The organism is Treponema primitia ZAS-1 (assembly GCF_000297095.1).
Taxonomy (GTDB): Bacteria; Spirochaetota; Spirochaetia; order Treponematales; family Breznakiellaceae; genus Termitinema; species Termitinema primitia_A.
The window spans coordinates 1-57671 of sequence record NZ_AEEA01000040.1; the positions used below are offsets into that span (position 1 = coordinate 1).

45 protein-coding genes (1 of these 45 running past the window's edge) are annotated in these 57671 nt (G+C 52.5%); 8 read left to right on the forward strand and 37 right to left on the reverse strand.

Annotated elements, in window-relative coordinates; translation table 11 throughout:
• The 11 genes from TPRIMZ1_RS18560 to TPRIMZ1_RS0106535 all read right to left on the reverse strand — a co-directional run.
• A partial coding sequence (locus TPRIMZ1_RS18560; RefSeq protein WP_010256569.1) for a transposase occupies nucleotides 1-298 on the reverse strand: 298 nt, incomplete at its 3' end.
• Between the two features lie 727 nt (nucleotides 299-1025).
• Nucleotides 1026-2210 carry a tyrosine-type recombinase/integrase gene (locus TPRIMZ1_RS0106490; protein WP_010256572.1) on the reverse strand — a complete coding sequence of 395 codons (1185 nt, stop codon included), beginning with the start codon at nucleotides 2208-2210 and terminating at the stop codon, nucleotides 1026-1028.
• 25 nt (nucleotides 2211-2235) lie between these two features.
• Entirely contained in the window at nucleotides 2236-3207 is a 972-nt protein-coding gene (locus TPRIMZ1_RS0106495; RefSeq protein ID WP_010256576.1) for a DUF4340 domain-containing protein, read from the reverse strand.
• Nucleotides 3197-4813 (reverse strand): GldG family protein, encoded by a 1617-nt coding sequence (locus TPRIMZ1_RS0106500; RefSeq protein WP_010256578.1) that lies wholly within the window; start codon nucleotides 4811-4813, stop codon nucleotides 3197-3199. The genes TPRIMZ1_RS0106495 and TPRIMZ1_RS0106500 overlap by 11 nt, the downstream gene beginning before the upstream one ends.
• Nucleotides 4814-4816: 3 nt before the next feature.
• The gene (locus tag TPRIMZ1_RS0106505; RefSeq protein WP_010256581.1) at nucleotides 4817-5578 is read right to left on the reverse strand and encodes an ABC transporter permease; all 762 of its coding nucleotides are present in this window, start codon (nucleotides 5576-5578) and stop codon (nucleotides 4817-4819) included.
• Nucleotides 5575-6612, reverse strand: a complete 1038-nt coding sequence (locus tag TPRIMZ1_RS0106510) for an ABC transporter ATP-binding protein (RefSeq protein ID WP_010256583.1) — start codon at nucleotides 6610-6612, stop codon at nucleotides 5575-5577. Before TPRIMZ1_RS0106510 ends, TPRIMZ1_RS0106505 begins: the two co-directional genes overlap by 4 nt.
• A gap of 17 nt (nucleotides 6613-6629) precedes the next feature.
• Nucleotides 6630-7556 carry a ribonuclease Z gene (locus TPRIMZ1_RS0106515; RefSeq protein WP_010256585.1) on the reverse strand — a complete coding sequence of 309 codons (927 nt, stop codon included), beginning with the start codon at nucleotides 7554-7556 and terminating at the stop codon, nucleotides 6630-6632.
• 278 nt (nucleotides 7557-7834) lie between these two features.
• Nucleotides 7835-9196, reverse strand: coding sequence for a PFL family protein (locus TPRIMZ1_RS0106520; RefSeq protein WP_010256588.1), 1362 nt, complete (start codon nucleotides 9194-9196; stop codon nucleotides 7835-7837).
• A gap of 47 nt (nucleotides 9197-9243) precedes the next feature.
• Entirely contained in the window at nucleotides 9244-9513 is a 270-nt protein-coding gene (locus TPRIMZ1_RS0106525) for an ACT domain-containing protein (RefSeq protein WP_010256592.1), read from the reverse strand.
• 25 nt (nucleotides 9514-9538) lie between these two features.
• The gene (locus tag TPRIMZ1_RS0106530; protein ID WP_010256595.1) at nucleotides 9539-11458 is read right to left on the reverse strand and encodes a tetratricopeptide repeat protein; all 1920 of its coding nucleotides are present in this window, start codon (nucleotides 11456-11458) and stop codon (nucleotides 9539-9541) included.
• A 24-nt stretch (nucleotides 11459-11482) separates the two neighbouring features.
• Nucleotides 11483-12190 carry a tetratricopeptide repeat protein gene (locus TPRIMZ1_RS0106535; RefSeq protein ID WP_232616758.1) on the reverse strand — a complete coding sequence of 236 codons (708 nt, stop codon included), beginning with the start codon at nucleotides 12188-12190 and terminating at the stop codon, nucleotides 11483-11485.
• A 180-nt stretch (nucleotides 12191-12370) separates the two neighbouring features.
• Here TPRIMZ1_RS0106535 and TPRIMZ1_RS0106540 point away from each other — a divergent pair, with 180 nt between their 5' ends.
• The 3 genes from TPRIMZ1_RS0106540 to pdxY are packed head-to-tail and all read left to right on the forward strand — an operon-like array spanning nucleotide 12371 to nucleotide 14801.
• The gene (locus tag TPRIMZ1_RS0106540; RefSeq protein WP_010256601.1) at nucleotides 12371-13018 is read left to right on the forward strand and encodes a metallophosphoesterase; all 648 of its coding nucleotides are present in this window, start codon (nucleotides 12371-12373) and stop codon (nucleotides 13016-13018) included.
• Nucleotides 13015-13932 carry a hypothetical protein gene (locus tag TPRIMZ1_RS0106545; RefSeq protein WP_010256604.1) on the forward strand — a complete coding sequence of 306 codons (918 nt, stop codon included), beginning with the start codon at nucleotides 13015-13017 and terminating at the stop codon, nucleotides 13930-13932. The genes TPRIMZ1_RS0106540 and TPRIMZ1_RS0106545 overlap by 4 nt, the downstream gene beginning before the upstream one ends.
• Before the next feature lie 14 nt (nucleotides 13933-13946).
• Nucleotides 13947-14801 (forward strand): pyridoxal kinase PdxY, encoded by an 855-nt coding sequence (gene pdxY, locus TPRIMZ1_RS0106550; RefSeq protein ID WP_010256607.1) that lies wholly within the window; start codon nucleotides 13947-13949, stop codon nucleotides 14799-14801.
• A 4-nt stretch (nucleotides 14802-14805) separates the two neighbouring features.
• Here pdxY and TPRIMZ1_RS0106555 read toward each other — a convergent pair whose 3' ends face one another.
• The 5 genes from TPRIMZ1_RS0106555 to TPRIMZ1_RS0106575 all read right to left on the reverse strand — a co-directional run bounded on the left by TPRIMZ1_RS0106555 (nucleotide 14806) and on the right by TPRIMZ1_RS0106575 (nucleotide 26075).
• A complete protein-coding gene (locus TPRIMZ1_RS0106555) occupies nucleotides 14806-15546 on the reverse strand; it encodes a ComF family protein (RefSeq protein ID WP_100217016.1) in 741 nt (246 codons plus the stop codon).
• A gap of 209 nt (nucleotides 15547-15755) precedes the next feature.
• Complete coding sequence (gene mutS / locus TPRIMZ1_RS0106560; protein WP_010256613.1) at nucleotides 15756-18476, reverse strand: DNA mismatch repair protein MutS; 2721 nt, start codon at nucleotides 18474-18476, stop codon at nucleotides 15756-15758.
• Between the two features lie 43 nt (nucleotides 18477-18519).
• Nucleotides 18520-19065, reverse strand: coding sequence for an OmpH family outer membrane protein (locus tag TPRIMZ1_RS0106565; protein ID WP_232616759.1), 546 nt, complete (start codon nucleotides 19063-19065; stop codon nucleotides 18520-18522).
• 12 nt (nucleotides 19066-19077) lie between these two features.
• Entirely contained in the window at nucleotides 19078-21588 is a 2511-nt protein-coding gene (gene bamA, locus TPRIMZ1_RS0106570; RefSeq protein WP_232616761.1) for an outer membrane protein assembly factor BamA, read from the reverse strand.
• Nucleotides 21570-26075 (reverse strand): translocation/assembly module TamB domain-containing protein, encoded by a 4506-nt coding sequence (locus TPRIMZ1_RS0106575; RefSeq protein WP_010256625.1) that lies wholly within the window; start codon nucleotides 26073-26075, stop codon nucleotides 21570-21572. Before TPRIMZ1_RS0106575 ends, bamA begins: the two co-directional genes overlap by 19 nt.
• A gap of 107 nt (nucleotides 26076-26182) precedes the next feature.
• On the opposite strand from TPRIMZ1_RS0106575, the gene tmk reads away from it, so the two are divergent.
• Both tmk and TPRIMZ1_RS0106585 read left to right on the forward strand, forming a co-directional pair.
• Complete coding sequence (gene tmk / locus TPRIMZ1_RS0106580) at nucleotides 26183-26836, forward strand: dTMP kinase (RefSeq protein WP_010256631.1); 654 nt, start codon at nucleotides 26183-26185, stop codon at nucleotides 26834-26836.
• Nucleotides 26837-26874: 38 nt separating this feature from the next.
• Nucleotides 26875-27471 (forward strand): hypothetical protein, encoded by a 597-nt coding sequence (locus TPRIMZ1_RS0106585; RefSeq protein ID WP_010256636.1) that lies wholly within the window; start codon nucleotides 26875-26877, stop codon nucleotides 27469-27471.
• Here TPRIMZ1_RS0106585 and hrpB read toward each other — a convergent pair.
• From hrpB to TPRIMZ1_RS0106610, 4 genes are all read right to left on the reverse strand, one after another.
• On the reverse strand, nucleotides 27468-30035 hold the full coding sequence (gene hrpB, locus TPRIMZ1_RS0106590; RefSeq protein ID WP_010256640.1) for an ATP-dependent helicase HrpB: 2568 nt from the start codon (nucleotides 30033-30035) through the stop codon (nucleotides 27468-27470). The two genes, TPRIMZ1_RS0106585 and hrpB, sit on opposite strands and share 4 nt — an antisense overlap.
• A 462-nt stretch (nucleotides 30036-30497) precedes the next feature.
• Nucleotides 30498-32477 carry an NAD-dependent DNA ligase LigA gene (gene ligA / locus TPRIMZ1_RS0106600; RefSeq protein ID WP_010256644.1) on the reverse strand — a complete coding sequence of 660 codons (1980 nt, stop codon included), beginning with the start codon at nucleotides 32475-32477 and terminating at the stop codon, nucleotides 30498-30500.
• Nucleotides 32478-32480: 3 nt separating this feature from the next.
• Complete coding sequence (gene trmB, locus TPRIMZ1_RS0106605; protein WP_010256646.1) at nucleotides 32481-33149, reverse strand: tRNA (guanosine(46)-N7)-methyltransferase TrmB; 669 nt, start codon at nucleotides 33147-33149, stop codon at nucleotides 32481-32483.
• 12 nt (nucleotides 33150-33161) lie between these two features.
• Nucleotides 33162-33812, reverse strand: a complete 651-nt coding sequence (locus tag TPRIMZ1_RS0106610) for a hypothetical protein (RefSeq protein ID WP_232616762.1) — start codon at nucleotides 33810-33812, stop codon at nucleotides 33162-33164.
• 205 nt (nucleotides 33813-34017) lie between these two features.
• Here TPRIMZ1_RS0106610 and TPRIMZ1_RS0106615 point away from each other — a divergent pair, with 205 nt between their 5' ends.
• Nucleotides 34018-36048 (forward strand): hypothetical protein, encoded by a 2031-nt coding sequence (locus TPRIMZ1_RS0106615; RefSeq protein WP_010256652.1) that lies wholly within the window; start codon nucleotides 34018-34020, stop codon nucleotides 36046-36048.
• Here the strand turns inward: TPRIMZ1_RS0106615 and TPRIMZ1_RS0106620 are convergent.
• Both TPRIMZ1_RS0106620 and TPRIMZ1_RS0106625 read right to left on the reverse strand, forming a co-directional pair.
• A complete protein-coding gene (locus TPRIMZ1_RS0106620) occupies nucleotides 36040-36687 on the reverse strand; it encodes a hypothetical protein (RefSeq protein WP_010256656.1) in 648 nt (215 codons plus the stop codon). The genes TPRIMZ1_RS0106615 and TPRIMZ1_RS0106620 overlap by 9 nt on opposite strands.
• A gap of 9 nt (nucleotides 36688-36696) precedes the next feature.
• Entirely contained in the window at nucleotides 36697-36984 is a 288-nt protein-coding gene (locus tag TPRIMZ1_RS0106625; protein ID WP_026043574.1) for a DUF503 domain-containing protein, read from the reverse strand.
• Nucleotides 36985-37141: 157 nt separating this feature from the next.
• Between TPRIMZ1_RS0106625 and TPRIMZ1_RS0106630 the strand changes: the two genes are divergently transcribed.
• Nucleotides 37142-41845: a hypothetical protein gene (locus TPRIMZ1_RS0106630; RefSeq protein ID WP_010256662.1), complete on the forward strand. Its 4704-nt coding sequence runs from the start codon at nucleotides 37142-37144 to the stop codon at nucleotides 41843-41845.
• On the opposite strand, the gene TPRIMZ1_RS0106635 is transcribed toward TPRIMZ1_RS0106630, so the two are convergent.
• From TPRIMZ1_RS0106635 to TPRIMZ1_RS0106695, 13 genes are all read right to left on the reverse strand, one after another.
• Nucleotides 41842-42876, reverse strand: coding sequence for a tetratricopeptide repeat protein (locus TPRIMZ1_RS0106635; RefSeq protein WP_010256665.1), 1035 nt, complete (start codon nucleotides 42874-42876; stop codon nucleotides 41842-41844). The two genes, TPRIMZ1_RS0106630 and TPRIMZ1_RS0106635, sit on opposite strands and share 4 nt — an antisense overlap.
• On the reverse strand, nucleotides 42873-43943 hold the full coding sequence (locus TPRIMZ1_RS0106640; protein ID WP_010256668.1) for a uracil phosphoribosyltransferase: 1071 nt from the start codon (nucleotides 43941-43943) through the stop codon (nucleotides 42873-42875). The genes TPRIMZ1_RS0106635 and TPRIMZ1_RS0106640 overlap by 4 nt, the downstream gene beginning before the upstream one ends.
• A 95-nt stretch (nucleotides 43944-44038) precedes the next feature.
• Nucleotides 44039-44611 carry an outer membrane beta-barrel protein gene (locus tag TPRIMZ1_RS0106645; protein WP_010256670.1) on the reverse strand — a complete coding sequence of 191 codons (573 nt, stop codon included), beginning with the start codon at nucleotides 44609-44611 and terminating at the stop codon, nucleotides 44039-44041.
• Between the two features lie 52 nt (nucleotides 44612-44663).
• Entirely contained in the window at nucleotides 44664-45791 is a 1128-nt protein-coding gene (locus TPRIMZ1_RS0106650; RefSeq protein ID WP_010256674.1) for a hypothetical protein, read from the reverse strand.
• Between the two features lie 52 nt (nucleotides 45792-45843).
• A complete protein-coding gene (gene ispG, locus TPRIMZ1_RS0106655) occupies nucleotides 45844-46968 on the reverse strand; it encodes a (E)-4-hydroxy-3-methylbut-2-enyl-diphosphate synthase (RefSeq protein WP_010256676.1) in 1125 nt (374 codons plus the stop codon).
• Between the two features lie 21 nt (nucleotides 46969-46989).
• Nucleotides 46990-47427: an ATP synthase subunit K gene (locus TPRIMZ1_RS0106660; RefSeq protein ID WP_026043575.1), complete on the reverse strand. Its 438-nt coding sequence runs from the start codon at nucleotides 47425-47427 to the stop codon at nucleotides 46990-46992.
• A gap of 13 nt (nucleotides 47428-47440) precedes the next feature.
• Nucleotides 47441-49387 carry an ATP synthase subunit I gene (locus tag TPRIMZ1_RS0106665; protein ID WP_010256685.1) on the reverse strand — a complete coding sequence of 649 codons (1947 nt, stop codon included), beginning with the start codon at nucleotides 49385-49387 and terminating at the stop codon, nucleotides 47441-47443.
• A 49-nt stretch (nucleotides 49388-49436) separates the two neighbouring features.
• A complete protein-coding gene (locus tag TPRIMZ1_RS0106670; protein WP_010256689.1) occupies nucleotides 49437-50039 on the reverse strand; it encodes a V-type ATP synthase subunit D in 603 nt (200 codons plus the stop codon).
• An 8-nt stretch (nucleotides 50040-50047) separates the two neighbouring features.
• A complete protein-coding gene (locus TPRIMZ1_RS0106675; RefSeq protein WP_010256692.1) occupies nucleotides 50048-51346 on the reverse strand; it encodes a V-type ATP synthase subunit B in 1299 nt (432 codons plus the stop codon).
• A 9-nt stretch (nucleotides 51347-51355) separates the two neighbouring features.
• Entirely contained in the window at nucleotides 51356-53119 is a 1764-nt protein-coding gene (locus TPRIMZ1_RS0106680; RefSeq protein WP_010256695.1) for a V-type ATP synthase subunit A, read from the reverse strand.
• Nucleotides 53116-53751, reverse strand: a complete 636-nt coding sequence (locus tag TPRIMZ1_RS18565; protein WP_051004289.1) for a hypothetical protein — start codon at nucleotides 53749-53751, stop codon at nucleotides 53116-53118. The genes TPRIMZ1_RS0106680 and TPRIMZ1_RS18565 overlap by 4 nt, the downstream gene beginning before the upstream one ends.
• A 3-nt stretch (nucleotides 53752-53754) precedes the next feature.
• Complete coding sequence (locus TPRIMZ1_RS0106690; protein WP_010256700.1) at nucleotides 53755-54369, reverse strand: ATP synthase subunit E; 615 nt, start codon at nucleotides 54367-54369, stop codon at nucleotides 53755-53757.
• Nucleotides 54370-54461: 92 nt separating this feature from the next.
• A complete protein-coding gene (locus TPRIMZ1_RS0106695; protein WP_010256703.1) occupies nucleotides 54462-55526 on the reverse strand; it encodes an aldose epimerase family protein in 1065 nt (354 codons plus the stop codon).
• Nucleotides 55527-55710: 184 nt separating this feature from the next.
• Between TPRIMZ1_RS0106695 and TPRIMZ1_RS0106700 the strand changes: the two genes are divergently transcribed.
• The gene (locus TPRIMZ1_RS0106700; protein WP_010256706.1) at nucleotides 55711-56166 is read left to right on the forward strand and encodes a J domain-containing protein; all 456 of its coding nucleotides are present in this window, start codon (nucleotides 55711-55713) and stop codon (nucleotides 56164-56166) included.
• Nucleotides 56167-56246: 80 nt separating this feature from the next.
• Here the strand turns inward: TPRIMZ1_RS0106700 and TPRIMZ1_RS0106705 are convergent, their stop codons facing one another.
• Both TPRIMZ1_RS0106705 and TPRIMZ1_RS0106710 read right to left on the reverse strand, forming a co-directional pair.
• A complete protein-coding gene (locus TPRIMZ1_RS0106705) occupies nucleotides 56247-57605 on the reverse strand; it encodes a sigma-54-dependent transcriptional regulator (protein WP_010256707.1) in 1359 nt (452 codons plus the stop codon).
• On the reverse strand, nucleotides 57605-57671 hold the 3' portion of the coding sequence (locus TPRIMZ1_RS0106710; protein WP_026043577.1) for a two-component system sensor histidine kinase NtrB. It continues 1202 nt past the right edge of the window; 67 of the gene's 1269 nt are visible here — the last part of the coding sequence; its start codon lies off the right edge, out of view; the stop codon is at nucleotides 57605-57607. Before TPRIMZ1_RS0106710 ends, TPRIMZ1_RS0106705 begins: the two co-directional genes overlap by 1 nt.

Consider the following 57671-nt stretch of genomic DNA (forward strand, 5'->3'; position numbering starts at 1 on the left):
CCTCCACGCTGCTTTCCCGCCTTCGGTACCGTTCTATAATTGCCGTCTCAAAGGATACCCCTTTTAGTTTGGGCACCTTCAGTTCAACCTCCCCGGAAGTCGTCCCCAGTTTTCGCTTATAGCTTCCGCTCCGGTATCCTTTCCGACCTTCCGTCCGCTCGTATTTGCCGGCTCCCGTTAGCTGAGCGGCTTCCTGGTCCAAAAGTCCGTTCAGGGTCTCCTCAACGCTGGTCCGGACTAATTCCTTCAGCTCGTCCTTGATAACTCCCTCGTTGAATTGTATAATCTTATCAGACATGGTTTGTAGTCTCCTTTGATAATTTGGTTTTGGTTAACTCATTTTATCATTTGACTGCAAACCTGTCTTTATTTTGCGAAACTTATTGTACCTTATCGGCGTGGGAGCGCAGCGACCTAGCCGTAACGTAGCCCGAGGAGCGACCAAAGGGAGCGACGATGCGTAAACCGGTTGTTAAACGATGTTTCCCCATTTACACTTAGGTTGTTTATTTTGTTTAACATAATTATTTTTAATAAACACATTTACTATTTCTTAAGATATTTTATATTAAATATTTTTAAAATATAATTATAATAACACTATATGTAGACAATATTGATATCTAGGAATTCTGAAGTATAACATACAGGGAGTATTAAAAAATAAAAATGAAAATTGTCATTTATCAAACCATGCATTTATATTGGGAAAATGTTTTTTTACATAATTAATCAAATAATATTATTCAACAAAACTATACCTTTATCTGATATTCCTAGATATCTTGGAAGACTCAAATAAAATAAAAAATATTAAAATTAAACAAATGTATTATATTTATAAAATATCTTACCTTGAATGATTATTGGAAGACAATACTATTTCAAATTACAATCTTGGATGATTATATTATTACGTTATGGGGAAATTTCGCATAACTTATTTTATACGCAATACACTTAAACCCGCAATCTTGCTATATAAGCGAATGCGTATATTTCTTTTTCTATGGGATATATACGGGTTAGTCTTTTTGTTCGATCGTATCAAGAGGGCTTTGGATTTTAAGAGTTGCACGGCGGGCTACATGGGTGTATCGTTCTGTGGTTCTTATAGATCGGTGGCCTAGAAGTTCCTGGATGTATCGAACATCAGTTCCATTTTCCAACAGATGAGTAGCAAAAGTGTGACGCAGGCTGTGGATAGAAGCACCTTTTTTGACATTCGCTTTTTGAAGGGCGTTTTCAAATATTTTTTGCGCGGATCGAATGGATAAATGCTGTGCAGTGGACTGACCGGTAAAAAGCCATGTTTTAATATCATGCAGAAAATAATATTCTTTGAGGATTCTGATTACCTGATCAGAAAGCAGGGTATAACGATCTTTTCGGCCTTTACCGGAGCTAACCAATACAGTTTTACGAGCCGGATCAATGTCGGACCGTCTTAACGATACTACTTCGCTCACTCGAAGACCAGAGGAATAGGCCATCATCAAGAGGAGCCGATGTTTGATATTTTTTTCCGCATCAAATACCGCTTTGACTTCCGCCTTGGAAAGGACCACGGGGAGGCGTTTGTCCTGACGCGGACGGCGCTGTTCCTCAACTATATCGCGTTTTAATACGGTGGTATAAAAAAACTTGAATGCGCTTAAGGCTAAATTCATCGTGGAGGCGGAAAGATTTTTGGTTTTATTTTGATAGGCAAGATAATTCTTGACGTCTACTGCGGTAATTTCTTCTGGGGGCTTCTGCAGGCAGCGGCAAAGATCACGATTGTAATAGCTATAAGACGCCAAAGTATTGGGACTGTATTTTCGCGCTTGTAATTCGGCTTCAAGCTTGACTTGCCATGATTGCGAAAACATATCCGGCAAAGGATGATGTTCAATACAGGGTATATCATCCATGATGTGTGCGGGGGCATCCGTGTCATCGTCTAAAAGGCAGAGAGTAGGATTTTGGTTCAGAAATCCTCCAACTATGATGGGGGTTTCGGGACTTTTTTCGACCTCCATATACGGTCTGTTTGCAAGAACTTGGCTAATCAGTGTGTCACCATATTCTGACTTTACGATAAATTGACTGCGTACAGGATCCCAGTCTCCTATCCGCGTTTTGATGAGCTTGGAAAATAAGTTTTTATCATAGTTATAAAATGGAATCCGTATATTTTTGTTTTCATAAAAAAGATACACCACATCCATTATTCACCATCCTTTAGTTTCCGAACTACTTCGAAAAATATGAGCGATCCCGGAACAAACGGGTAATGGTCCAGTCCGCCAGGATGTATACATAGCTTGATCCGCTGGCTGTTGCGCCCTTTTTGCCTTCCGGCAGGGTTCCTACATTAATGGTCAGAGAAGTACCGTTACCCAGTTCCAGCACAATCCGGCCATCACTTAAACTTGTAGAAGCGGCAGTAAGACCAGGAACGAAATTTTCACCCTCAGCATCCAAGATGCCCCTGACATAGGTATCCACCCGCTGGGAATCTATTGATTCATCATCCAAGCCCTCTATGCTCCAACCGCTGCCATTCCTTGTAATGACCAGTGGTTCCCCCCGTTCGCCTCCGTCCTCTGGCGGTAATGCAAGCACCGTAAGGCGCTGAACAAGGGCAGTATCCGTGGAGAGCTGGGGATCGAATAGCCTTAGGTTATACCAGGAAGTTTCGGCGCTTCCTACGTAGGCCGAAAACTTATCCTCACCGGAACGGACTTCGTTCTGGTCATTCTTCCGCAAATAGATTTCCTGACCAGCAGCATCCCTGCCGCCTATGAGGAGGTCTAAAAGAGATAATCCAGCCCCACCTTTGAGTAAAATACGCGCGGCATTGTTTTCGGTGAGTCCTAAACGCTCATGGGAAGAAGCGGCGGAACCACGGACGGGATATGCGCCGCGGAGGGTAAGCGTCCGAAGGAGATCCTCTACCCGGGCGGCTTTAGCGGGGAATTCCCCCTCCCCTATCAGGGCATACCAATCATTACCCCGGCGAATGAGCTTCACCGGGTTGCTCCATTCACCGGCCTTGGCTATTTCTATACCATCCACCCGATCCTGCAATTTGGCGTCAAGCCACAGGAAAGCTGCGTTCCTGGTATTTACCCGTTCGGGATCAAAAAAGAGGGTTAGCAGATACACTAAGGCCAGAAGGCCGACTAAACCGGATAATAATATGAGTTTCTTTTTATACACCATCGGAAGATTCCTTTCCTTGCCGCTGTAATGAACGGCGCCGTTGCAATGAACGTAAAACCCCCAGGGCAATAACCAAAAGGGGAATAAGTATTATATTTAAATACCGGGCAAAGGCCATAGCCTTAAGCCGTTTTTCATCATCCGTAATCCTATCAAGCCGGCCCGTCTGAGACTGGTGACTGCGAATACTAATGATATCATCATCGTTACCAAGCCAATCCGCCGCGGTAAGGAAAAAATCGAAGTTACGGTCGCTCCGGGTATATTGGGTAATAGTCGATACAAGATCCGTATCGCCAATGACGATAATCCGGGATTCCTTGGATTCCGCAGGCATATCAGGCAATTCTTCCTCCGATCCTTCCCGAACCGGTTTCGGGACACCTGCAAACCAGCTGGGGAATTTTCCCGACAGGGCGGCGCCTAACAATTTTTCGCCCTTAGTTTCGTTAATCTCCGCCTGGAACTGATAGCTCATCTCAGGGTTTGTGGAAAAATCCTTTGTTAGGGACCATGCCTCCGGGGTGGTATAGAACAGGGGTACCGCCGTTACACTTTCCGGAGGATTAAGCTCCAGGGGACTCGCCCAATACACATCGATGCCGCCAAATGCCGATGTCACAGGATGGCCGGAATTACCGTTCTGGGCCAGTACGCCAATCCACAGGGGATACCGTACAATCCGAATAACCCGGGAACCATTGGCATCAACCGACTGGTAGGAAAGGCTCAGGGCGGAAACGTCCAGGGCCAGTTCCGATTTGACCGTGGCTCCGTAAAAAGACACCATGGCCTGGAGCCCACGGTCTATCATGAGACGGCCTTGGAGCCCGCCGTTCGCATCAATAAAAACCCCGTCTAGGGCAAAGAGGACCTTACCTCCCCCCTGGATATACCGGTCTAAGCGGTATAGGGCCCAATCATCAAGATCCTCAACTCCGCCTAACACAAAAAGTGACGGCAAGGTGTCGGGAATTTCTTCACCGGGGTTTATCATCCGTATCCGGAAACCGGATTGAGCAAAGGCTTGGTTAAGGATACTGTAATCCGTAGACCATTGTTTTCCCGTGTCCCCTACCAGGAAAGCCGCTTCACGCTGGGTACCCCGAATAAGGTTCCGGATACGTGAAGTTAAATCGTATTCCAGGGTCCCCGCATTAAACGCGAAGGGGATCACATCGGTCTGGTCCAGGTATTCAATAACGATGCCGGAATAAACCTGGGCGATATTTGCCTGATCCTGTTCCACAACTTCGATCTGCTGGGGGATGATCCCAAGGGATTCCACCTCCCGGCTTAGCCCTGCCTTCTGCGGGTCCCGAACCGTGAGGCGAATTCTGCCATGGGAATAGGCGGCATATTCCCGGAGCAGATCCTCCAGCTGAGCGGGTACCGGGTGAATGGCGGATAGCTTTTTCGAAATATAATAGGTAATCCGCACCTGATCGGGTATTTCGGTATAGAGATTCCGGGAAACCGGTGAAATGGTATAGGCCTTGCTTTTTGTTAAATCAAGGCGGAACCATAAACGCTGGCTAATCAGAATAACCAGAAACATTGCGGCAATCGATAGAACGGTAATAATAGTAACTTGTCGTTTTGTCATCTCCTACCTCCATTTCCGGTACAGAATTACCCGGGTATTGAGGAAGAGAAACAATACCGTGGCCAGGATAAAGAAGACCAGATCCCGTGAATCGATGAGGCCCTTGGAAAAGCTTTCAAAATGAAATGCAAGGGAGATAAAGTTGATCCCCGCCGCAAGCCAGTCCGGCAAATCAAAACTAAAGGTTATCTGCTGTATCAGCATTACTACCATAAGTACAACGGCGCTTCCAAGAAATGCTCCGGCTTGGTTTTTTGACAGTGCGGAAAGAAAGAGCCCCAGGGCTATGGCGGCAGACCCTAACAGGAGAGTTCCGATATATTCGGCAATGATAACCCCGCCGTCAAAATATCCCAGCGGGAGGAGACTGAGAGGAAGGGGGATAGTCAGCAGGATGATAAAAACTAAAACCCCCAGAGAGGAAAGATACTTCCCCACCACCAGTTCCCATTCAGAGAAGGGCATGGTTAAAAGAAGTTCTACGCTCCCCAGCTTCCGTTCCTCCGCCCAGCCTTTCATGGTAATCACCGGAATGACCAGAATAAAGACCAGGGGAAAGGCGGCAAAGTAAGCCCGCAGGGATGCCAGGTCCTGGGTAAAGAAACGCTGAATGTAAAACAGCCAGATAGAGGAAAAAAGCAGAAAAAATACCGCTATTCCGTAGAAAGCCGGAGAGTTACCGTGGGAGTAAAGCTCCTTCCGGGCCAGAGCCAGGGCCCTTGGGAGGAAAGGAAGCGGGGCAGCAGTTCCATGAGACAATTTCATGATTTGGCCTCCTCGTTAGACAGCTGCTGACCAACTTCATTGGACAGCTGCTGACCAACTTCGTTGGACAGCTGCTGACCAACTTCGTTGGTCAGCTTCACAAATATATCTTCCAGGCTCAGCCGTTTTCGGTTCATCCTGAGGATCTTATAGCCCTGGGTTACCGCCCAATCAAAGATCCGTTCCCCTTCGGAGGACTCCCCTTCCGGGTTTTCCCCGCCGGGGAGGAAGAAACTCAGGTTTATCGTTGCATCACCCTGCTCTTCCAGGCTTGCCGGGGCGATTCCCGCCCCCAACTGCAAAAGCCGTTCCGGGAGCGTATGGGCATAGGCGCCCTTCAGGGTTAGTACCCAGCTGTCGCCGCCCTTCATGGTACCGGCGATTTCTTCGGGAGTCCCCTGGGCGGCTATGCGCCCTTCGTTTAGTATCAGTACCCGGGAACAGACCGCTTCCACTTCCTGGAGTATATGGGTAGACAGTATTACTGTTTTTCGTTTCCCCAGTTCCTTTATAAGACTGCGGATTTCGATAATCTGATTAGGATCCAGCCCGCTGGTAGGTTCGTCCAGAATCAGAATGGGAGGATCGTGGATGATGGCCTGGGCCAGACCTACCCGCTGTTTATAGCCCTTGGAAAGGTTTTCGATCCGTTTGGACCGTACCTGGGAGAGGCCGCAGGCGTCGATGGCCTCTTCCAGCCGCCTGCGCCGATCCTCCCTGGGGATAAGCCGGGCTTCGGCAATAAAGTTCAGGTACTCCGTGGGGCTGAGATCGCCGTAAAGGGGTACGCTTTCCGGGAGGTAGCCGATGCGTTTTTTTACCTCCACCGGATCATCCTCCACGGAAATTCCGTCTACCAGGGCTTTTCCCCCGGAGGGGAAGTGGTATCCCGTGAGGATCTTCATGATGGTGGTCTTCCCCGCGCCGTTAGGGCCGAGGAAACCCAGGACCTGGTCTTTGCCTACGGAAAAGGATACATCCTTTACCGCTTCGACCGGTCCATACCGTTTTGTAAGTCCATGCACTTCAATCATTGGGCTGATACTTCTCCTTAATCAATATACTCTATTGGATACACCATTCTATCCCGGGACAGTATCGTTCCGGGAAATATGCTTTGAGCCTCTTTAAGAAGCTGTTTAAGATCGTATTCCGTGTACCGGGGGCTGTAATGGATCAGGGCCATCTTTTTGACCTCCGCAGCTTTGGCAAGATAGGCGGCCTGCTCGGCGGTCATGTGTTTCTTCTCCCGGGCGCTTTCTTCCAGGGCCCGTTCAAACATCCCCTCGCAGACAAAAAAGTCGGACCCATGCACCTCATCGGCAATTTCCGGAAAGGCCAGGGTATCGGTTACAAAGGAGAACTTTCTCCCGGACCGGGTTTCCCCCAAAACCTCTTCCGGCCGTACTTCCCTGCCGTCTGCGGCAATAACGGTTTCCCCGGACTGGAGCTTTGACCACAGGGGCCCCCGGGGTACACCCAGGGCATCGGCCTTTTCCGGGTGAAATATCCCCGGCCGCTCGTCTTCCTCTAAGGTATATCCTAAACAGGGTTTGGTATGCCGCAGGTTAAAGGCCCGGACGTGGAACCCATCACCCTGGTAGACGATACCCGGTTCGGTCACTTCCTTTATGATGATCTCGTAGTTGATATACATATCCAGCACCCGGCGGCTGGTTTCGATATACTCCGCAATTCGGGGGGGCCCGATAATGTACAGGGGATCATCCCGATCCACCTGGGAAGACAGCATGAGGAGCCCCGGTATGCCCGTAACATGGTCCGCGTGGGTATGGCTGACAAATATGACGGATATCTTCTTCCACCGGAGGTTGAGTTTCCGCAGGGAAACCTGGGTACCCTCCCCACCGTCAAACAGGAACAACTCCCCTTCCCGCCTTAGCAACACCGATGTAAGATGACGGTTCGGCAAGGGCATCATGCCGCCGGAACCGAGGATAAATGCTTCAAGGTTCATTAAGGTGAATATACCAAAAATCTGTTAAAATGACAATGCGAAGAAACAACTAGTAACGAAGATGGCAAAGACGGGCGGAGGGAGGGGCATCCCCGGCGCTCACACGCAAGTAGAGTCTGCTTGCGGAGCCCCTTCGGGTCTCCTCCAGCAGGGAATTCCTTATGTGTTCGGTCGGGGAAGCCCCTCCCTCCGCCCGCCCTTGTCACTGTACGGTATAAGAGGTGGTATTCGCTAAAGGATATGTAATACACGTTGTATTACAGGATAGGTTTGCCTGATTAGTTTCTGAAGCTGTGTATAGGCGCAGGAATCCTGCCGCCGCGGCTGATAAATACATCGCTTTTGGCGCTGTTTACTGCCATTATTGGGGCGCCGCCTAGGAGGCCGCCGAACTCGGCCCAGTCGCCGGCTTTTTTGCCCGGTACGGGGATGACACGAACTGCGGTAGTTTTGTTGTTCACCATGCCTATGGCCATCTCGTCGGCGATGATCGCGGCAATGGTGGCGGCGGAGGTGTCGCCGGGAAGGGCTATCATGTCCAGGCCTACGGAACAGACAGAGGTCATGGCTTCCAGTTTGTCCAGGCTGATGGTTCCGGCTTTAACGGCGGCTACCATGCCTTCGTCTTCCGAGACCGGGATAAAGGCGCCGGAGAAGCCGCCTACGTGGGTGGAGGCCATGACACCGCCTTTCTTCACCATGTCGGTGAGCATGGCCAGGGCGGCGGTGGTGCCGTGGGTCCCGGCGGATTCAAGGCCCATTTCTTCCAGGATGCGGGCTACCGAATCGCCCACCGCGGGGGTAGGCGCCAGGGACAGGTCCAGGATACCAAAGGGGACCCCTAAGCGTTTGGCCGCCTCCATCCCAACCAGCTGGCCCATACGGGTTATTTTGAAAGAGGTCTTCTTTATAGTGTCCGCCAGTTCGTCAAAGCTGGCGCCCCGGTGGGATTCCAGGGCGGCCTTAATGACACCGGGACCGGAAACACCAACGTTGAGGCAGCTCTCTCCTTCCCCGGGGCCGTGAAAGGCGCCGGCCATGAAGGGATTGTCTTCAGGGGCGTTGCAGAACACCACCAGCTTTGCGCAGCCCAGGCCATCCCGGTCCGCCGTTAGTTCCGCTGCGGCCTTCACAATTTCTCCCATACGGCGTACGGCGTCCATATTAATACCGCTCTTGGTACTCGCCACGTTTACCGAAGCGCAGACACGATCGCTGCTCGACAGCGCCTCGGGGATGGAATCCACCAGGCGGCGGTCCCCGGCGGAAAAGCCCTTCTGGACCAGGGCGGAAAAGCCGCCCACAAAGTCGATGCCCAGTTCCTTGGCAACATCGTCCAGCACCTTTGCATAGGGGGTATAGTTTTCGTCATCAGACGAGGCTGCAATGAGCGCTATGGGGGTAACGGAAACCCGCTTGTTGATAATTGGGATACCGTATTCAAGCTCAATTTCCCGGCCCACCTTGACCAGGGGACCCGCCACCTTAAGGAGCTTCTCCCGTATACGGCGGCGGGTTTCGGTTCCCGATACAGCGGCGCAGTCCAGGAGGGAAACACCCAGGGTGATGGCCCGTATGTCCAATTTATACCGCAGAAACATATCCACCGTTTCTTTAACTTCATAGGGGGTAAAAAGCATTATTACTATCCTTGTTTAATTTTGGCCTATAGGAGAAAAACGCAGTTTCAAATCCTATGCATGGCGCTGAAAACCCGTTCGTGCATAACGCTGATGGAAACTTCCATCGACTTGCTCAGAACGGACAGTTCTTCCTTAATCACTTCCAGGGGTTTGCTGCCATGGGAAAGATCCACCATCATCATCATCACAAAGTTTCCTGACAAAACGGTTTGGCTGATATCCTCAATATTAATACTCCGTTCCGCTAAAAAGGCGCTGACCTTGGCAATGATACCGACCTGATCGGTACCCACCACGGTGATAATCGCGTTCATAAACTCCTCCACTTTTACAGTACTACTACAGACCTGAAAGTATCCGTTCCGCCTCGGCCTTGCCGGTATAGTTTGGATTACGGCTAATAAGTTCACGGAGGGAACGTTTTGCCGAATCGGGATCCCCCAGGCTTACATAGGTCTTGCCCAGTTCCAACTGGGCATCCCAGTTTGCGGCGTCAACCTTCAGACATTCCAGGTAGGCGTCCCGGGCTTTTTGAAGATCCCCGGATCCTGCCAAGGCCCGGGCCAGATTTATCCTGACCGTAGGATTATTTGGCTCCGATTGCAGGGCCTTTTCGTAGTGTTCTACACTTTGGGGCCATTGTTCAAGACGGGCATAGGCGGATCCCAGATTATTATTCACCTCAAAGGACCGGGGCTCCTGGTTGTAGGCCGCCGAAAGAAGGTTCACCGCCTGTTCAGAAAACCCATTGGCCAAATAGAGGCTGCCCAGGTTGATCCTGGGGCGTATATACGTCCCATCCAGGGAAACCGCCCGGCCATAGGCAGCCACGGCGCCTTCAAAATCACCGGTGGCTTCGTATGCAAGCCCCAGGGTATAGGCGTAAACGGCGTTTGAGGGGGCCGTATCCATGGCTTGCTTGGCATAATCCAGGGCTTCGGCGCCCTTGTCCTGGTTGATCTTAACCACCGCCATGTTGTAATTGGTCTGATCATCCTTGGGGGAAGACTTGAGCGCCTTGGCAAAGGAAGCTTCGGCGGAAACAAAATCGCCGGAAGCCATCTGGGCTACACCCAGTTCTCTCACCGAGGCCAAATCGTTGGGGGCATACTGCAGGGCCTTGGTAAAGGCGTCCGCAGCGCCCCGGGGATCACCCTGGGCGGCGAGTATGCGCCCGATTTCCCGGTGGGCGGTTGGGTAATCCGGCTTTACCCCCACCGCTCTCCGGTAGGCCGTAAGGGCGTCGCTGGGCTGGCCCAGGGCGCGGAAGGTACCACCCAGGTTGTACCAGGCGGATTCAAAATTCCGGTTCAGGGTTGTTGTATTTTCAAAGTACTGCCGGGCGCTGGCATAATCCCGATTGGTAAAATAAGCCCTGCCCAAATCATAGGAGTAAATGTAATTTTTAGGATCCAGACGTACCGCTTCCTTTAGTTCGGCGATGGCGGCATCCGTTTGGCGGAGATCCCGGCTCAGTTTGCCCAGGGTATAATGGGGCAAAGCCTGGGTGGGATCCTTCTGAATAGCTGAACGTGCATGGGCAGCCGCTTCCTGGCCAGCCTCACGGCCTTCGGGGGTATCGGGCTGTTTGGAAAAGACCTCGTAGTAAGCCTCGGCAATCTCCGCCATTTCCTGGGCTTCAAACCGGTTTTCTCCGGGGGGCATCTTTCCCAGGGCTTCGTTAAAGGCTTCCCGGGCGGCGTTCAAATCATTCCGGCTTATGGCTTCCCGCCCCTTGGCAACCAGGCTCTGCACTTCCCGCATCTGCGCCTGGAGAGCCGCAGATTTCCGGGCCATTTCTTCTTCCTGGGCCTTACGGCGCTCCGCCTCTGCGGCAATCCCCGCCTGACGTTCCGCCTCTGCAGCGGCCTGGGCAGCGGAGCTTTCCTCCATCATGGCCAATTCCGCAGCCCGGCGCTCTTCTTCCAGCTTTGCCTGGGCGGCTGTTTCTTCGGGACTTGGGCCGGTTGGAACAGCGTCATTTTCCGCAGCCAGCCGCCGGAGCCGGAGAATTTCATCACGTAATTCCCGGGCTTCCGGATCTTCGGAATTTTCAATCAAAAACCGGTCCAAAATGTCCAGAGCACGCTGATATTCTCCCTGGGCTATATATTCCCGGGCCAGCAAAAAAGAATTTGCCCGGATCATATTGGGACTTTCGGCGGGTTTACGTAAAAAAACAAAATACGATACGGCTAAAAGGACAAGCGCCACCGCTGCCGCCGAAATACCGATGATAATCTTCTTATTTTTTTTCATACCGGATACATACTCCTCGTTAAATTATTCCAATTCAAATTCGCTATCATACCCCAGAATATCCTCGCTGCCCGAGGAAAGCCCCTTGGTATCCTCCGCTGCGGACTGGAGAGAGGCGGTAACCTCGTCAAGAATTCGCTTTTTTCGCTCCGCCTCTGCGGCCGCCTTGGCTTCCTCTATAATACGCTGCCGTTCTACGGCGGCAAAGTCCGAACGTATTGCCGATATGAGCTGTTCTATTCGGCTTCGCTGGGAAGAACCGGGTTCGAAGTTTAGGTAGGATTCATAATCATAGATAGCATCCTGTAGAGCTTGTCTGGTAAGCCTGGCATTCGCCCGGTTAAGGTAGGCCGAAGCAAAACCGGGGTTCGCCTCCAGAGCCTGGGTATAAAAATCTTCCGCCATGGAGATATTTCCCTTAGCATAATAGACATTGCCCAGGTTATAGGCGATAAGGGCGGTGTCCGCATCGGCCTGGGGAAGGACACGGCGGAATAGTACGATGGCTTCATCCAGGCGGTTTAGCTGCTGGTAGGTAAGTCCCAGGTAGAGGAAGGCCCGGATATTCTCCGGATTTTCCGTTATTGCTGATTCAAGGAAGACCAGGGCATCCTGGGGTTTATTACGAAGAAAATACTCCTCCCCCTGGGTAAAGGAACTCTGCCCGTAAACTGCGCTAAGGGACACATATAAAAAAGCAAGGACTAAAAAAGCCTTTTTTTTCGAAAACACCCGTAATTCCTCCATCTTTCCCACTCGCCATACCTCGTTTTTATATATATACTTATCTTAGTTCCAATTGGAACTGGCTCACTCAATAAAATATATCATTACTTTATTGGAAAACATAATGATCATTGTTATTATCGGCATTTTGCAAGGAAGTTTCCTGAGCAAAATTGAAGGGCGATTATGAAAATCCTCTGTATTTCCGATCAAATTGATCCCCTGGTCTATTCATCCGCCATCAAAGAGCGTTTCAAAGATGTTGATATGATCCTCTCTGCGGGGGATTTGCCCATGGATTACCTGGATTTTGTAATTTCCAGCCTGAACAGGCCCCTTCTTTTTGTATTTGGAAATCATAATCTGGAGGATCTTAATTTTTTTAATAATGGGGTGAATCTCCCGGCCGGCCGTGGTTTTGGGGCCACCCATATCGGTTCCCGAATAATCATTGAGGAGGGACTGATCGTTGCAGGATTGGGGGGCTCTATGCGGTACAACCGGGGGGAAAATCAGTTCACCAATTTTCAAATGTACATGGAAATATGCAAGCTGATCCCGGCTATGCTGTTTAACCGTGTTTTTCGGGGACGTTTTCTGGATGTGCTCCTGACCCATGCCTCCCCGATGGGCATCCATGACCGGGAAGATCCCTGCCACCGGGGATTCGAAGCCTTTCTATGGTTCATGCGGGTATTTAAACCGAAATATCTTATCCATGGACATATTCATTTGTACGATTTATCCACAGTGCGTACCACAGGGTATAATAAAACCCAGGTGATCAACGCCTACAGCCATTACATCATTGATATAGGGGAAAACAAACTATGAACAACACCCATCATCTTCAAGCGGCGGAAGACTTTTCTAAAGCCCGGGGCAGAGCATTACTCTCCCGCATACAGCACTTTATGAATGTGGATAGGGATAATCTCCTATCCTTCAACGATGTTAAGGAAATCCTAAGGCCTAAAAATGAAACCTATCGGGGTATGCAGGCTATACCTATCGATCTTATCGTGGGAAGCGAAGGACGGTACCGGGATTTTAACAAATACTTTCTCCCCCGGTCGGAACATCTCCGGTCACGATGGGAGCGGGTAGACATGGCCCGGCTTAAGGATATTATCCTGCCCCCTATCCAATTGTACGAAATTGGAGGGGTGTACTTTGTTCGGGACGGTAACCACCGGGTATCCGTAGCGCGAACCCAGGGGATGGAGATTATTGATGCGGAGGTTACCAGCCTTTCCAGCGAAATCACTATTAATCCCTCCATGACCAAGGATGAACTCCGCATAGCCCTGATCGGTTATGAGAAAAAACTGTTTTATGAAAAAACAAATTTTGGGGAACTCACCGCTTGTAAGGATCTGGATTTCAGCGCCACCGGGCGGTATGACGTAGTTTATACCCACATCCTGGTACATAAGTATTATTTGAATCAGCAGGTGTCCGGGGAAATACCCTTTTCAGACGCCCTGGTTTCCTGGTACAATAATGTGTATCTGCCGATTGTAGAGATCATCCGGGAAGAGCGTCTCTACTTAAATTTTCCCGGGAGAACCCCCAGCGATCTCTATGTCTGGATCGTAAAACATTGGGATTTTCTTAAGAAAAAATACGGCGTGGGTTTCTCCGTATCCGAGGCTGCCAGGGATTTTTCCCAAAAATACGGTACCGTCAAAAAAGGACCCCTTACTTTTATTGCACACCTGATTGACCGTGCATTCAACCGATCGTAAAAGGAACGTAGATTATGGCTATTCTGTCAATTCAATCTCATGTGGTGTACGGGTATGCGGGGAATACCGCTGCGGTTTTCCCCCTCCAGCGTCTGGGCCGGGAGGTCTGGGCGGTAAACACCGTTGAATTTTCTAACCACACAGGCTATGGAGCCTGGCGCGGCAAGGTCCTTGATGTAAGTTTGGCGGAAGAGCTGGTGGCGGGCATCGAAGACCGGGGTGTCCTGGGGAACTGCGAGGCGGTTCTTTCAGGCTATATGGGAGATGCCGGGGTGGGTCATGCGGTAATCGGCGCCGTTCAAAAAGTCAAGGCGGTTTCCCCAAAGGCTATCTACTGCTGCGATCCCGTGATGGGGGATGTGGGCCGCGGATTCTATGTCCACGCCGATATCCCGAATATGTTTAAAAACGAAGTAATTCCCCGGGCGGACATCACCACCCCCAATCAGTTTGAGTTGGAGGCGCTTACGGGGCAGGACACCTCAAGCCTGGTCAACGCACGGAAGGCCATAGATCAGATCCACGCTGCGGGCCCCAAGGTGGTGTTAGTAACCAGCTACCGGGAAAAGGGCGGAATAGAAAACCACATCGAAATGCTGGCCTCCGACGGCAGCTCGATCTACCGTGTCCGCACCCCGGAACTCCCCATGGGCGCCGGAATGGCGGGCTCCGGCGATGTGACCACCGCCCTTTTCCTGTCGCGGTACCTGGAAACCGGCAATGTCCGGGATACCCTGGAACTGACCGCAGCCTCCATCTTCGGCGTTATGGACACTACCTACAAGGCAAAGAGCCGGGAATTGCAGATAATCAAAGCCCAAACGGAACTGGTAAAGCCCAGCAATACTTTTAAGGCGGAGAAGCTGTAGGGGATCAATCATAAAATAGACATATCCCGTACACCTTTTCCGCTCCGGATGCCTTCAAAGCAGCGGCGCAGGCATCAAGGGTAGCTCCGGTGGTGATCACATCGTCAAAGAGGATTAGTTCCCCGCTTACCGGCTTGGTACAGAGGATTTTTCCTCTAAGGTTAGTTTTCCGGTTTGCCTTGTTCAGCTCCTTCTGACTTTTTGAGGGGAGACGCTTCAGGCAGGGATACACCAACTGGTCTAGCTTTTTGAGCCTGGCCCCTAAATAAGCTACCTGATCCCATCCGGTTTTGCGTACCTTTCCCGGGCGGGGCGGAACGGGAACAAAAACCCTTTCTGAAGCGGTAAGGGGAAGCTGTTCCACCGCTTCCAGGATCCGTTCCGCAAGAAAATTACCGATTGACAGCTGCCTTCCGAATTTATAGGCGGTCAAAAGTTTCCGGTATTTGCCGGTATAGGGAAAGATGCTGAAGGCTCCGTCAAAAACATGGGGCCCTTCGGGCGCCGCCTCCCCTTCCCGGCATTGCAGACATTGCCCCTGCTCCGAGATAAGGGGGCGGCCGCAGGATGAGCAGCGTTCTTCATCCCCCGGGGAAAGATTCGTCATACAGGGGTGGCACAAACCGTACCAGGACTCGTCAATGTCCAAAAGTTCCCCGCCGCAGATAGGACAGTCCACGGGGAACAGATACTCCCGGATATAGGCAGCCATCCGGACGGCTTGATACATGAAGTGTTTAGTCATAGTTATCTCCTTTGGGTTTATCCCCAAAAAAAGATACGGGTTCATGCGGAATTTTACTTTACTGTGGTTTAACACTAATATATAAAAAAATTACAACCGCAAAGGCGCACGAAGGCGCAAAAGAAAAGATTTATGTTATCCTCTTTTCCTTCTGTGCCTTCGTGCGCCTTTGCGGTTAAAATTCTGTATCTTTGCTTAGTATTTACGCGTTATTCATCGTCAAACAGCGTCGGCCCGGAGTTTGACCGTACTTGCAACGAAGTTCCCCGCGCAGGATGTTGGGGTTTGCCGGGGGATTTGGGAGGGTCCTTTCCGTCGAAGAGGGCTTTCCAGGCGTGGATACGGTTCAGGGCTTCCAGGGGGGTTATGCGGTTTAAGTCCAGGGCGGCGATATCCTCGGCGATGCGCCGGACCCGGGTATTCGTTGTAACCGGGCCGGCCGGGGTATCCGGGACCGTTGCCGGAGGCGCCGTTTCGGGCAGGGCCTTGTGGAGGATCTCTTCACCCTCCCGTATTCGCTCCATAATCTCCGCCGCCCGCCCCAGGACCCCTTCGCTGAGGCCTGCCAGACGGGCCACGTGGAGGCCGTAGGATTCCGCTGCGGGGCCTTCCTTGAGCTTCCGCAGAAATACTATTTCTCCATCCCGATCCAGGACTTCCATAGAACGGTTTGCCAGGCCGGGATGGGCCAGCATGGAAAGTTCATGGTAGTGGGTGGCAAAGAGGGTACGGCATTTGATGCGGTTCAGCAGTTCCTCGCTCACCGCCCAGGCGATGGAAAGGCCGTCGTTGGTTCCCGTACCCCGGCCAACCTCATCCATGATCACCAGGCTCTTTTCTGAGGCCGTGTTGAGGATATGGGCGGTCTCGTTCATCTCCACCAGGAAGGTACTTTCCCCCCGGGCCAGGTTGTCCGATGCGCCCACCCGGCAGTAGATCCGGTCGGTAACGCCTATATTTGCGGATGCTGCAGGGACAAAGCTGCCCGCCTGGGCCATGATGGTGATCAGCGCCGCCTGGCGGAGGTAGGTGGACTTACCGGCCATATTGGGACCGGTAATAAGGGCAAAGAGCACCCCGCCCTCTTCCAGGACCACATCGTTGGGGATAAATTCTCCGCCGGGCAGATGGGCCTCCACCACCGGGTGACGGCCTTCGCGGATCTCCAGGCGGTTTTCACCGTCCACCGTCGGACGTATCCAGCCCCGGACTGTGGCTGCCCTGGCCAGGGACTGGGCGCAATCCAGTTCGGCGATCCGGGCGGCAGCGGCGGATAGTTCCGGGATAAGCGCCTTGGCCTTGTCCCGGATTTCCAGAAAAAGCTTTTTTTCCAGGTCCACCACCCTATCCGAGGCGCCGTTGATGTCCGATTCCAGGGCGGCAAGCCGGTCTGTGGTAAAGCGCTCTCCCTGAACTATGCCCTGGCGGCGGATAAAACGGGCCGGCACCTTTGGAAGGTGTAGTTTTGTAACCTCGAAAAAATACCCGATAAGGCGGTTGTACCGGATCTTCAGGCTGCTAATGCCCGTAGCTTCACGTTCCTCCTCCAGATATTCCTCCAGGAGGGAACGGCCGTTATCCCGCAATTTGCGGAGTTCGTCCAACTGTTTGTTATACCCATTCCGGATCAGGTTCCCTTCGGTGAGCAGGATGGAAGGGTCCTCGCAAAGCCCCCGTTCCAGCAGCTCCCGGAGTTCAAGGAGCCGGACAAGGGCGTCTCCGGCCGGGGAAGAGGCGTCCAGGGACCTGGCCGCCTCAGTTTCAAAGGTACAGCCCAGTTCCTTGCTTATCCCATGAACAGCGTCGTAGGCATTGAGGGAATTTTTGACCGCAAGCATATCCTTGCCGTGGGCCCTATCCATGGCAAGCCGGGAACAGAGCCGTTCCAGGTCGGGGGTTTTCCCCAGAATTTCCCGGATCCCCGTAAGTTGTCCCTGGCCATGGTAGAAGGCTTCCACCATATCAAGCCGTTTGTTGATGCGGTCAATATCACGCAGGGGGTGGAGGATACGCCGTTTTAAAAGACGGCGGCCCATGGCGGTTTTGGTTTCATCCATCACTTCCAGGAGGGAGAACCGGCCTTCGCCATCCCGGAGGTTACGGACCAGTTCCAGATTCCGCTGGGAAGATTCATCGATGCCCACGAACTCCGTATCCCCATAGAGGCTGAGGGACCGGACATGGGGGATAAGGCTCCGGGCGGTATCGCCCAGGTAATCCAGGATGGCCCCGGCGGAGAGGATCTCCGGGGACGTATCCTCCAGGCCGAAACCCCGGAGGCTTGCGGTACAGAACTGCCGTTCCAGCCGTTCCCGGCTGCGGCTTAGATCGAAGAGCCAGTCCGCCCAGCGATTCACCACCAGACTAGGCCGGTCCAAAACAGCCGCGGCAATTTCGCCGAATTCTTCCAGGAGGGATTCCTGGGCTATCAATTCCCGAATCTGAAGCCGCTCCAGCTCCCCCCGGACCCGCTGCGCCGCATCGTCGTAGGTGAAGGATGTGGCGTAGAATTCCCCGGTGGAAAGATCGATATAGGCAAAGGAAACCAGTCTGACGTTCCCCGCACATACGCTGAGGGCGCCCAGGTAATTGGAACTACCCTTGTCCAGGAAATCCTCGTCCACCGTGGTTCCCGGGGTGATAACCTCCACCACCTTCCGTTCCACGATACCCCGGCCTTTTGTCGGTTCGGAAAGCTGCTCGCAGATGGCTATTCTTTTTCCCAGTTTTAGCAGGCGGGCAATATAGGAACGGGCCGCATGATAGGGGATCCCGCACATAGGAAGCCCGTTGCGGCTGGTAAGGGTGAGGTTTAGAAGGGCGGACACTTCCAGAGCATCATCTGAAAACATTTCATAGAAATCACCCAGGCGAAAAAAAAGCACATCCCCCTGATGATCCCGTTTTATCCGCCGGTATTGATCCAGCATCGGGCTCGATTCCACAGAGAATTCCCCCTTATGGATTTTTTAACTATCTGCCGGCCTTAGTTCGTAGGTTGGTAATAAGTTTTTCTGTAATGTCCACGGTCGGGCTGAACCAAAGTATACCCGTATTTTCCCTTTGGTTTAAGACCATACTATACCCTTCGCTTTCGGCGATAAAGCGGATCTCGTCCCGGACCTGTTCTAAAAAGCTTCCGGACTGGGATAGCTTTTTCATCTGATCCTCCAGTTCGGTTTTCTTAACCTGGTAATAATCCCTGAGGAAATCCTGCTTCCGGTATACCTCATTCTGAAGCCGCAATGCCCGTTCCTCATCCCCCCGGGCTTCAGCATCCACAAGAGAGCCGTGGAGGGTCTGAATTTCCGCAGTCATCCGGTCCACTTCGGTTTGAACCCTGGCGCTCCGTTCTTCCCATTCCCGAACCGCCCGGGATTCCCGGAAAAACTGGGTGTATACCCGGGAAAGATCCACCACCGCAAACCGGGTTAGCTGCTGGGCGGCCACGGACCTTACCCCAGGAGCCATCATAACGGCTAAAAATATAACAGCGATTATCCCACATTTTTTCATCATCACGTCCTTGTCTTAATAAGTTGACAGGGCAAAGGATATTATAAAGTCAAGATCCCCCATATTACCCTTTTGCCATTTAACTTCCCCATCATTAACTACGAAGCGTTTTGCAAAGATAAACCGGAAGGGAAACTGGGGTATGGCAAACCGGAGCCCTCCGCCAAGACTAAAACGCATATCTTCCATTTCGAACTCATTAAAGAAGCTATCCAGGGTCGGCTTAACCGCCGCAGCGTCAAAGAACCAGTCCAGGGCAAGGATACCCGGTACAATGGGCATACGGATCTCCGCCCAGTTTTCCCAGAGCGCCAAGCCGCGGTTAAGCCGTTCACCAACCCAGCCCCGGCCGACAAACATACCATCAACAACCAGCTTATTCGCATCATCAATCTCCGGGATTGAATAGCTGGGCTGGCGCAGAATAAAGGATACCCCGGTATGAATACCAAAAACCGCCTTAAAACTATAGTTATCTGTTATGGGCAGGTTAAAGAGGGTTAAGAAATATTCCGCCTTGGTATCGGACTTTATATAATGCTCCCGTTCAAATTCGAAAAGACCGTAGTATCCGAAACGCTGAAACCCGTAGTAGCCCTTTGAGGGATCGTAATAAACATCCCGCTGATCCAGGGAAATGCTGGTCCAGAGCGAATTAGCCATTACCCAGTCATTATTCCCTTTCCGCAGGACCGGATCAAAGGGACGGAAAATATCGGCGTCATAAATATTCTCTACCAGTCCCGTCCGGATACCCCCGGCAAGCCCAAGATTTCCAAGGCCGGTGGTAAAACGATACCCCGTGGAAAATCCCAGCGAGAGTCCCCATTGGTCATAATTCATAAGATAGACCGCCGGTGGGTATTTGCTTTCGCTGACATAATCGTCATAGGAATCAAAACCATCGGGGTAGGCCCTGGTCTCATCTCCGTTGAAGTAGGGAGCTTCGTTATCCATGGCTGCCTGGCGCTTCGTATGGCGTACCGTAAAATCAAAGCCCCCGGACAGGGGCAGCCCGAAGATCCATCGCTGGGTATATTCCAGGGATGCGCTCTGGGTATCCGGTGAGCCGTTTAGCTCTATCCCAACTACATTGCCGTAACCCAGGAAGTTACGATCGTTCAATTTGAATAAACCCGAAATGGGAAAAGCGTCGGGGTCGGAGGAACCGGAAAAGGTTAAGCCTAACTGGATATCCGTGGTAGGCTGCTCTTCCACGGTAAATACCAGGTCCATCAGGCTGTCACTGCTTCCCGGGACCATATCGGGGATTACGCTGGAGAAGTACTGCAAATTCATAAGATTACGATGGCCATCCAGCAGTTTGGTCCGGGAAAATACATCCCCGCTTTCCAGAGGAATTTCCCTCAGCAATACCCGTTCCTTGGTTTTCTCATTTCCCCGGACAATAATATGCTCAATATGGGCCCTTCCCCGTTCCACAATGCCAATCCTGAAGGACAGGACGCCGGTAACAGTATCCCGGCTTTCATTGGGAATTATGGAGTTAAAGATATACCCGTTCTCGGCGTAAAGACCCATTACCCGTTGAAGGTCTGCCTCCACCCGCCGGGCATTAACGGTTTCACCAACCTTGGAACGTATAAGGGCGGATAACTGTTCGACGGTAAAGATCTCATTTCCCTCGAAGGTGACGCCGCCAAAGGTATAGATCCTCCCTTCATAGATCCTAAAGGTGATGGTCAGGTTATTGTTACCCTTTGCATCCCGCTTTTTTTCCCTAAATACGTCGGTCACCTCGGCATCAATATAGCCCCGATCCCGGTAATACTGGGTAATGGCTGCCATATCTGCGGTAAGTTTCGCTTCCTGGAAAGCGCCGTCATTCATGATAGCGCTCTTGGGCTTTAAGGTGAGCTGGCCCCGAAGAGCCCGGTTTGAAAAGATGTTGTTCCCCTCAAACAGTATTTCATCGATGGTTAACTTTTCCCCTTCGTTGATAAAGAAACTAACCTGGACAGTACCATCCTTGCCCGGCCTGGTTTCGGAGCTGACCCGTACATCGGGGAACCCCTTTTCCAGATATTTATTAATCACCGCCGTCTCATCAAGCCGCAGTTTAGCCTGGTTAGCCACATCGTTTACCTTAAGGGAAACAACATCCAGCAGCTCCCCCCGGCGTATCTTATCGTTACCCACAAAGGTAATACGGGAAACCGTGGGACGTTCGACCACCCTGAACCGGATTATAACCGCAGTTCCATCCGCGTCGGCGGGAACGGCGCTGGGAGTGATGGATTCAAAGTACTCCAAGGCATACAGCCGCCCGTGGATTTCCCAAAAAACATCATCATTAAAGGCCCGGCCGATAAAGGGCGCCACAATTCCGTCCATTTCCGAAGAACTGACATAACGCAGCCCATCGAAAACAACATCCTTTATCGGCTTCCCCTGATACCATTCACGGGAACTAACACCAGGGGTCTCCTGCGCAAAGACTGCAAACCCAAGTAATAAAATCAACGTACATGCAACACCGATGCGCATCAAGGCTCCTTCTTCCATAAATCGCTCAAATTTCTAATCGATCTTTTCCATGACAAAGTAAGAGAAAAATCTTCGACAATCCTAGGGTCCATATGCCGGGGGGCAACATTAAATTGAATATCAAACAGTGGACCGCGAATTTCAAGCCCAATATCCGCTTCCAGGGATATCCCCGCCCCGAGGGTGAAACCGTCCCGGGAGATATCTCCAAAGCTAGTCCTGTTCTCGTCATACCGGAATGATAACATTGCCTGGCCAAAAACATCAGGCCCGAAGTACTTACCTAAGAAAACAGTCGTATTATCAAAATAGTTACCGACACCGCTAATCCTGTCAACCGGTTCTTGAAGTCCCGTGGCTTGAAATATGGCATTTTGCAGGATCTGGGTACGAACCGAGAACATATCCATACCAAGTACATCCCGGACCGCCCGTTCAAAACGCCGGACCAGGTAAAACTGTGCCAGAAAGTCCCCGCTTGCCAATACCATACTCCGAATCGAGTCATTGGATTCTTCCGAGGAAGCCCCGGTTACATTCTGCCCTAAAAGCGAAAAAATTTCAAACTGTGAAAGCGGAGGGTTGGACTCAAACCGGGGGATGAAGGATCGGAGTGGAGAACTGTCCACGATCATAGAAATGGTTACCGCCCCCTCATCGGTACGGTCACGGGCTTCCGCGCGGGCGGAAATTTGGGGATCAAAATGCATATCGCTTTCATTGAAGGATAAAACTCCTTCCTGGATGTAAAAACTCCGCTGGAAATAGAATATTTCCCCGCTCCGGACGGCGACATCCCCTTCTACGGTAAAACGTCCCGTGCTGGTATCGGTGGTAATACGGATTCCCGTTCCCGCTCCCGTATTTGCCCGAATCACCGGAAATTCCCGGGAGGGATACACAAATTCGACCTTGGAACCGGTGGTAATGCGGAGATCCGTCACCACAGAAGATTTTGAAGTATGCATGGTTCCTTCGGCGGCTTCCATGGGATGTAGGGAAATTTGCTGGGTATCCAGGTTTATTTCCGCATTGTTACCCGTCAAATCTCCGGAAACCTTTAAAATCATGTCTTCCATGGACAGAACAAGATGGCCCGATACATCACCATCCGCCTGGATACCCGCAATATCCACGCCGAAGGGGATGGCCGTTTCATCCGGGACCTGGATATCCAGGATAAAAATATTCGGTACCCACCGATCAAAACGGAACCATCCGGAAGCCATGCCGGAACCGGAGCCAACCCGGGCAGGGATGGGGCCGAAACTCATTTCGTTCCCCTCCAGGGTTATGGTCGTTGGTACCGGCTCTATGTCCTCCCGTATAAACTGGGGAACCTGGAGGCGCAGGCTGTTTACCCGGGCGGTTCCGAAAAATTCCGGGTCTCCCAGGCTGCCCCGAATCTCCACCGATGCCTCGACGAAGCCCCCGGGTACATTGACAATTTCCTTCCCAGGGATAAAGCGCCAAAGAGAGGCCATGTCTACATACAGATTTGATGTCTGGGCATTGATAGTATTACCAATAATGGTACCAACCACGGAGCCCCTAAACGGTGCGGGGTTTGAAAAAGCGGCATAAAAAGCCCCCTGATCGGAAACCTGCAACCGGAGCATATCCCCGGGGCCGCCGGAAAGGGACAGTTGGGTATGATTGCGGGAAAATATAAAATTAAAGGGCTGCCGGGACCGTATGGCATCCAAACGGATGTTCTGCATAATAAGGGCGCCATCGAAGCTCTCTATAGCCTGAGACAGGTTAAACCAGGAATTGATGGGGGCAAAATGCATCTCCGTATTAAAGGCCATATCCATGTTCCGGCCCATAAAGATTCCTCCGATCCGGGCAGCGGCCGTTGCATAGGAATTCCGCCGGTCTATACGGAGCTGATCAAATTCCCCCTCCAGGGTGTTATACTGCATCCGAAATTCCTGGAGGGAGATCGTATCCTGGTCAATCGCGGCAGACCCTGCAAGGGTAATATCGTTGTCCCCTATCCTGGCACTCAGTTCGATCAGGTTAATATTGGCGGAATAAGAGTCCAGGGATCGCCAGTGAATATCGACTTTCCCCGACAGAAGCGTATTACGAGAATTCCGCAAAAAACGGGCCAGTTGGACATTCGTTCCGGAGAAATTGATATCCACCACCTCTCCGCGGTAAGATGCATCTATACGGGCAATTTCCTCCTCCTCCTGGTTCCGGATAATGAGATCTCCGGAAGGATTAGAAAAATTCTGTCCCCAGAAAGCGGTTGCCCTGCCCGTTAGGGGTCCCCGACCGTCATCAAAGAGGATACGCCTGAATCGCAGCCCATTCTGATTAACTTCCCCGGAAACGCTTAGGGATGTAATTGCCGACACCGGGGTAATCAGATCCTGCACATCAAAATGGTCCACCATAACGGACCAGTAATCGGAATCGTCAAAACGCAGCGACAGGAGAAAACTTAAACGGGAAAACTGTTCATTCATGGGGATCGGAAAGGAAGAGGCTTCTATGTATCCGGAATATCCCCCATAATCGGTGGTGGAAACATATACCTGTAACCCATAAGAACCATGGATACTAAGAGAATGTCTATCCAGGAATTCCCCGTCCATAAAATAGAACATGTCCTTATAGGATGTCTGGAAAGAGAAGGTAATATCATCGGGGTTTGAAAAATCGGCAAAGCCCGCAGCTTCCGCGCCCCCTTCGGCCCAGACAACCTGCCCTTCGCTTAGCTCAAAGCGCAGGTCCGTTCCGGATACGGATACCATGGTTAAGACATCCTGCTTCCCCGAATAGGCTGCCACCAGCCGGGGGGCATTGTAGAGGACATGCTCGAAGTCGGTGGTAACAAATACCTCGGTGGTGATCGACACATCTTGGGTAATACCTTTGGTCATTTCCGGAACAGCAGCGAGATCCCGTAAGGGCCGGATCATATCCAGCATATCCGATACGGCGAAGGAATCCAGGGCAAGGCTTCCCTGAAGATGAGCGGGATCCCGGTCATAGGAACCTTCCAGGGACAGGCTGGCGAGCCGCACATCCTCGTAGGATTCTATATTGTGGAAGCGCAGCGCTGAAAGGCTAAAGGAAAAACCTTTAGCCTCCTGGACCAGATCCCCGTCCAAGGCAGAGAACTCCACATTACCCATGGATACATGTTCCCCGAAGAGGTTCATGGTCCGTCCGGTACTGCTTACGGTGAAATCACCATTGATTTCCCCATCTCCGGTGAGGGAAAAATCCTTTACATGAAAAACCCCGTTTGGCGCAACTTGCAACGAAGTTCCCCGCGCAAAGGGGTCCAGCCCCAAACCACCGGAATAAGCCAGATCTCCCTGGAGGAGGCTGAAATCGCAACGGGTAAAGTCAAAGTACTTGTCATCCCCCTTACCGGCGACAGCGTAGGAAATTCGTCCTACCGTCTCGTTTGGCTGCAAAGAACCGGCCAGATCGATCTCGTAGGAAACATCCCCTTCGGGGGAATGCCCTATGGAGGCAAAACCGGTGCTGCGCACACTCAGGTAGGGGTTGTACTTCCGCCAGGAACCGGTGAAGGTAAGCAAATCCCGGGGAGTAAAATCTTCCGCCCGAAAACTAATACCCATACGCCGGGTATCAAATTCATAGTCCAGGGAAAAATCAACCGGAAGGCGATCGTTGATCTTCCGTATTTCTATTTCCCTTTCCGTAAGGGTCAGGTTTACTGTCATGGTTCTGAAAACAAAGAAATCCCCCGAAAAAGTGGGAATACGGAGATTAATACTGCCGTTGTTCATATCCCGGGACAGTTCCCCGTCAATCCGGCCGGACATGGCTGTAGCGAAGGATTGATTTAAAAAACCGGCTAGTTCAGCCTGGGCGGACCATTGGCCGGAGAACAGGAAGCGCCCAGCCTCCGCCTGGGTATCAAAATTGAGCCCCTCTACATGGATCGTACTTTCCCCTGTTAAAACCCTGAATTCAGCCCCACGCACCCGGAGCAGCAGATCCTCCGGGATCAGGGAGGTAATTCTCCGCACCGTATCTTTCCGAAAATTAATTCCAGTTTTCCCTGCCGGAGGCGCAAAACGGTCTCTTAGATTCGCATCCCGCTTCAAATCCAGGATTACCACCGGCCGGTCGATACGGACAGAACGGATCGCCCCCGGGATCTGCCCCCGGACCAAATCCCAGAAGGAATAGGTAAGACGAAAACGGTCTATGGTCATCATCGGTTCGGCATCCGAGTCGTATATCCGGATATTCCGTATGTCCAGGGATCCGAAAACAGAGGGGCCCATGGAGGCATATTCGATACGCCGGTCCAGAAAGAGCTCCGCCTTAGACAGCAGATCGTTTCGGAACCCGGTCATCCTGTCCTGTATTTCCAACTGAAGGGGCCTGAGCAAAAAAGTACTTACCACCACTAGGGCGAGAAAAATGAGAAGTTCTATACCGAAACGAATCAAACGGTAAACCGATTTGTTTCTGTATTTACCGGCCTCTGTTTTTACGGGAGTATTCACAAGTCACCCCTGTGATAGCCACCCCTATGTTGCATTCAATTATAGTACCTCATTATCAGTATCGGCCGAATTGTCACGTAAGCCCCTATAGTATAACATAGCGCATAATGAGTATTATACCAAATTTCGTCGTTTTTGAGGGGGGCGATGGCAGCGGAACTTCCACCCAAATGGAAATTCTCCGCCGCCGTTTTACCGCTTCCCCGCCGGCCCCGAAGGGGAAACCCCGGTGCAAGCTCCACAGTACGGTGGAACCAACTGATGGCCCCGTGGGGAAGCTAATCCGCCAAGCCTTGGGGGGAAAGCTCCCCCTCCAGCCGGAAACCCTGGCCCGGCTTTTCTCCGCAGACCGCCAGGAACACCTCTACGGACCGGGGGGCATCGCCGAACACTGCGCACAAGGGGAGCTGGTGGTCTGTGACCGTTATGTGCTGTCCTCTCTGGTATACCAGGGCATCACCTGTAAAGAGGACCTGCCCATGCTTTTAAACCGGGATTTCCCGGGCCCGGGCCTGCTTTTTTTCTTTGACCTGGACCCGGATATTGCGGTAAAACGGCTGGAAAACCGCCCGGAAAAGGAAATCTTCGAATACCGGGACTTCCAGGTACAAGTCCGCCTGCTTTATCGAGAACTGCTGCCATGGTACGCCGGCGAAGGGGTACGGACGGTGAGCATAGACGCCTCCCAAAGTCCGGAAAAAGTGGCTGCAGATGTTTGGAGGGAGCTTGAAAAAATGCCGATACTCAAAGGAGAAATCTGAAATTCGGAGCGTGGAATCTGCGGCGTATTAAATTTCTGATGCTCGGCATCATCCTACTGACAACCCTAAATCCCCTCCCCCTGGAAGCCTATTATGTTCAATACAAGGAACAGTTCTACCGGCTCTACCACCTGCATTATATACAAAACCCCGATGATACCATGGAAAATATCTACTGGCTGGAACAGGCTATCAAGGCGGATTTTGCCAATCCCCTCTTCGCCATGGCCCTGATAGAAAACGAGACCCAGTGGGAAAAGTACCGTTACCTCTTTATGATGCACGCCCACCTCAAACTGATAGAGCAGTACCTGTATCTGGGAAACAAATGGAATAAACGGAACGCCTATTTCTACAACGCCCCCTGGAAAGAACAAAACCTGGAGAGCCTTGAAACCGCCGAAACCTGTTTCCGTACCGCCCTCTATTACTGGCAGGCCGCGCGGGACTGGGCGGAAAAAGCCCAGGACCGCCGCTTCCGGTTCATCAACCTGGGCCGGGTCCAGTTCTGGGAGGACGAGGCCGGACGGGTCGAAGACGGGACGCTGAACTATGAAAAAATAATTACCCGAGAGCTGGGTTTACTGCAACAGGTCCGGGAAAAGTTCCAAGCCATGGACGAAAATACGTACTAATCCCCAGATTCCGGCCAAAAATGTTTCGGGTACCGGCCGCGCATTTCCTTTCGTACTTCCGCATATGATCCCTTCCAGAAGCCCGGCAGGTCCCGGGTAACCTGGATTGGGCGGTCCGCGGGGGATAATAAATGAAACACAATTGGTACGGATAATATACTGGCTTCCTTTATGCCGAATGCATCCTGGAGGCGGATCCGCAAAACCGGTTCTCCGGTACTGTAATCAATAGGACGGCGGCGGCCCTTAGGGAGGTTAACGTATTCCGGGGCTTGCCGATCCAGCTCTTTTTTTGTTTCCCAGCCGAGCCGTGCGGCAAGGGCATCCGCCAGACCTTTCCCGCTGATGATTGGCCCGCTTCCGCTTTCCGCTCCTTCCCATACAAAAGGGCCCAGCCATTGATCCGCATCGTTGATAAGCGCCGCATCGGTCCACGCTGCTTCTGCGCGGGGAACTTCGTTGCAAGTTGCGCGGGGAACTTCGTTGCAAGTTATGCTCCCCTTAGCACGATTACTGTTGAAAAACCGGATCCGTTCCAGAAGGCGGCGGGGATGCCCTGCCTCATCCTCCCAAGGGAGGATAACAATACCGGTTTCTTTCAGTAAACCCGGCAAGGCCGGGATAATTTCTTCACGGCGGCTGCGGCGGCGCTCTTCCGAAAGGGGAATCCGGCCCGCCAGCTTTACTGCGATGCTCCGGGGGGTAAGACCCTTCCACTCAATGCGGCTCTCTTCGCGTATTTGCCTTCCCAATAGTGCAAGGGCAGTTTCTTCCGTAACCGGCGCTGCAAGCCGTATAAAGCCCTGCCGCTCTCCGGCATCTACCTCCGCCGCGACTATCCACTCCGAAGCGGCAAGCGGTCCCGCAAGCCGTCCTTCCCGGCCGGAGCTGAAACGGAAAACCCCTTCAATGCCGCCCCGTTTGTTTGCCGCCGGATCATCCCGGCGGCGGGCAATACGGTCCGGGAAGGCTGTTCCCAAAAGCTCCCCCACACCGGCTTCCGCTTCCATGGTCCAGGATAATTTTTCATTCGCCAGCCCCAGCCGTTTAAGAAGATCCGCCACTGTTTGGACGGTACGTTCAACCCAAACTTTGTTTTCCAGCCCGGCCTTCCCGCCACGAAAGATTGAAAGACGCAGCCTGAAATCCGGATCCGGACCAACGCCGGATCCATCGCGGTCCGATAGTATTGCTGCGGAGGCACAGCCAAGGGACGCAAGCTTCTGTTCCTTGCCGGCGATACAAAGCCTCGCAAGCCGCGGTTCAAGACCAAGATCCGCCATGACCCTGCCTATACCGGTAGGATGTCCTTCGGCATCAATTGCACCCAGCTCTTTTAGGAGTTCCAGAGCCCGATCCCAGGAAGAAGCGGGGGGTACTTCCAGCCAGGGAAGATCCTCCCTGTTTTTGACGCCCCATAAGAGACAGTCCAAAACCAGGGATGACAAATCGGTACGCCGGATCTCGCATTCCGTTTCCGCCGGGCGGACATCATTTTCCGCCCAAAGCCTGACACAGCGTCCGCTCATGAGCCGCCCCGCCCTGCCCGCCCGCTGCTCCGCACTCTGACGGCTGACAGCTTCCATGCTCAGCCGGTTCATGCCGCTGGGGATATGGTAACGTTCCAGCCTGGCAAACCCGGAATCCACCACCAGGGTGACCCCCGGTATTGTAAGCCCCGTTTCCGCAACATTGGTAGAAAGGATGATCCGCCGCTTAGTATTACTGTTTTCGGAAAGAAGCTCCCGCTGTTTATCCAGGGGCATGGAACCGTGCAAAGAAAACAAATCAAAATCATGATCAAACCCGGCATTGTTTAAGGCAGAACGGGCGTCATCAATTTCCCGTCTACCGGGCAGAAAAACCAGTATATTCCCTTCTTTGCCGCCGGATCTCCCCGGGTTATGCAGAATATTTCCCAGCGCCTCCCCCACAGCCTTTCCCAGGGGTTTACCACCGGGCGCCCAATCCGCAATAGGCCGGTACGAAATATCCACCGGAAAGACACGGCCCGGGCATTCGATAACAGGAGCATTGATAAAGGCCGCAACAGCATCGGCGTCCATGGTTGCGGACATAACAACGATATTGACAGCCGATCCCATACGCCGCAAATCCATAACCATGGCCAGAGAAAGGTCGGTATGAACACTGCGTTCATGAAACTCGTCAAAAATAACCGTAGACACCCCTTTAAGTTCCGGGTCGTTCTGCAGCCGCCGTACCAGGAGCCCCTCGGTAATCACCTCAACCCGTGTACGCGCCGAAACCTGCCGCAGAAGCCTTACCGCATACCCCACCAGCCCCCCAACAGGTTCCCCAGCAAGCTCCGCCATACGCCCAGCAATTCCCAGCGCCGCCGCCCGCCGCGGTTCCAGCACCAGTATCCGCCCTTCCCCCAAGCTCTCCATCAAAGCCAACGGAACCAGCGTAGACTTCCCGCTCCCCGGATCCGACCGTATAACCAGCGCCCCTCCTTCCCCAACAGCCGCACAGATACCCTGCAAGTGATCCGCCAAAGGAAGATGAGTCCCAATAAGCCTTTCCATAAGCGGACTGTTCATAATACAGTTACCCCTATTGCGCAAACGTTCGAAAAAAATTCCTTTACCATATACCACCACTACCAGCGGGCCGGGAGAGGAACATTGAAGTTACCCCTGTTTAATAGAGATGTTTGGCAGAAGATCCTTCTACATATCGCCGACACCGTCGTGCCGGGTGAGCAACATGGCGGTTACCGCCTATTTAGTAGAGATGTTTTGCAGAATATCTTTCTGCACATATCACTACCAGCGGGCCGGGAGAGGAACATTGCAGTTACCCCTATTCAGTAGGCGTTAGACAGAAGATCTTTCTATCTATATTTCTGACATCGGCGGGTGGAGGGAGGGGCATCCCTGGCCGAGCACATATGGAATTCCCTGCCGTAGTAGACCCGCGTAGCGGGGCTGCGGAGGCAGACTCTACATGCGTGTGAGCGCCGGGGATGCCCCTCCCTCCACCCGTCTTTGCCGATAAATACATTAAAAAAGCTCCTCTCTCTTTCCAACACTACCAGGATCCTTCAACAACGACAAAAACTGTTCCTCACTAATAATAGTCACCCCCAACTTCCGCGCCTTAGCATTCTTCCCCGATCCCGATTCAGGATCGTTCGTTACCAGATAAGACAAATCCTTTACAACCGATGATTTCGCCGACGCCCCCAGTGCCTTTATCTTTTCCTCAGCCTCATTGCGTTTCATCGAGACCAGCTCCCCGGTAAAGCAAAAAGACTTCCCCCGCAAAGGAGTCGCGTCCGGAGGAAGCGGAGGAGCAATACTGATGATTCCCCCGGCGAGAACCCTATCCATCTCCTCCGCAGTTTCCGTAAGGCCCTCAACAATAGTGCGGGCGGTGATATCCCCCAGGCCGTAGACAGCGGCGAGTTCCTCCACCGGAGCGGAACGGAGTTTTTCCAGGGTATCGAATCCGGCGGCGGAAACCTTGTCCATAATTGTCTCCCCCACCCCCTCAAGGTCAAAACCTGCAACAAAGGCCGCCAGGGACAGGGATCGGGGCGTACGAATGTGGCGGACAACCTTGGCGGCGGAAAGTTCCCCCATGCGCTCATATTCTGCAAGTTCCCCTGCTTCCAGGGTATAAAAATCGGCAATCTGCCGGATCCGGCCCTTGTCAAAGAGCTGAAGGATCAGCTTTTCCCCCAGCTCCCGTATATCCAGTACCGACACCCATTTTTCCAGCCGGTGGTGGAGCCGCTTGGGGCAGCCGGGGTTTGGGCAGTACAGCCGGGTACCGCCGTCCACAAGCTCCGTGTTACAGGACGTACAGTGCTTTGGAAATAGTATTTCTGTTTTTTCAGCAGGCAGTGATTCTGCGGGCAGAGATCCATCGGGGGCAAGTCCTTCGATCTTGGGGATAATTTCCCCGCGTTTTACCACGCATACTGCGGAACCTATCATAAGGCCCAGGGACCGGATCATTTGCGGATTGTTGAGATTGGCCCGCTGTACCGTGGTCCCCGCTATACGCACCGGGTCTACCACCCCAATTGGAGTATAGGTGGCGCCGCTTTCACTCCATTCAACGGAACGGAGTATGCTAAAGGCGGTTTCCAATTCAAACTTAAAGGCGATCTGTCTTTCCGGCCTTGCCCTGCGCAGGTCGGTCATATCCGTACGGGGGTCCTTTACCACAAGGCCGTCAATGTCCACGGGAAGTTTTTCCCGCATGGCCGCCACCTCCGCCCGGTACGTAATCACTTCTTCGGGATCGGAAAATTCTTTGGTAACCGTAACCTCAAAGCCCTGTTTTTTTAACCATCCTATTTTTTGTTTTTCGTCCTTAAAATAAGTATCATCACCCTCCGCTGCGGCATCGTAGGCAATTAAATTGAGGTCCTCACAGCCGGCGCCATCCTTGCGGCGCATGATCCCATTCGCCGCATTTCTGCAATTTGCCTTATCGGTGTACTTTTCCTGCCAAACCGCACGGCTCATCACCACTTCCCCCCGGACTCCGCCGGAAAAAGGAACAGACAAAGCGGGGAGTACCCCGGCCATACGCCGGGCGTTCGCGGTAATCTCATCCCCGATGCTCCCATCCCCCCGGGTAATAGCACGGACCAGTTTGCCCTTCTCATATTGCAGCTCCAGGCTGGCGCCGTCCAGTTTATACTGAACAATGAAAGCCAGTCCTGATCCGGCCGCTGAATCGACGTCACCGGAACCTAGGCCCATCTTTACAGCCCATGCGCGGAACTCGGCGGGGTTGGCGGCCTTCTCCTGGCTCCCCATGGGGATAAGGTGTTTAGCCTTGGGAAAGCCATCGGTATCATCCGCCCCCACCTTAGCAAACAGCGGATTGGCGGGATCAAGGGTCTTTAATTCATCCCAGAGAAGATCAAATTCGGCGTCCGCAATTTCTGCCGCGCCGTCGTAATAGGATTTCTGATATTTCTGAATTAATCGCTCAAGCGTAGTTATTCTATCTTTACCGCTCATCCCTTATCCTTCCTTTATAAAGAACAATTCCCTTACCTCATGGGCTTTCTCAAGCCCCTTCCGCTCAAACTTGGTTTGGGGCCTCCAGCTCTGAGGTTCAGCAAAATCCGGGTAAGGGTTTTTCAGCCCCGCTGTAGCGGACAGCTCCGCCAGGGCCCAATCACCATAATCGGCCCAGTCGGTAACCATATAGACATACGCTGCGGGGCGCAGCTTTTCTGCAAGCAGATTGGTAAAGGGGCGGACGATAAGACGCCGCTTATGGTGGCGTTTTTTAGGCCAGGGATCGGGAAAGAAAATATGAATACCCGAAAGGGATGCGGCGTTTATCATCTTCCCAAGCACATCCACCGCGTCGTATTCGATGATGCGGATGTTTGAAAGGCCCCGGCTCTCGATTTCCCAGAGCAGCCTGCCTATGCCGGGACGGTGAACCTCAATGCCAAGATAGTTTTTATCCGGATTTTCCTGGGCAATCATGGCGGTAGCTACGCCCATGCCAAAACCAATCTCAAGGGTTACGGGGTTTTCATTACCAAAGGCACGGGGAAAATCCAAAGGGGCCGCCGCAAAGGGGATACAGAAGCCGGAAGACAGGGTTTCGTAGGAACGGCGCTGGGCAACACTCATCCGCCCGGCGCGAAGAACATAGCTTTTAATACCGTATGCCATGGCTTCAATACCCTATCGTATGGAAACTACATCGGTTAAGGCTGAGGTAAAATATTCGCTTTCCTCATCCCAGAGGGCAATGGCCAGGGTCTCCTTGGGCATATCCAAGCTTGAGAGATCTCCCTCGGAATATTCAACAGGAATGGTTTTTAAAAAAGCTCCCGTCCCGTCATAACAGATAAAATAATGTTCCGGGTATTCCGACTCTATACTGTAACGGCCATTACTGATATGCAAAAACGGAAAGGGATGCCGGGCTTCCTGGGGAGCATCAAAGGAAAATAGCCGTTCCGTCTGTTCACCCCCTTTGTCAACCAGAACTGCCCGGAACTGACCCCGGGGCAGGACTCCATCATCAATCATGGCAATATTCCTGCTGCCTACCCATGTTTGCCCTTCATTGGAAATGACCACCCAGTCATTGGAGGTCAAGTGCCAGCAAAGCCCCTCCCGGTCTTGGTACAGGTAGAGATCCGAAAGATCCGCAATGCCGTCATCATCCTCGGGGATTACAAAAAAGGAAAATCGTTCTTCAGGGCCCAGGGATCCCTGGAAATAAACCAGCCTGAGGGTTCCATAGGCGATATTCGGTTCCGCCCGAGAACAGGACAGGGCCAATAACAGGGACAGGGAAAATAAAAAACACAGCATTGAACGATACACAAAACTATCCTTACGACTAACTATAACCCCGGGGGAGGATAAAAAACAAGGTGTATGAGCTGGGCTGGTTTATTTGAAGGTTTTTTGTATTTTATCGGCAAAGACGGGCGCGGGGAGGGGGAACAGGGTGCGCCGTTTTTTCTTGTCCCATCGGGGTGTACGTCCCTTTCTTGACGCGGGTAGTTCTAAGGTCTATGTTTGACAGGTGACATTTATCCGGCGCTTAGTTTTAATCCTTCTTTTTGTCCTGCCCGGGGTTCTTTTTGGTAACGACTTGGAAGATTCCCGCCGGGCCATACTTGCGGGTATCCTGAATGAACGAAAAATACCCTTTGAACTACGTCCCCTCTTCACCGAGTACGGCGGGTTCGGCTCCTCTATCTATGTATCCCTTCCCGCCTCCCCCAATGGGGAGGAGAAAAAACAGGGGACCTTCATTTTGGCGGTACCCCTTTCCTTTACCGGGGATGACGGGAGAAATTTTCCCTATGCCTTTGAGATTGCCCTGAACTTTATGGACAGGATCCTTAAAACTGAGCCTAAAACTGATATTTTGGTGGCCTTTTTAGCGGATGAATGGTCGGCCCCCCATAACCTGGGCCTTCGGGATCTTTATTCCCGGCTTGAAGTTCCCGAAGATACCGCCCTGATATATCTGGATATGTATGGGGAAATATCGGAAATGGTAATCCACCATGGAGCGCGGAGGGAATTGGCGCCCTTGAATCTCCTAAGGCCCCTGGGACAGCTTTGCGATTCCCGGGCAATCCCCTATACCCTGGGTATCAGTTCCAATGAAATATATAAACTCGCCTTGGCGGATGGTCCACCGGCCCTGGAATTCGCCCTTTCCCGGGGATTGTCGGCGCTGTACCTTACGGGGTCCAATACCGCCTCCGGTGGCATCGTGGACCTGGATACCCTGTTGTTTGACTATGCCAATTCCATAGACATTGGGATAGAAAATCCCGATTATCATTATCTGATATTCCAATTCGCCGGAAACATTTTTTTTATACCCGAATATACTACGGTGATATTCTTCCTGACCATTGCGGCCCTGCTTTTCCTTGCGATTCTTATCTATTCTGTGGTTTTTCGGTTTCGGCTGGTGGTTCAATGGAAGGTCTTTCTCAAGCGGTCCTGGATACTTTTCCTGTATTACATCCTGCTGATCCTTTCTTTAAGAGGAGCGGCCCTGGTGTTTCAGTTCATGGCCGGGAAAGCAAACAGGGCGGAAAACTTTGCCCCGGGGACCATGCTTTTTTACGGAACCACGGTTGCGCAGCTCCTGCTTGGGATCGCCCTCTTTACCTTCATTTCTCCCCTGGGAAATTTGATCTACGTACCCCGGAGGGCAAATTTCTACGGTAACGCCTCGGTAATCCTGGTTTCCCTGGAAATACTTCTGTCTGCATTTTTTGATATCACCTTCATTCCCATATTTCTATGGATCTTTGTCTTTACCTTCATGGCGGCCTGTATCAAAAAGCCACTGCTCGTCTGGCTCTGCGGTTTTCTGGCATTTCTCCTGGGCTTCTCCACCATGCTCACCATTGTCCGGGGGGGAAACAGGCGGCTCGGATCCCTCATACTTTCAGGGAATACCGCAATTATCCTCTATATTGCCCTGATATCCCTGCCATTTTTCATCACCCTAAAACGGGGAACCCTATTGCTGCCGTCAAGGGATAAAAAATCCACCCCCAGCCGGTTAAAACTTCTGGTACGTATGATTCCAAGGCTTAGCTTTCTCGTCTTCACCACAGTTATTCTGGGGATAGGCACATCGCTCTTTATCCGTTATCCGATCAAGCTGCCGGTACAGAAAATCGTAGACGATACCGCCGGGAATACTAACGTTCTCGGGATGAACGTAAAGGACCGTATCCTGCTGGAACGGAGGACCCTGGATATCACCCTGGAAGCGCCGGGAAAGCCCCTCCGGTTCAACCTGTACCTGGATGGTACCATTGCGGATGAAATGCCGGTTATTTACGCTGCTCCCATGCCCTTCCGGTATATTGAGGACGATGGTTCTCCAAACAGGAATTCTATCGAATTTGTCCTTGGGGAAGGGCCTCCCAATCCTTTTATCACAGAAATTGTGGTGCCCCTTGATTTTTCAGGATTCCTTCGGGCGGAGGCGCTCTATTCGGAACAGCCCGGTGAGGACTTCCAACTCAGGATCATTCACCGCTACCCCGTCGGGATAGCAAGTAATCCACTACCATAGGATTTCCAGATTTACCGCCTGTGAAGAGGAGAGTAGATCCGCCATGGGAGAAGAAAAGCCGGCTTTAGTTCCCTGTACGCTTACTATTCCCACCGGGGGGCTTGTCAGGACGCCTCCATGCCCATCCAGGATGTGCAGTTCAGCGTTTGCCGGCAGGGTAAGGCTGAAATTCAGGGAATAGCCCTCCATTAGCGCTGAAACCAGGGCCAGCAGTTCCGGCTCCGTACCGGGGGCGCCGTTGAAACCCAGGGTAAGCCGGTTCTTTCCCCCATCGCGGGTCAGGGTTGCCCGCTGTCCGGAGGCATCCAGAAAACGTACCAGGGCTTCCAAACTGGTAAAATCCAGTTTTGCCTGACTGATCACGTCCTGCTCGGTGGTCTTTGTGGTAAAGGATCGCAGAGAAAGTCCCTCGACCCGGGCAACGGTCCGTTCAAAGTCAGCCTTCCCTACGGGAAGCGGGGGCCAGCGCTCATTGCCGTCCAGCTTCCCCAGGGATTCGAACTCCCGGGAAAGGCGGTACTCCATTGCAATGGTCCCTGAACCGTCGCGGTGTATCACAATATCCGTGGCAACCCCCACACAGGAGCTGAACACAAGGGCCGCGGCAAGCAGCAGGAATGGCGTCTTCTTTCCTATCATCAATATCCCCTAAAATTCTTCGGAATAGATGCTCACATCCTGAATACGGACCGGCACTTCGTTTTCAATCATCGCAAAGGCCTTTTGGAGCACCGTCTCCCCAAAGACCTTGGAATTCGACACAAGAGCCCCGCCTATTTGGGCAAAGGACAGGGAATCCTGGAGATCCACCTCGGCGGCGCTCATGTGGAACCGACGCTGGAGCTTATCCTTGACGGAACGGACGATCTGCCGCTTCGCCTTGATACTGTCCACATCGGGTATTTGAAAAATCACCTGTATCATAGAAACAATCATTATTATAGGTTATTATACATTATAAATGTATGCTTTGCGAAGTCCCACGCAGGAGAAGAGTCCACCTAGGGGTATACGGTGCATATTAAAAATACTTTTTCTCCTTTGGGTACTTCCGGTCCTTCCAGCGGAGGATGATCTTGCGCGGGAAACTTCGTTGCAAGTAGAACGCCTGAACCAGGCGGTCAGCGAGGAGGCTTCCCCGGAATTGCTCAGCTTTGACCTGGGCGATTCGGATGTATCCTTGTTTTTAAAGGGTTCCTGGAAGGGAACCCTTACCGGCAGCTGGGGCCTATCCCACAGCGACCTGGGCCTGCAGGCGGCTTCCGTGGATTCCCCCATCCTTTTTGCCCAGGAAGCGGACATGACCCTTTCCCTATGGCTCCGGGAGCGCTGGTTTCTGGAGACCAGCTTTCTGGACGATTATGATCTCAATACCTACCGCGCCGGATACCAAGGCAAGGACGGAGAAGCTATCCAATATGTGGGGGTTGGAAATACCGGCCTGGATTATCCCCTGTTTCCCTACCTTGATTTAGGGGGCGATTCCGCCTATTCCTTCGGCGCCTACGGCCGTTTTGGCATTGGTTCCTGGACCCTCCACAGTATGTTCCGCTATGACGCCGCTGCCCGGGAGGAACGTATCTTTGTGGGTAACCGGGAACGGACCTATTCCCAGGTTTCCCCGGATCGTATACTCAGGGGCCGGTCCTTTGTGCTCCCCCAGGAGAATATCAGCGCCGCCCCGGTGGTATACCTTGAGGATAAGGCGGGGGATCTTTGGGATAATTCCGGACGCCGATGGCGAAAAGCCCTGCCCGGTGAATACGGGGTAAGCGCCCGTTACGGCCTTCTGGAACTGGCCGCAGAGCCTAAGGGTATGGTGGCGGTATGGTACCCCGGCGCGGATGCTGATCCGGGAAGTTATAGCGCCAAGACCGGTTTCCTTGGGGAAGTTCAGGACTATTTTGATTCCACCCGTATCGATATAAAACTTGAAGAGTATCCCCAGCCCGGCGGCACCGGAAAGCCCGGTATAGCCGTCATCAACGGTATTAATGCCCTAATTATTTACGAACCGGGATCCTTCTCCCCCTTTGAGCGGCAGAACCGTTACAGCGCCCCCGCCAGCAGTTCCGCCCAGGCCGTACTAGCCACAGCCTCCACGGGTGAACGTATCAGCGGGTTTGAGGTGCTGCCGTTAACGGATACCCTGGTATCCGCCAATCTTCCCCTGCTCCCGGTTCCGGAAACCCAGCGGGGAATTTACGAGCTAGTCAATCTAGCCAGTTCTTCAAACCCCCGGGATGCCCAAACCCGCTGGCCCCTGATAGGTTCCCCGGCAATTTATCTGCCCGGGGGAGGCAAATTCAACCAGGACCTGACCCTCCGTTTTACCAATTACGGTCCCGCCGGGGTCTACGATATAGGAACCGATGTGGTTCCCGGATCGGTGGAAGTTTTCCGCGGAGGACTTTCGGATCCGAATATTTCCTATAACGCCGGAAGCGGCGTTGTTCAACTTAAAAATCCCGTGGGCCCCTCGGAAATAATCCGGATTACCTATCTTAAACGGAGTGAAGAAACCCGCCTTGGAAGCCTTGCCGCAGGTATCGGAGCGGTTTATAACCCCGGCGGCCCCTTCTCATCCGGCCTGGGAATAGGGGTACGCTGGAACGTCGCAGGCGAATCATTTTCCGAAGAAAGCGCCTCAAGCCCAGGAACTGTAGGTCTTGGGGCAAGGGCGGATTGGCGCTTTGAACGCCTCAAGACAGGGCTTACCCTGGGGCTGGGCTTTGAACAGTCCGATACCACCGGTCTCTACCGTATTGCCGGCATGGAGGGCAACTCAGAAATAGTGCTTTCAGTCTCAAGTTCCTCAGGTTTTATTTCCGAAACCCCAAAGGGCTACGAGAAAGACAAAAGGGCGGATCTGGTTTACCGGAATTACCGGAATACGGATATCCTGGGATCCACCAGCCTCATGCCCATAGACTGGTCCGGCAGTACCTTTGTTTCGGACAAAGACGGTCCCTACCCGGTTAAGGATTCTGTTTACAACGAAGTTTTTACCGCAGAGCCGGAAGATCTGGACGGGGATGTAAAAACCTGGACCGGTTTTCAGGTTCCCCTGGGTTCCGATGGGGAGCTTCTGGAACGGGCCCGGCAGCTCATCGTCCCCTTCCGGTTCTACGGATCCCCTCCCCCGGCGGGTACGGTTAAACTGGTGGTTCAGTTTGGTTCCATGGCGGACAAGGATACTCCGGCATCGGAGAACCCGGATCTGATAGTAGAAAGGGTGCTGTTTGATTTCACCGATACCCCATCGGGGGAATGGGAAACAAGCAAAGGAAAACTCTATCTCACCGATACGGACCGCAGGAAACTCCAGGGCGCCCGGTATATGCGCTTTCTGATAATTAGCAATACTGCTTCCGTTCCATTTTCCGGCAAAATCCTTGTCGGCAAACCGGTACTCTACGGCGCATCCTGGAGGCCCATTACCGTAAGCGGCGGCGAAATCAAAACCGCTCCGGATACTAATGCTGCGGGATCGGTTTCCCTGGCGGAACTGTCCGACACCGGTCTCCGTTCGAAGTACCCCGATATGATTAACCGGCTCCACCCGGAATCTGCGCGGCAGCAGGTCCTGGAAGTCCGATGGGAAGATATGATCGGTTCCGAAGCCGCCGGGGCCGACGGCAGAGCAGCAGCCATCCCGCTGGAAAACTACCGGGTCCTAAGTTTTTTTCTAAAAACACCGAAAACCGATCTACACAACACCCAGTTTCGCTTCATCCTGGGCCGCGGGCCGGATTCCCTTAAACAGGAACAGGAGTTAGCCCTGGATGTACGCATTCCGGGAACAGCCCTTGCTTCCCTTCCCGGCGGCGAATGGACAAAGGTGGAGGTCCGCTACGGAGCAGGGGAACGCCGGGTCTCGGTTAACGGCTGGGAAGGATCGGGCAGCCAATATGTGCAGTACCGTCAGGATGCACTGCGGAAAAACAGCGGAGAGCAGGCGGACGGCTACGGAACATCAGGCCAAGCGGCATATATGGCCGCCTTTCTCACGCCTACCGGCGCAGCAACACTACAAGCGGGCAGCTTTTCTATCGATGAGCTTATTCTGGAGGACGCCGTCTCCTTCTACCGCACCAACGCCGGGGGCTCAGCGGAATGGACCCAGCCGGGAACCCTGGCCAGTTACGGGAACATACCGGTGCTGGAGGACCTTAGCATAAGAACCGCCTTGGAGACCGGTCTGCGGGGTGAACCCTTTATCCCGGAAACGGATGGATTTGCGGGACTTGAAAGCAGATCCAACGGAAGCATACGCTTTTTAGGCGCCCAACTGGAGGGAGATCTTACCCTCGCCGTTTCCACGGATGATAATAACTGGAGTGCGGGCCATGTTGTTTCCCGGTCCTGGGGGCCATTCTCGTTTCGCGAATCCTTTTCAGATTCCCCCCTGGACAACGCCATGCTTCACGGCTTTGGCCTGGATCTCGCAACAACGCTATATACCAATATGAAATCGAATATTACCTATGAAGATGAAAAACTGGAACGGCAATGGCAGGCGGCTCTGGGGATAAACGATAGCCCCGCTTTTCCACTGGGTTTTTCCATGGGATCCTCCGCAAAGTGGACGGAAAATTCTATCGGGAGGCTGCTTAGCAATTACGGCGAAACCTGGGTACAGAGCTGGCCGGACATGGTAATCGATCCGGGCTCCGGCGCATCTAAGCGTGAAGCGGAGGCTCTGTTCAAAACAAATCTTGCAACGGCGCCTTTAGGGCTTGAACTATCCCTGGAGGGAATTTCGAACGTTACAAAAGCTACTCTTATAACCCAATCGGAAACCCGGGGACGCTTGGAATTCCCCCTTAGCCTGGGCAGCTACCGGCTCCGCTTCCGGGAGGAACGGTACTTCCGGCGGAATTTACGTTACGCAGGAATGGATATCTCGGATGACCTCTCCAAATATACCGAAGCCCTGGAGGATTCACTCCCCCTATGGTACGCAATACCCCTGTATGCCCTCTATGATCCCGATTGGGGAACCGGTATAACAAGGGCTCAGGAAAAATCCGATTCGGCGGATCTGTTTGATGCGGGCATCTTCACGGATAGATCCGCCATTACCCTTTACCTGCCGGAACATTTCGGCCTTTCTTCCCTTTTCTTACCCCGGGAAATTGACGCTGGAATCACCCGTACCCTGGAGAAAAAACTGGACACCCCCTTTGATATGCTCTCCTATGGTACATCCCTAAGCTTTTCCTCCCTCAATATCTTCGGCGCCCTGGGGACGGTTCCACTTTTTACGTTTTACCAAACCGACGAATTCCGCCATACCCTGATCGCCGTGGTAAATGTCCCTAAAAATGAATCCCTATCCTGGCGTTTCCAGGATGAACTTGGGTTGGACTTTTTTGGTTTTTCAGGAGCGGTCCTGTCCCTTTCCAATACCATTACGGCGGACACAACGGGAAGCAGTTACGGTATTCTTGACGGATTTACCCTGGAATGGACCGTACCGGCAAAAAAGACCCTCCTGGGGCTTCTCTATGACTGGTACTGCGGCAAAGTACAGAATAGCCCTAACTGGCCTGCCCTCTCCCGCATGGCGGAGATGGAATATGAACGTTTACGGCAGGAGTCCCTGGAACTGGTTATTGATACCACAGCGGAGGATCCAAAGCTGTCGGTAATTCTTGGGCACGAATCTATAATCCGTATCCTGGGGCGGCTTTCCCTTTCCGCCTTCGAAAAATTAAACGTCACCCATGATGCGGGCACGGATATACTGTCTTTCATCGCCACAATTGGAACAACCTTGAACATTAGTTTCTAGGAAGAAGCATCGGGCTCATTCGGTACCCCTTCAAGCTCTGCAGCGGCCTTTTCTGCTGCTTCTTTTTCCGCAGCCGCCTTGTCCGCAGCTTCCTTCTCCACCTTAGCCTTGTTAATGCCGTCAATAACCCGGCGAATCTCATCTTTGTGGGCGGCGGAAATGCCCGTTTCATCAAGGAGGGTCGTTAGCTTTTCTGTGTCCGTAAAGCCTTCGGTTACCGCTGTTTCCAATTCTTTGATACCATCATCCTTTTCCGAGTCGGCGACCAGCAAAAGCCGGGCGATAATAAAACGAACCGCCGTCCGCTCAAGGGCAGTGGGATCGTTTAATGCGGCGTCCGAGAAGGACCGTCCCTGGGGAAGAGCGGTTACAACCGTCCGGTATTCCTCCAGAGCCCGGGCGTAAAATTGACCGGACTCCAATACCTGGGCATATTCATACCGTACTTTTGTATCGTTATTTTCCGCAAGCCATTGGCTATAGGTATCCACCGCTTCTACCTTGTTCTGCGCTTTTTGCGTCCGTGCCAGAAGAAGCAGCGTATCCTTATTATCCGCCATGGTAAGTTTGTATTTTAGAAGAACCTCTTCTGCATTTTCCGGCTTATCCATGGCCATCAGCACCATGGCATAATTGTATCCCTGGTCAACGCTGTCCGGTTCCAGCTCCAGAACCCTCTTGTACAGTGTCTCCGCCCCGCTAAGATCCCCGGTCTTTATCCGCGAATAGGCCGCAGATTTGAGGGCCAACACATTATCCTTGTCCCGTGCAAGGACCCGGTCAAAATGTCTAACCGCATCATCAAAACGGCCTGTTTCATAGGCTATTCTGCCCAGGTTGTATTCGGAAGCAGTCTTAGTCTTATCAATCGAACGGGCCCGGTTCAGCCACTTTTCCGCCTCCGCGTATTTCCCCAGCTCAAAATAGGCCATACCAAGGGAAAAGTACTCCTCCGCAGAAGCTGCTCCCTGGGATGCGCAGCCGGAAAAACAAAGGGAAGCGATAACTAAAAACAGTATTACTGACTTCATTTGTGTGTGCCGAGAACCGTATGCTCAATTTCCCGAAGCTGTGCCCGGTACAGTTTTGCTATATTGGACCCGTAATCCGCGACAAGCTGAATAATATTCCGGGGATACTCCTCCATATCCTTGCCATTGATACGGTCACCCGCATCCCCAAGACCGGGCATGATATACGCAGCATCGTTCAGGACCGGATCCATCCAGAGGGTATAAACCTGGCAGTTATCCAAAGCCCTAACCACCCGGAGGGCCCCCTTAAGGGCAGCGATGGCATTTAAAAAATGAACCGACCGGGGCTTAATACCCTGGTCCAGGAGGTACTTTACCACGGTTACCAAACTTCCACCGGTGGCGTTCATGGGATCCGCAAAAACCAGATCCTTGCCGTCAAGATCCGCTAATTTAAAATAGGACCGGTCCAGATCCAGAATGTATTCCATATCGTTTTCATGTTTAGAATCGTCCCGGCGTATCCGGAACAGGGCAAAGGGGGTCACATAACCGTGGGAAGAGTATTCCTGTATCTCCTTAGACATGATCATCGAAGGGAGCAGGGCGCCGCGGAGCATGACGCACATCACCGTATTTTCAATACGGCTGTCAATGTTCGTGATCTTATGGACCGCATAATTCTGCGCCGGAACAGTCACCGGGGTCTTAACAATAAGGTGATTTTTCGTTTCCCCGGTCTTCCCTCCGTAGGCAAGCTTGAAGAGCATCTCATAAGCCCGCTGGATGTAGTACACAAATTCCTGGTTTTCGGTCCGCACATCCCGGAGCTTGGCGATAAGCCGGGACGCCTCGGCATGGCTTTCGTTGGGGGTTAAAAAGGAGTACACCTGGATACCCTCACCGCCCTTGCAGATTTCCTGCATTATGCTGCCCATGTCGTTATAGAGAGCGATAAGGGTATCCTCCGCCTGTTTCCGTTCCGCCACAGAACTGGTTCGGCTCAGGATGTTAAAGCACCCCAACGCCTCCTGGTACAGCGCATCCATTTTTGCCAGATAATTCTTATCCGCTTCAGTAAGGTATCCGTCCAAATCTTCCGCTTTTAAAACGACCTTATTCATTTTTGACCCCTATCGTATAACACCATAGCAGGAAGGGGGATAAAAAAAAAGCCCCCGGTATTCCCGGGAGACTTTTCTGAGCTTTGCTTAATCGCTTAAAAATGGATGCTAAGCCCGGTAGAGGCAAAAGACAACGCGCTGTATCCCAATTCCATAAATACCCCTATAACCGGCGTAAAGAACCAACGGGCTCCAACGGCTGCCCCAAAAAGCAAAGAACCATCGCTATCATCACCCGAAAGGCCGCCGGATTTCCATTCAAGCCACTCAGCCTGATACCCAAAGGTTCCCACAGCATAGGTATCAAGGCCATCAACATCCCAGTTGAAATGATACCCAATACGGAAACCAAGATCGAGATTGGAATAGGTATATTCATATTTAGCTCCGAGCAGGCTATTATCTTCCCCGGAACTATAAAATCCCACAATACCACCCAGGAAGAAGGGCAAACCGCCAATAGGCAGATTGTAATCAACGGATGCCGAAAGCGGTGGAACTATTAAATTCCCATCCTTCGGATAATTAAGGCCAATACCGATATTTACCGCAAAACTGTTCGCCGGCACTGCGCTCGGATATTTAGTAAGATCCTCCGCTTCAAAGGCAAACAAAGAAAACGCGGTAATATTCACACAAAAAATCAAAGCAAAAAACATTTTTTTCATTTCGTACTCCTAATAAAATTGTAATTTTTTATAAACTATTAATCAATAGATTCTATGGCATTTCGACGGCCCGCTCCAGGAAGGGGCTCCGCAGTTGGGCGGCGGCTCGGGTACCCCACTCTCCGGCAGCGGCGCCACGGCGGGACAGGAAGGCCCAGAGTTCCCGTGCGGGAGGCAGCTTGCCGCTGCCGTTCAGACTGGTACCCAGATAATATATGGTTTTATAGTATTCGACTTCTTCGATATATGAAAGCAAAACCGGCCGACGGGGGGTCTGCTCCATAAGCAGGTCCAGGGTACTAAAGGAAAAATCGAATTGTGTCCTGAGGATCTCCTCGACCATTATACTATTCTGAATTAAAAAGGCAAAAAGCAGGTGTTCCACCCCCCGGTTATCCCGGCCCAGGGCATGGTAATAGAGCCCTAAAAGCCGGTGCGCCCGCTCCACATCCTGGTTATTGTAGCGGTAGAGGGTCAAAAATCGGCCCACCCCTTCATTTTCCAGGGTCCGCATCATGGCGGTTCTGACAAAGGAAGAAGAATCCTGGGACCAGAGGGTATCCCGCTTCAGGATCTCCAAGAGCCGTTCTTCCATGGCGGTATATTCCTGCCTGAGCCGGTGGATATCCACAATCTTATACAGGATCTCAAGGTCAAAGCCCGGGGTTTCCAGCAAAATCCGCTGTGCATAGGCCTTTTCATACTGTCTAAGGGCTATCCCCAACTCTCCTTCTACCCTATAGGCCTCGCCAATCCAGTATTCGGCGTCGGGGAATTCCTTATAACGGCCAATGGCTTCCAGAGCTGCCTGGGCGGAATCCCTGAAGGATTCCCGAGGAAGGCGATAATACAGTTCCGCCAGGGCCGCCGCCGCGTCTATATGTCCCCGCTCGGCGATATAGGGCTCTATCAGTTCCAGGGAGTCCCCCATGCGGCGAACCTCCGGTATGGACAGAAGGGTAATAAGATCCTGCTCCATCCGGGTATACATGGCCCTCCGTTGATCCCGGGCTTCCACAAAGGCTATAAGCGCCTCTCCATAATTACCGCTTCTGAAAAAAAGCTTACCCCGTTCCAAGGTATACCAATAGGGACGATCCATCTGCCTTTGGGCAAAGGCCGGAATGCAGATAAAGGATAAAAAGATAATATGAAGGGATACTAAGATTGTTTTTCTCACCAACGCTCCCTCTCTCTACTGTACCCCAGCCGGATAAAAAAAGCCACCCTTTCTACAAACGGTCCAGTTCTTCCCGGAAAGCCGCGTCCGCATCGGCGGCATCAATGGTCCGGATTACTTCGCCATGCCGGAAGATCAGCACCTTATTTCCCGCGCCGCTTATCCCCAGATCGGCATGCCTGGCTTCCCCGGGGCCGTTTACCGCGCAGCCCATAATAGCAACGGTCAGGTTCTTGTCCATGGCGTACAGAATATCCTGCCAGCGTTGGGTAAAGCCGTGGGTATCAAACCCGTTCCTGCCGCAGCGGGGGCATGAAACAATGGTAATCCCCTTTTTCCCCGCAGCCGCTCCTTGCCGCTCCCCAGCGCATTCCGAAGTTTCCGCCGTCGTATTGAGTATCTCCCTGCCGGCTATTACCTCATTTTCCATGGTATCCGACAAGGAAACGCGGATGGTATCCCCTATGCCTTCCCCGAGCAAAGTATGGAGGGCCGCAGTATTCCTCACCACCCCGGCGATAAGGGGCCCCGCTTCGGTAACCCCTATATGGAGGGGCGCATCGGTCCGCTCTGCCAAAAGCCTATTCGCCCTGATAGTATCCGCAACCGAAGATGCCTTCATGGACACCATGCGGGCAGAAAAATCGAATTCCCTGAAGATTGCCAGTTCCCGCTCCGCAGCGCTCACCAAAGCTTCCGCCTGGCTAAGCTTCCCCGCATCAACACCGGCTGCCAAGTCCCGGGGCAGGCTTCCGGCATTAACGCCAATCCTGATGGGTATGCCCTTTGCTGCGGCCTTGGACAAAACCTTCTCCACCCGGTCCCGGCCGCCTATATTCCCGGGATTAATGCGTATCTTTGCTATTGGATAATCGAGACAGCGGAGGGCAATTTTATAATCAAAATGAATATCCGCCACCAGGGGCATGGAAACCCGGGAAGAAAGCTCCCCAAGAACTTCGGCGGCCTCCGGATCCGGAACCGCAAAACGGAGGAGAGCGCAGCCCATCTGTTTAAGCCGCCCTATCCGTTCCAGGATTTGTTCCCCGGCGGAACCTTCCAGATCAGAAAAAGAAAGGCGGTCCTTCCACATGGTCTGAATAACCACAGGAAAGCTACCGCCTAACTTTATACCATCCACATGATCAAAACCACCAATAGTCAGGACCCGGGACACTTTGTAAAGAAACTCTTCTTCTTAGCCTAAGCTGGTCATGGAGAGAACCATGGCGAACAGGGCGACGGTTTCGCAGATACCAACCACCGCGATGTACTGGGCAAAACCTTTACCGGTTTCTCCCTGAGCGTCCGCAGCCGCAGCGCCTGCCTGACCCTGGGCTATGGCAGAAAAGGCCATGGCTAAACCGGAGGCAAAACCGAAACCGACATAAAGCCATGCGTTTTCAGGATTCGCAGCAACCGCCGTCTTTATTTGCCCCATCAAAATAAAACCGTAGAAAGTCTGCGTCAACGGTGCGCCCGCAAATGCAAGCAGGGTCATCGGCGCCGGTTTATTGGCTATGTAGCATTTCTTCCATGCGCCGATTGTTGCCTGACCGGCAATACCGATACCCAGTGCCGAGCCCAGGGCGGCAATCCCCATTACAAGACCTGCTCCTAATAATCCAAAACTCATGACTTACTCCTATTTACTTTTTTGCCGTTTCAGCAAACGGTCTATATGCAGTGCCCGACCATGTCAGACCCAAATGACTTGAAAATTCCAGGGTATTCAAACGAACCCCATGGACTAGTACTGATAATACATTGAGAACAAGATTTAATCCATGACCGAAACACAGCAGGATTAGACCTAAGAAAACCAGGAAACTCCCCAACAAGGGACCGACCATACTGTTCACCGTGGAGGCGATTGAGGCCCCCGCAAGCCCTACCGCCCAAAGCCTGATATATGACATGATATCGGAGAACACATTGGTAATCCCCAAAATCACCGAAATGATATTTGAGAAGCTTGCCCCAAGGGACCGCAGTATACTTCCTTCGTAGCTGCCGAACACAAAGACCAGAACAAAGCCGCCTATGAGCAGATACATTGACTGGGGCAGGAAGGGGATGGGCCGGTAATCATTACTGACCACCAGGAAGAGAACCACATTATACATACCGAAAAGCATAGCCAGGTTGCCAAGGTCGGCAAAAAACTTGAGGGACTTTTCTTTTATATTTCTGATAATGCCTATCACATGGGCAATGGACAGCTGCAGTAAAGCCAGGGAGAAACAGAATATCTGCAAATTCTGATCCACCAGCGCCGAAGCTTCCGGGGATTTTGCCGCCTCCGCACTTGATATGAGGGGCAGGGATATATTCTTAAGCGCCCCAGGAACCATTTCCAAAGGAAGCCCGAACCAGGAACAGGTAAGAATACCCCATACCATGTTAGAAATACTCAAGAGGAGCATCATCTTAAAAATTGCCGGGGTACCCTTCCTGGCGGTTTTGAAAATACCGAACAGGGCGGTTGCGAGGAGGATTAAACCGTAACCCGCGTCACCGAAGATCATGCCGAAGAAAATACAGAAGAACAACAGGAACCAGCCGGAAATATCTACTTCGTGGTAGCCCGGAACGGTTTCCAGGAAATCCGTAAGGGGATAGAGGAGGCTTACCAGCTTGTTGTTTTTAAGCTTAGTGGGTACCTCTTCATCCGGACCCGGCTCGTCGGCGATGAGGGCCCAGTTATTTTCCGCAGCGGCCCGCTTGAGGAGACCCACATCTTCCTGGGGGGCAAAACCGGAGAAGTAGGAAACGGCAAGATCCTCGGGAATATCGTCTACCAATTCCAGGGTCGCCCGGGCCACTTCAAAATCTATCCGGCCCTGAACAATGGCCATTTCCTTATCCAGCACCGACTTGCGGTCCGCGAAGTTCTTTAACTTCCCTTCAATTTCCGCAATCTTACCGGGTAATTCCGCAGCTTCGGCGTTCAGTTCAGAAAGGGATTTCTCCGGCAGTTGTATGGGGGAGACCCCGGGTAGTTCCTTGTCAAAAACGATAATCCGTACCGAACCCTTATCCCGATTCTTGAGGATATACTTGGTATCCTCCGGAAGGTTTGCAAATACGGAGGGGATCAATTCGTAAAGATAGATATTTACGCCGCTTGCCCCCAGTTCCCTGAGAGATTCGGGGGTAAAACTCCCCCAATTTTTAAGCCGGGTAGTTTCCCGGGCAAGAAAGGCTAAACGATCCTGGCAGGCTTTAAGTTCCTTACCCCAACCCACCAACATATCCACCAGATCCGGCCGTTCGGGGGCATTGATCGCATCTATGGAGTAAAATTCGGAATCTTCTTTTCCAAGGATATCCGCAGCCCGCCGGCCTCGGGCGACGCCGGCGACCGGCTTACGATCCACCCACCCTTTGTTCGTATCGGGCTTTTTCTTAGGGGGCGCCTTATATTGCCGGAGAAGGCCCTGGGCAGTTTCCACCCTGGTTTTCCGTTCAAACACCTTGGACAGCGAATCGGAGGAAACATTTTTCCGCTCCAGATGCACCACCCCTAGTTCCCGCAGCTTGGTAAGGGCTTCAATCTGTGTCTTATCCTGGATAACCAGGGACACTTTCTTCATAGGTACGATCACGAGGGGAACCTCCTCACGGTGTTCGTCGGGTGAATGTTCATTTCGCTGCCTTCTCCAATCCGCTCTTGGCGATCTTGCCCCGCACTACCGCAGAGGTCTGCTGATCCCCAAGGTAGACGCCTATCTTTTTTATACTTCCCTTAGTCTCAGGAATCTTAATCTTCTCAAAGAGGTTCACCCTCTGGGTAGTAACCCGTAACTCGTGGTCCAGGCGCTTACGCTGTTCCTCCAGGATCTGTGCTTCCAAATCCAGGAGTATCACCTGCTCCATCTTCTCCACCGCCACATCAAGCCACAGGGGCGTACGGGCTAAGTCGTAGGGGGCGACCTCAAAATCCGCACCCTGGAATATGGGTATGGACACACCGGCGATGTTTCCTTCCGAGGTCCTGAGACTGGTAATCTTCAAAAGCTCCGGAACAAAAACACCGGTTTCACCGAAGACACCGACCCAGTTTTTAAAGGACTCGTCCAGAAGGTCTTTTTCTTCCATCAGTTCTTTGATCCGAATTTCGGTGGTACGAATTTCACCCTGAAGCTGCTGCTTCTTGAGCATCAGGGTCGGCAAATACCGCTGATACATCTTGAGTGAGTCTTTCTGCTTTTTAAGCTCATTCTTAGTCAGCTTTATCTTTGCCATGGATACACTTAGTCCTTCTTAGGCCAGAACTTCGTAATAAGTTCAGTCCGCAGTCCCGTTTCTTCGGGGCTGAAACAATCCGAAAGGATTTCCCAACCCAGATCCAGGGCCCCTTCCAGGGGTATGTTGACCGTAAGGTCCATCATCTTCTTTTCAAAGAGTTCCCCGTACTTGAGGAGTTTTGCATCCCAGGGGGTCATGATAAAGCCCATGGCCTTCTTTTCCAGGGTATCCCGGTAGGCTGAGTAGAGCTTGATCATACCGTCCATCAGAGCCCGGTGGTCCGCCCTGGTTTTACCGTTAACCTGCTGTTTAAGCCGGGAAAGGGAACCAAAGGGCTCGATACGGCCATTCTTAAGGTAGTACTGACCTTCGGTGATATACCCCGTATTATCCGGCACCGGGTGGGTAACGTCGTCGCCGGGCATGGTGGTAACACCCAGGATGGTGATGGAACCGGCGCTCTCAAAGTCAACCGCCTTTTCGTAGCGGCTGGCAAGCTGGCTATACAAGTCTCCGGGGTAACCGCGGTTGGAAGGAACCTGCTCCTGGATGATGGAGATTTCCTTCATGGCGTCCGCAAAGTTGGTCATATCCGTAAGGAGGACCAACACATCCTTGCCCTGGAGGGCAAACTGTTCCGCCACGGCCAGGGACATATCGGGAATCATCAGACATTCTACGGTGGGGTCCGACGCGGTGTGTACGAACATCACCGTACGGGAAAGGGCGCCTCCCTCTTCCAGGGTATCCTTAAAGAAGAGGTAGTCGTCGTATTTAAGACCCATACCTCCCAGAACGATAACGTCTACTTCGGCTTGCATGGCAATACGGGCCAGGAGGTCGTTGTAGGGTTCACCGGAAACCGAGAAAATGGGCAGCTTCTGGGACACCACCAGGGTGTTGAAGAGGTCAATCATGGGGATACCGGTACGGATCATGTTCCGGGGTATAATACGATTGGCGGGGTTAACCGAAGGTCCGCCTATGGGTATGGGGTTATCGTGCAGGGCTGGTCCGTTATCCCGGGGGGTTCCGGAACCGGAGAATACCCGGCCCATGAGGTTGTCCGAAAAGGGTACCTGCATCTGCCGGCCCAGGAAGCGGACCGTATCGCCGGTGGAAATACCCCGGCCTCCGGCGAATACCTGGAGGGAAACCAGATCCCCGTTCAGACGGTTAACCTCCGCCAGGGAAGTACCGAATACGGTGTCCACCTCGGCGAGATCCCCGTAACGGATACCCTCGGCCTTCACGGTAATAACGCTTCCGGTAATGGATTCGATCTTACTATATACTTTGTTCATGACTCCGTCCTATAACGCAAGTATTTTTTCGGCCGCTTTATCCAGGCCCTTGGACTGTTCGGCCACGGTGGATTCAATTTCCTTTTCCAGGGCCTTGAATTTATCGTTCTGCCATTCCGATCCATTGTAATCCAAGAATTTCTGCCTGAGCCGGTTGAACCAACTGCGGGCTTCGTTTTTATCCGGAAAGCTAAACAGGGTAGCCATTATCTTAAGAAGCAAAGCAAAACTGTGTTTCTGCCGTTCCGGGCTGACCGCAGCGTCTACCGCGTCGAAGGAGTTCTGTTGGAAGTACACCGAGTCGATAAGCTCGCCCTTGAGGTAGATTACGTAATCTTCAATACTGGTTCCTTCCTCGCCGACGACCTTCATCATCTGCTCTACTTCACTGCCCCGGCGCATAAAGCCGTGGGCATAGCTCACTTTTTCTGCGTTTATAATGCCCTTGTACTTGGACCAGGAATCCAGGGGGTGAATAGCGGGGAACTTACGGGCATCGGAACGTTCACGGGAAAGACCGTGGAAGGCGCCGACAACCTTTAGGGTTGCCTGGGTAACGGGTTCTTCAAAGTTACCGCCCGCAGGACTGACCGTACCGCCTATGGTTACGGACCCGACGTTCCCGTCTCTTAGCCGAACCGTACCGGCCCTTTCGTAGAAGCTGGCGATGGTGGATTCCAGGTAAGCGGGGAACGCTTCCTCGCCGGGGATTTCTTCCAGACGACCGGACATTTCGCGCATGGCCTGGGCCCAACGGCTGGTAGAGTCCGCCAGGAGCAGGACGTTAAGCCCCATCTGCCGGTAATATTCCGCCAGGGTCACCCCGGTGTATACCGAAGCTTCCCGGGAAGCAACGGGCATGGAAGAGGTATTACAAATAATAATGGTCCGCTCCATTAAGGAATGACCAGTTTTAGGATCCTTTAATTCGGGGAATTCCTTGAGGGTTTCCACCACTTCACCGGCGCGCTCACCGCAGGCGGCGAGGATTACGATGTCCACGTCCGCATTCTGGCTGGTGATCTGCTGAAGGACGGTCTTCCCGGCGCCAAAGGGTCCGGGGATACAGTAGGTACCGCCCCGGGCTACGGGGAAGAAGGTGTCGATAAGCCGGACACGGGTAACCATGGGCTCCGTGGGCTTAAACCGTTCCACAAAGCAGTCTATGGGCCGCTTTACGGGCCAGCGGAAGGAGAGGCTTACCGGTACGGTGTTTCCCTTTTCATCCTTGAGCTCCGCAATGGTGTCCCGAAGCTTATACGAACCGGGGCCTTTTATGGAAACTACGGTATAGGTTCCGTACAGGCCGAAGGGAACCATGATCCGGTGGGTAAAGGCCGCTTCCGGCACCGTACCCAGGGTATCCGCCCGTTCAACCGTATCGCCGACTTTTGCAACCGGGGTAAATTCCCAGGCCACATCCGAGGGCAGGGGGTCCAGATAGATGCCCCGTTCCAGGAACATACCCGCTACCGCCGTCAGTTTGGGCAGAGGGTTCTGGAGGCCGTCGTAGACCTGACCTAAAAGGCCGGGCCCCACTTCCACCGAGAGCATATCCCCGGTGTACTCCACCGTATCACCCACGGCGATACCCTTGGTAACCTCGAAGACCTGGAGCTGGGAAATATCACCCCTGATGCGGATGACCTCGCTTTTAAGCTGCTTGTCCGCAACCTTGACAAAGCCCACTTCGTTCATGGAGACAGGCCCGTCAAAACGGACGCTCACCATATTGCCGTTAACGGCTTCCACTGTACCTTTTGTTCCGATCATTTAGGTTCTCCCACGGACGGACCTACCGGTCCGAGTACACTCGACTGTGCGCTGCTCAATATGGCAGCGTAGAGTGTTTTATATTCCTTAAATCCTTCTTCCGTTTTAAACGATGCACGCCGCTCCAGGATGAGCAGCTTGAGCAGATAGGCGTACGCAACGTTCCGGCTGAAGTTATCTAATCCCTGTAAATAACCGATGGCTTCCCACCGGGCCTTATCCAGAACCATTTCCGCTTCCAGGGGGGATTCCACGGCCACAGCGGCTTTAACCGCCGCAGCTACGGCATCCGCCGGATATATGGGGGGCTCCACCGGGGCCGCAGTATCCCGTTTCGTCCGCTGGGCGCGGTACCGGGCTACGTTAAGACGCAGAGTCCGTTCCCATTCCCGCCAGTGGTCAATAAACTCGCTGCCAGAAGCGGATGCGTTCTCCGCATAGGAGGGCCTCCCGTCACCGGCGGCGTTTTTCCCCGGAAGTTCCGGGTCCAGACTAACCACATCCAGCAGGGCGCCGTCTTCGGCATCCAGTAGGGACTTGGCCAGCTCCCGAAAATATGCAGAAGTCATGGGTGCGCTCTGACCATAGACGAGGTTGGGGAGCTGGGCTGCTAAGTAATAGTAGGAGCCCACTGCTTAGTTTCCCTTTGCTGAGGTTTTAAGTATCTCCGCTAACCGGGGATTTAGATAGGACGAGAGCAACTCCGCCACGGATTCAACGGAAAAGTCGTAATATGCGGACCCATCCTTGGTGGCAATGCGAAAACCGGCGCCTAAATTACGGTCTGATTTTAACTCAACACCCTTATTTATCTCCGAGACGAGCTGATCATTGAAATAGGACCGGAGTTTATTGAGATTATCCTCGCTTAGGATGAGATCTAAAGAATCGGCGCCCTTGGAGACCCAGCTTTTTACTAATTCCGGAATTATCGCCTTAAGGGTATCCTCGCCATAGGAGGAAGCCGTCTTGGCGGCAATAATCTTGTCCAGCAAGGCCTCAATTTCACCTTTAAAGGCAAGGACAAGGTTCCGGGAAGCCTGTTCCAGGGCGGCGGTACCGGCTTTTTCGAAGCGTTCCGAATCCGTCTTAGCCTTGGCAATGATCCCCTCGGCTTCCCGCTGGGCGGATTCCACTATCCGTTTGGCATCGGAATCGGCCTGGGACTTTAGGCGGGCAGCTTCCTCTGAAGCGGAAACAATTCCGTCCTTCTTTATCTTATCAATAAGTTCTTGAAGTTGAATTTCCATAAGCTCCTCTTTAAATAGCAACAAATGAAATTGTATCGGCAACAAGTGAAATATGCAAGACCATTAAATAAAAAATACAAAAAATTCTTAAATTACCAATCAAACGAAAAAATAGACCGTTCATGGTAATCCCGGCCGGGCCCGAAGATACAGGAAGGGAATTCCCCATGATTCGGAGAATCCGGCAGATGCTGGGTCTCCAGGCAGAACCCGGTGTGCCTGTTGTATACTGAACCTTCTTTTCCGACAAGCCCGTCCAGAAAATTCCCCGTATAGAACTGGACCGCCGGCTGGGTAGTAAAAACCCGCATGGAACGGCCTGAAAGGGGTTCAAAAACATCCGCACAGGGCCGCAGCTTGCCCGGATCGCCGTCCAGCACAAAACAATGGTCATACCCGGGTCCATCGGTCCCATTCGTTCCCAGGGTACCCTTAAAATCCCGACCTATGGGTTTTCGGGCGGTAAAATCAAAGGCGCCTGTGGTCCCGGCACTCTGTACGGGCAGCAATTTTCCCGTGGGGATGAGGTTTTTATCCACATCAACATAGGAGGCGCCGTGAATTTGCAGCTCGTGGCCGAGGATATCCCCCCTGCCCTCCCCGGCTAGGTTAAAATACGCATGGTTTGTTAGGTTTACCGGACATTGGGCGTCCACCTGGGCTTGATAATCGGCCACAAGTTCATGTGATTTGGTAAGACCGTAGCTTACCACCGCCTTTAGGTTCCCCGGGTAGCCCTCATCGCCGTCGGGACTTTCCAGTTCAAACCGGACAAAGACGCCATCCTGCTCCTCATAAGCCTCGGCCTTCCAGAGGAATTTATCAAAACCCCGCCAGCCGCCGTGGAGACTATGCTTCCCATCATTTTTATAGAGATCGTAGGTCTTACCATTCAGGGCAAATCGCGCCCCGCCTATACGGTTACCAAAACGCCCGATGGTTGCCCCCACATAGTTTTTCGGGGTGTCATACCCTGCCAGGGTGGGAAAGCCTAAAAGCACATCATCGGTTCTTTTTTTTGAGGAGGGCACCAATAGGGATGTCCAGGTTGCTCCCAGGGTAGAGATAGATAGGGATAAATCTCCCGCTTTCAAGGTATAGAGCCGCACCTTTTTTCCGGAAGCAAGTACGCCGAAGGTTTTTTTGCTGATTTTCATGGATCTTCCCCCTTAAAAATATAAAAATAGTTTAACCCGGAAATATACTTGCGTCTACGCGGTGGACAGGAATTCCGAATTCAACCATGTGGTCTGTGTGGTCCGTGGTTATTCCTAATTTGGAATTGCTGTACGGTGGAAGGGGGTTCTTGTTTTTGATATATAGGGGAGGTATAGTGAATTCGTGGGTATTTTTGACCGCCTGGGTGATGTTATAAGAAGCTATCTCAATGATACAGGACCTGGTTTTACCGCCGGTCCTTCTATGGGACGGCGTTACGCCGATCCGGATCTGGATGCTGCGTATGAGGAGCTTGACGATTTCCTGGAAGGGAAGGATAAAGCCGGTGGCCGGGCGGATACCGGGGAAAACGGTTTCAGCCATGAAGGCAACGCCGGGAATGCGGGCAGTAAGACTCCGCCGGAAAGCCTTAGGGGAGACTTTGACGCCCTGGGCTTACCCTTCGGCGCTTCCGCGGAGGAGTGCAAGGCTGCGTATAAAAAGCTGTTGAAACTGCACCACCCGGACCGGCATGCGGGACATGAGGGGAATATGAAAAAGGCTACGGAAAAATCCGCCAGAATAAACGCGGCCTATGACCGGATAGAAAAGTGGCGGGCAACGGGGAAGGCGGAATAAAAAGCGAAAAATGATAGTGTACTATAAAATAGTAAACATCATAGATTTTCTGCTGGAGGAGTGAGTTTTTCAGAAGCCCCTTACTCCCCGCTGTCGTCTTCTCCCCACTCGCTTAACTTCCGGTGCAGGGTCTTGCGGCCCATGGCCAGGACTTCCGCAGCTTTACTCTTATTGCCCTTGTGGGCGGAAAGGGTGTCCCGGATGATGACCTTCTCCGCCTCCTCCATGGTGGTTCCCAAGGGTATCCTGATCCAGAGCGAGTCGTTCTGGGTGCGGACCGTGGGGGGCAGATCCTCCGCGGTGATCACCGGACCACGGGTCATGACCACGGCGCTTTCCATACAGTTCCGCAGTTCCCGTACATTGCCGGGCCAGTCGTAGGCGTAGAGGGCCGCCCGGGCTTTATCATCTATACCCTCCAGGGTTTTGCCGTTTTCCTCGGCAAACTCCCTGAGGAAGGCGGTAATAAGCAGGGGAAGATCGTCCTTCCGCTCCCGTAAAGGGGGGACCAAAATATTGACCACGTTGAGCCGATAGTAGAGGTCTTCCCGGAAATTACCCTTTTCTATTTCCGCCTTGAGGTCCTTGTTGGTGGCAGCAACGATGCGGACATCAACTTCGATGGTTTCCTCCCCCCCTACCCGTTCAAACTTTTTTTCCTGGAGCACCCGCAGAAGCTTTATCTGGATGTTCTGATCGATTTCGCCGATCTCGTCCAGGAAAAGGGTCCCCTCATGGGCAAGCTCGAAACGGCCCCGGGTACGGACCACCGCGCCGGTGAAGGCTCCCTTCTCATGGCCGAAGAGTTCGCTCTCCAGGATGCTGGCGGCAAGGGCGGCGCAGTGGACCTTGATCATGGGCTTGCCTTTACGGGGAGAAAGATCGTGGATGGCGTCCGCCACCAGTTCTTTCCCCACGCCGGATTCCCCGGTGATGAGGATCGAGGCTTTGGAGGGGGCGGCACGGCTTACGGTATCAAAGACCTGACGCATGGGGGCGCTGGTACCCACCATGGTCCTGAACTGTTTCTCGTGTTCCAGTTCTTCCTCAAGCCGACGGTGTTTGAGAAACAGTTCCCGGCCCTGGAGAGCCCGCTTTACCAGCAGGGAGAGATGGCCCAGGTCCACAGGTTTTGTGAGGAAGTCGTAGGCGCCGTTCCGCATGGCCGCCACGGCATTTTCCACCGTGCCATGACCGGTGAGGACTATCACCGGGATGCCCGGAGTTTCCGAATCTACCTTCTTGAGCAGTTCTTCTCCGCTGATGCCGGGCATCCGTAAATCGGTGATGAGCAGATCAATATCGCCCTTCCTGAAACGCTTGAACCCCGCATCCCCATCGGCGGCGGTTTCAACCTGATACCCGTCCATCTCCAGTGATGCTGCGAGCCCCTCCCGGATATTTTTTTCATCATCTACAACGAGGATTCTAAATTGCATTATTCCTCCCCGCCTTCAAAGGTGATGAGTTTCCGTTCCTTCTGGGGTATGGGCAGGGTGATTTTG

Bases quoted from the DNA above. Each gene is read 5' to 3' on its own strand.
- TPRIMZ1_RS0106490 (WP_010256572.1), bottom strand. From the start codon at position 2,210: ATGGATGTGGTGTATCTTTTTTATGAAAACAAAAATATACGGATTCCA.
- TPRIMZ1_RS0106495 (WP_010256576.1), bottom strand. From the start codon at position 3,207: ATGGTGTATAAAAAGAAACTCATATTATTATCCGGTTTAGTCGGCCTT.
- TPRIMZ1_RS0106500 (WP_010256578.1), bottom strand. From the start codon at position 4,813: ATGACAAAACGACAAGTTACTATTATTACCGTTCTATCGATTGCCGCA.
- TPRIMZ1_RS0106505 (WP_010256581.1), bottom strand. From the start codon at position 5,578: ATGAAATTGTCTCATGGAACTGCTGCCCCGCTTCCTTTCCTCCCAAGG.
- TPRIMZ1_RS0106510 (WP_010256583.1), bottom strand. From the start codon at position 6,612: ATGATTGAAGTGCATGGACTTACAAAACGGTATGGACCGGTCGAAGCG.
- TPRIMZ1_RS0106515 (WP_010256585.1), bottom strand. From the start codon at position 7,556: ATGAACCTTGAAGCATTTATCCTCGGTTCCGGCGGCATGATGCCCTTG.
- TPRIMZ1_RS0106520 (WP_010256588.1), bottom strand. From the start codon at position 9,196: ATGCTTTTTACCCCCTATGAAGTTAAAGAAACGGTGGATATGTTTCTG.
- TPRIMZ1_RS0106525 (WP_010256592.1), bottom strand. From the start codon at position 9,513: ATGAACGCGATTATCACCGTGGTGGGTACCGATCAGGTCGGTATCATT.
- TPRIMZ1_RS0106530 (WP_010256595.1), bottom strand. From the start codon at position 11,458: ATGAAAAAAAATAAGAAGATTATCATCGGTATTTCGGCGGCAGCGGTG.
- TPRIMZ1_RS0106540 (WP_010256601.1), top strand. From the start codon at position 12,371: ATGAAAATCCTCTGTATTTCCGATCAAATTGATCCCCTGGTCTATTCA.
- TPRIMZ1_RS0106545 (WP_010256604.1), top strand. From the start codon at position 13,015: ATGAACAACACCCATCATCTTCAAGCGGCGGAAGACTTTTCTAAAGCC.
- pdxY (WP_010256607.1), top strand. From the start codon at position 13,947: ATGGCTATTCTGTCAATTCAATCTCATGTGGTGTACGGGTATGCGGGG.
- TPRIMZ1_RS0106555 (WP_100217016.1), bottom strand. From the start codon at position 15,546: ATGACTAAACACTTCATGTATCAAGCCGTCCGGATGGCTGCCTATATC.
- mutS (WP_010256613.1), bottom strand. From the start codon at position 18,476: ATGCTGGATCAATACCGGCGGATAAAACGGGATCATCAGGGGGATGTG.
- TPRIMZ1_RS0106565 (WP_232616759.1), bottom strand. From the start codon at position 19,065: ATGATGAAAAAATGTGGGATAATCGCTGTTATATTTTTAGCCGTTATG.
- bamA (WP_232616761.1), bottom strand. From the start codon at position 21,588: ATGGAAGAAGGAGCCTTGATGCGCATCGGTGTTGCATGTACGTTGATT.
- tmk (WP_010256631.1), top strand. From the start codon at position 26,183: ATGAGTATTATACCAAATTTCGTCGTTTTTGAGGGGGGCGATGGCAGC.
- TPRIMZ1_RS0106585 (WP_010256636.1), top strand. From the start codon at position 26,875: ATGCTCGGCATCATCCTACTGACAACCCTAAATCCCCTCCCCCTGGAA.
- hrpB (WP_010256640.1), bottom strand. From the start codon at position 30,035: ATGAACAGTCCGCTTATGGAAAGGCTTATTGGGACTCATCTTCCTTTG.
- ligA (WP_010256644.1), bottom strand. From the start codon at position 32,477: ATGAGCGGTAAAGATAGAATAACTACGCTTGAGCGATTAATTCAGAAA.
- trmB (WP_010256646.1), bottom strand. From the start codon at position 33,149: ATGGCATACGGTATTAAAAGCTATGTTCTTCGCGCCGGGCGGATGAGT.
- TPRIMZ1_RS0106620 (WP_010256656.1), bottom strand. From the start codon at position 36,687: ATGATAGGAAAGAAGACGCCATTCCTGCTGCTTGCCGCGGCCCTTGTG.
- TPRIMZ1_RS0106625 (WP_026043574.1), bottom strand. From the start codon at position 36,984: ATGATTGTTTCTATGATACAGGTGATTTTTCAAATACCCGATGTGGAC.
- TPRIMZ1_RS0106635 (WP_010256665.1), bottom strand. From the start codon at position 42,876: ATGAAGTCAGTAATACTGTTTTTAGTTATCGCTTCCCTTTGTTTTTCC.
- TPRIMZ1_RS0106640 (WP_010256668.1), bottom strand. From the start codon at position 43,943: ATGAATAAGGTCGTTTTAAAAGCGGAAGATTTGGACGGATACCTTACT.
- TPRIMZ1_RS0106645 (WP_010256670.1), bottom strand. From the start codon at position 44,611: ATGAAAAAAATGTTTTTTGCTTTGATTTTTTGTGTGAATATTACCGCG.
- TPRIMZ1_RS0106660 (WP_026043575.1), bottom strand. From the start codon at position 47,427: ATGAGTTTTGGATTATTAGGAGCAGGTCTTGTAATGGGGATTGCCGCC.
- TPRIMZ1_RS0106665 (WP_010256685.1), bottom strand. From the start codon at position 49,387: ATGAAGAAAGTGTCCCTGGTTATCCAGGATAAGACACAGATTGAAGCC.
- TPRIMZ1_RS0106670 (WP_010256689.1), bottom strand. From the start codon at position 50,039: ATGGCAAAGATAAAGCTGACTAAGAATGAGCTTAAAAAGCAGAAAGAC.
- TPRIMZ1_RS0106675 (WP_010256692.1), bottom strand. From the start codon at position 51,346: ATGAACAAAGTATATAGTAAGATCGAATCCATTACCGGAAGCGTTATT.
- TPRIMZ1_RS0106680 (WP_010256695.1), bottom strand. From the start codon at position 53,119: ATGATCGGAACAAAAGGTACAGTGGAAGCCGTTAACGGCAATATGGTG.
- TPRIMZ1_RS0106690 (WP_010256700.1), bottom strand. From the start codon at position 54,369: ATGGAAATTCAACTTCAAGAACTTATTGATAAGATAAAGAAGGACGGA.
- TPRIMZ1_RS0106695 (WP_010256703.1), bottom strand. From the start codon at position 55,526: ATGAAAATCAGCAAAAAAACCTTCGGCGTACTTGCTTCCGGAAAAAAG.
- TPRIMZ1_RS0106705 (WP_010256707.1), bottom strand. From the start codon at position 57,605: ATGCAATTTAGAATCCTCGTTGTAGATGATGAAAAAAATATCCGGGAG.